We start from the raw sequence: 57,671 nt of genomic DNA, 5'->3' as shown, positions 1-57,671 counted from the left end.
AATTATCTTGCCAACTGTATCAGCGTAGTGCAGACATCTTTTTAGGTGTGCCATTCAACATAGCATCTTATGCCTTGTTTACGATGATGATGGCACAGGTTTGTGGTTACCAACCAGGTGAATTTATTCACACCTTTGGTGATGCACATATTTACAGCAACCATTTTGAGCAGCTGGAATTACAACTGTCGCGTGAAGCAAGACCTTTACCAACGATGAAATTGAATCCTGAAATCAAAGATATTTTCGATTTCAAATTTGAAGATTTCACTTTAGAAAATTACGATCCGCATCCACACATTAAAGGTGTCGTTGCTGTATAAAAACATAAAAGGCTTTCTAAATTGGAAAGCCTTTTTTTATGTATTTTTTTATCAATAAGCGTTTTGTTTTACACCGTTACAACACTATTATCTGCAGCAGCGTAATCGCTCCACACATATGAATCGGCAGCATCATCATTTATATATGTTCCGTCAACAACATATTTAAACTCGTAAGAATCATCTTTATCTAAATCAACAACACCTTTAAAGGTTCCGTTTTTTAATTTTTTCAAAGGCATTGCTTTAGTATTCCACTCATTAAAGCTTCCTACTAAGGATACTTTTTTAGCGTCTTCAGCAAGAATTGAAAACGTCACTTTGCATACTGGTTTACTCTTTAAGTACTGTTTTGAAATAGCCATAATATAAGTTTTAGTGATTGTTATGCTAACAAAAATAACAAAGAATTTAACATAGGTTACATTCTAACATGCTTTAAAGCAAAGAATTATCAATTTATTAATAATGACCTATTCTAAATTTAAACCTCCTATTTTTCCCCTAATGAATTTTATGTTTTTATCAGTTTAAAATGAATATTAATAACTGATTTTCAGCTTCATTTTATATATAGAATACAGAATTAATAATCACTTTCCCCTCAAAAAATAAAGAAAGGCAATTCAACAAAAAACTTTAACTTTACTCCTGTGTAAAACGAGTATTATGTTTGGAAAAAAGTCATCGGTACCTGAAATCGACAAAGAACAATTAGAGCTTATTGAAAACGCCCAAAGACGTATTAAAAAGAAAAAAAGGCTTTACAGGCACTTTGTTATTTTCTTAATTGCCTCGGTATTTTTTATAATTACCAATTTGGTTTTAGGCATTGGTAATGCCATCACGCCATTTGGTCAAGACTGGTTTGTAATAGCTATTCTTATCTGGCTTTTCTTTTTTACTTACCATGCCTTTTCGGTATTCGTTACTCACCGATTTATGGGTAAAGACTGGGAGAAAGCACAATTAAACAAACTTGTTGCAAAGCAACAGGAACGTATTGAAAAGCTTAAATCCAGCTTACCTTCAGACGAAAGTTTACTTAAAAAATTAAATCAAAAATTGACAAAAAACGACAACCTGACCATTATTGTGGCTGCAGCCGAAAACAATGCTATTGGAAAAGACAACAAACTTATCTGGCACATTAGTGACGATTTAAAACGATTTAAAAGTTTAACCAGCGGGCACCATGTTATTATGGGACGTAAAACTTTTGAAAGTTTCCCAAAACCTCTACCTAACCGTACGCATGTAGTTATAACAAGACAGAGTGATTACGAAGTTCCGGAAGGTGTTATTGTGGTGAATAATTTAGAAGATGCCATTGCAGTCGCTAAAAACGACGACCAACCTTTCATTATAGGTGGTGGCGAAATTTACAAACAAGCTATGGAAGTAGCCGATAAAATTGAAATTACTCGCGTTCATGCCAATTTTGAAGCAGACACCTTTTTCCCTGAAATCGATTCTGAAATCTGGCAAGAAACTTCACATGAGTTCCATCAAAAAGGCGAAAAAAACGAATACGATTTTACCTTTTTAACTTACCAAAGAAGATAATCCAGGAATAAACTCGAAATCTAAGAATGGCTTTAACAGATTACCTTAATTTTCGTAATTTGTTAAAGCCAATTTTTGTTTACCAATGCAACTAAAAGTTACTTTCCTTTATTTTCTTTTCATCGTTATGTCAGCCGAAGCTCAATCCGTTTCTGTAGAAATAAATAAAGATCAGGCTTACTTTACTGAAGACAATGATAGCATTCTTGTCTATCAAATTACTGAAAAATCACAAAACGGAAATTACAAAAGGGCGAATTATATTCATCCACTATATTCATTAGATGGCGAGATTTTAACTAAAGACTTTCCTGAAGATCATTTACATCATCGTGGCATTTTCTGGGCGTGGCATCAACTTTATATTGGAAACAAACGTATTGGTGATGGTTGGGAAATTGAAAATTTTAAATGGGATGTAACTTCAGTAAAAGAAATTGAAAACCATAATATTTCAAAAACCATTCAAGCCGAAGTCTATTGGAAATCCAATTTATGGTTAGATTCCACAGGTAACGAAAAACCCTTTGTAAAAGAAATTACAACCATCACCGTTTATCCTAAAACCGAAAATTATCGTGCAATAGATATTGAAATCCATTTACTAGCTTTAGAACCCGATATGCGTATTGGCGGATCGGAAGACGAAAAAGGTTACGGCGGATTTTCATCTAGAATAAAACTTCCTGAAGACATCAATTTTACTAGTTGTAAAGGAAAAGTAACTCCCGAAAACCTTCCTGTTAAAGCCGCTAACTGGATGGATATTACAGGTGCTTTGGGTAAAAACTCATCTCAAGCTGGCTTAACAATATTTTGCCATCCCTCAAATCCTGGAAAACAAAACCGATGGATTTTACGTCAAAAACGTAGTATGCAAAATGCAGTTTATCCTTTTTCTGGCGCCAAAACGGTTGCTTTATCAAACAATAAACCAACTATTTTGCGCTACCGTTTACTTATTCATAATGGAGACCCCAACACTTTAAATCTTCCGAAAATTTACAAGGGCTATAAAAAAGCATACTAAAAGGTTGTATAAATACCTTTCAGGAATACTTTTTAAAAAAATCATGGCTATTTTCACTAATTTCGCAGCATGGTTAAAGAATTGCAACTTCGTGTAACTCTTAAGGAAGAGGAACACCATGATATTTTGGTTATTAAATCGGCTCAAGCACTTGGTGTCGATAAGGAAGATATTACAGGAGTAAAGGTATTGCGTAAATCGATTGACGCGCGTAAAGCAAAAATTATCTTTAACTATAAAGTGGCTGTTTACATTCGTGAAGTGATGCCTAAAACATCGGAATATCAATTTGATTATAAAGATGTATCGAAAGCCAAACCTATTCATATTATTGGTTTTGGACCTGCCGGAATGTATGCCGCCTTGCGTTGTATTGAATTAGGTTTTAAACCCATTGTTTTAGAGCGCGGTAAAAACGTTCAGGATCGTCGTCGCGATTTACGCGCTATTAATCAGCAACATTTTGTTAATGAAGATTCAAACTATTGCTTTGGTGAAGGTGGTGCCGGAACCTATAGCGATGGCAAATTATACACCCGAAGTTTAAAACGTGGTGATGTGCGCCGTATTTTTGAAAACTTAGTATATCATGGGGCTACCGACCAAATTCTGGTTGATGCGCATCCGCATATCGGAACGAATAAACTGCCAAAAGTAGTTCAGAATATTCGTGAAACCATTTTAAAATATGGTGGTGAAGTACACTTTGAAACGCGCGTGACCGATTTCATTATTAAAAACAATAAAATACAAGCCATTCAATTAAATGGAAAAGATGAAATGCCTGCCGACCGTGTTATTCTGGCAACAGGACATTCGGCACGCGACATTTTCTATCTATTACACGAAAAAGAAATTGCTTTAGAAGCTAAGTCTTTCGCTATGGGCGTTCGTGTGGAACATCCGCAACATATTATAGACAGCATTCAATACCATTGTAGTGGTGAACGTCACGAATTATTACCAGCTGCTTCTTATAGTTTAGTACAACAGGTTAACGACCGTGGGGTATATTCTTTCTGCATGTGTCCTGGTGGATTTATTGTTCCCGCCGCAACAGCTAACGGCGAAGTTGTGGTTAACGGTATGTCGCCTTCAAAACGTAATAACTTATTTGCTAATTCAGGTATTGTTGTTGAGATTGATGTAAACCGCGATTTACCAAAATACGAACAGTTTGGTGCCTTAAAAGGGTTGGAATACCAAAAGAATTTAGAACGCATGGCATTTACGGCCGGTGGTCGTAGCCAGGTAGCGCCTGCACAACGTTTAACCGATTTTGTTGAGGGAAAACTATCAGCAGATTTAAATCCAACATCATACCAACCCGGATTAAATTCAGCTCCGCTACATTCATTAATGCCGAAATTAATTGGTAGTCGTTTACGAAAAGGCTTTGCAGCTTTCGGACAAAAAATGAAAGGTTATTATACTGCTGAAGCCAATATTGTTGGTGTTGAATCCAGAACCTCATCACCGGTTTGCATTCCCAGAAACGAACGTTTGGAACACCCACAAATTCAAGGCTTATTCCCTTGTGGTGAAGGTGGTGGTTATGCGGGCGGCATTGTATCAGCTGCCATGGATGGTGAGCGCTGTGCTGAAGCGGCAATTGTTGGCTTATAACTACAACTTATTGTTATTCAACAAGAAAACAAACAAAAGTATCTTAGAAAAAATATTCCTATTTTTGCACCACTAAAAAATCTAATAAAAATAAACAGATGAAAGCTTATATATTTCCTGGTCAGGGCGCACAATTTACAGGTATGGGGTTAGATCTTTACGAGAACTCTCCTTTAGCTCAAGAATTATTCGAAAAAGCCAACAGCATTCTTGGTTTCAATATTACAGATATTATGTTCGAAGGTTCGGCCGAAGACCTTAAAGAAACTAAAGTAACACAACCAGCTATCTTTTTACACTCTGTAATTTTGGCTAAAACTTTAGGTGATAGCTTTAAACCAGATATGGTTGCCGGACACTCCTTAGGTGAATTTTCTGCATTGGTTGCTAACGGTGCTTTAAATTTCGAAGACGGCTTAAAATTAGTTTCTCAACGCGCTTTAGCGATGCAAAAAGCCTGTGAATTACAACCAAGCACCATGGCTGCTGTTTTAGGATTAGAAGATGCAATCGTTGAAAACGTTTGTGCTTCTACCGAAGGTGTTGTCGTTGCTGCAAACTACAACTGCCCAGGTCAGTTAGTAATCTCCGGAGAAATTGAAGCGATTAACAAAGCTTGTAAAGCTTTAAAAGAAGCAGGTGCACGTCGTGCTTTAGTTTTACCTGTAGGTGGTGCATTTCACTCACCATTAATGGAGCCTGCTCGTGAAGAATTAGCGGCAGCTATCGAAAACACAACTTTTAGCAAACCAAACTGTCCGATTTATCAAAACGTAACAGCTAATGCCGTTATCGATGAGAATGCGATTAAAACCAATTTAATTTCTCAATTAACAGCTCCTGTACGTTGGACGCAATCTGTACAACAAATGATTACAGATGGTGCTACTTTATTTACTGAAGTTGGACCAGGTAACGTTTTACAAGGATTAGTTAAAAAAATTGACAGACAGGCTGAAACAGCTTCTGCAAACGTATAAGTCTTAAACAGACCTGTAGAAAATATTTAATAGATGAAGTTTACTAAGCGCACCTTATACATTATTTTAGTGATTGCAATTACCATTGCTGTCGATCAAATTTCTAAAGTGATTGTAAGAGGAAGTATTGAACCACGAACCAAAGTTAGTCCCGGCGAACGCATCAATGTTATTGGTGATATGTTTGTTATGATGAATGTTGAAAACACTGGTGCCTTTTTAGGAATGGGTAGCGATTTAAACCCGACGCTTAGACTTATTGTATTACTTATTTTACCTATTGTGGTTTTAGGTTTTGTTTTGCGTCATATTTTAAAAGATAAAACTATAGACCCTTGGTCTTTATTTGCATTTGCCAGCATTATTGGTGGTGGAATTGCCAATGTTTACGACCGTATTGTTTACGGTTCTGTAACCGATTTTTTCTTTATTGATTTAGGCGGCGTTTTTAAAACTGGTATTTTTAATATAGCCGATGTTTCGGTAACAGCTGGAATGTTTATCCTGTTGTTTGCCAGCTTTAAAAACAACAAAAAAAGTAACAATCACGGAATAAATTAGATTCTAAAACAGGTTCAGAATGACAATAAATAGAAAAGGCTGCAATTAAATTATTGCAGCCTTTTTATATCTAAACGATTAAGAATTATTTACCTCTAACCTTCTTTTCCCAATTCCATGCCGAACGCATTGCATCATCAAGAGTTAATTCAGTTTTCCAACCTAATTCGTTATTGGCTTTATTGGTATCTGCGTAAGCTGAAATAATATCACCTTCACGTCTACCTACAATTTTGTACTTTAATTTTTCACCTGAAACGCGCTCGAACGCCTGAACAACTTCTAAAACAGAACTTCCTTTTCCTGTACCTAAGTTAAACGTTTCATAGTTTTCTTTATTCTTTCCTTCTAATAAACGCTTTAAAGCCACAACGTGAGCTTTAGCTAAATCGACCACGTGAATATAATCGCGAATACAGGTCCCGTCAGGTGTTGGATAATCATCACCAAAAACAGATAATTCTTCACGAAGTCCTATAGCTGTTTGCGTAATAAAAGGCACCAAATTTTGTGGCACGCCGATTGGAAGTTCGCCTATTTCAACAGACTCGTGTGCTCCTACCGGATTAAAATAACGCAATGCAATCGCTTTTAACGATGGCGTTACCTTACAAGTATCTCTAATGATTTCTTCACCTATTTGCTTAGTGTTTCCGTAAGGCGACTCAGCTAATTTAACCGGAGCATTTTCAGTTATTGGTAATTCATCGGCCTGACCGTAAACAGTACAAGATGAACTAAAAATAAATGCTGCAGATGGTAGTTTCTTTAATTCTTTAAGAATATAAACCAGGGTACTAATATTGTTTTCGTAGTATAACAAAGGTTCTTTTACGCTTTCACCTACTGCTTTACTGGCCGCAAAATGAATCACGCCCTCAACATCGCTGTGTTTCTTGAAAAAAGCTTCTACTCCAGCTTTGTCTTTTAAATCTAATTTTTCAAAGATTGGCGTCTTTCCAGTGATAGCGGTAATGCCGTCTAAAACACTTTCAGATGAATTTGATAAATCGTCGATAATTACAACCTCGTAACCTTCGCTTTGTAATTCTACAACAGTATGGGACCCGATAAAACCTAATCCACCTGTAACTAAAATTTTACTCATTAATGTAGTTTATTATTGTTGATGTAATGTGTGCAATTTGCTCATCATCCAACTCGGTATGCATTGGTAAAGAAATCACTTCCTGCACCAATTGATTTGTTACTACAAAATCAGCTTCATTATATCTCTCATCGGCATAGGCTTTCTGCTTATGAAGCGGAATTGGATAATAGACACCGCAAGGTATAGAATTTTCATTTAAATGCTTTACCAAACCATCTCTTTTTGTGCTGCTTACACGTAAGGTATATTGATGAAATACGTGACAATCACAGGTATCGCAAATCTCCTCACAGCCGTTTGATAATTTTGGTGTAATTATATTATCAATACCCTCAAAAGCTGCTGTATACTTTTTTGCTGCGGCTTGACGTTTTTTATTATAGGTATCCAGGTTTGGTAACTTAGCATTTAACACAGCTGCCTGAATACTATCTAAACGTGAGTTGACCCCAACCACATCATGATGGTAACGCTCATACATACCGTGGTTAACAATACCTCTTAGAGTATGTGCTAAATCGTCATCATTTGTAAAAATGGCTCCTCCATCACCGTAACAACCTAAATTTTTTGAAGGGAAGAAAGATGTTGCTCCTACATTTCCAATAGTCCCTGCCTTAGCCTTAGTTCCGTTAGGGTATGTGTAACTCGCTCCAATAGCTTGTGCATTATCTTCTATAACATATAAATTATGTTCTTTAGCTATTTCCATGATTGCTTCCATGTTTGCGCATTGTCCAAACAAATGAACAGGAACAATAGCCTTAGTTTTTGGCGTAATGGCTTTTTTAACGGCTTCAATATTAATGTTGAAATCGTCTTCATTAACATCGACTAACACCGGCGTTAATTGTAATAAAGCAATCACCTCCACCGTTGCGGCAAACGTAAAATCGGCTGTGATTACCTCATCTCCTGGCTGTAATCCAAGTCCCATCATAGCTATTTGTAAGGCATCGGTACCATTGGCACATGGAATAACATGTTTAACGCCTAAATATTGCTCTAAGTTCTTCTGAAATTCGTGAACCTTCGGTCCGTTTACAAATGCAGTGGTTTCTAAAACTTCTTGTATTGAGGCATTCACCTCATCTTTAATCTCATTATATTGACCTTTAAGGTCAACCATTTGAATATTTTTCATCTAAAAAAATTGTAACTATTTACAAGGTTTAATAAAACTAGAAAGACACTTTTTTACTAACACTTGTATTTGGAGTTAATAGACTACGAAATTACGAAATTAGTATGCGGTAACCAATGAAATTGTATTAAAGAAATGTATTTTAGCACCAAACAAATAAAGCATTGAGTTTTACTTACAACATAGGCATTAAACTAGCTGGTTTCGGGCTGAAATGTATCGCTCCGTTTAACGAAAAAATAAAAAAAGGCGTTGAAGGTAGACGCGAAACTTTTTCTATTTTAGAAAAAAATATATCTAAAAAAGACAAAACGCTTTGGTTTCACTGTGCATCTTTGGGAGAATACGAACAGGGACTTCCGGTTTTTAAAGTACTTCGTGAGCACTATAAAAATCATAAAATTGTGCTGAGTTTCTTCTCTCCTTCAGGTTACGAGATTAGAAAAAATTCACCTATTGCCGATGTTGTTGTTTATCTTCCTCTGGATTCAAAACATAACGCTAAACACTTTATCAATCTTGTACATCCGGAACTTACCGTTTTTGTTAAATACGATATCTGGCCTAATCTTCTAAACGAACTCAGGAAAAAACAATTACGGGCCATTCTTATTTCTGCGGCGTTTAGACCTAATCAATCCTATTTTAAATTTTACGGCAAGCATTTGAGAAACGCCTTGTTTGCCTTTGAACATGTTTTTACACAAAATGAGGTATCAAAAGAATTATTAGAATCTATAAACTACAACAACGTAACGGTTTCTGGAGACACTCGTTTTGACCGTGTATCGAGTCAGTTAGAGATTAATAACACTTTAGATTTTATTGAAGATTTTAAGCGAGATAAACTTTGTGTTGTAGCGGGAAGCACCTGGCCTGAAGGTGAAACTTTACTGATTAACTACATTAATAATCACGCTTCAAAAGACATTAAATTTATCATCGCTCCACATAATATCAAACCGAACCAAATTAAAAACCTTCAAGACAAACTTGAAGTTGAAAGCGTTCTGTTTTCAGAAAAAGAGCAACACAATTTAAAAACGGCAAAGGTTTTTATTGTGAACACCATTGGTATTCTAACCAAAATTTACAGCTACGCAGACATTGCCTACGTTGGTGGAGGCTTGGGAACCACAGGCTTGCACAATACTTTAGAACCGGCGGTTTTTGGAGTACCAATTATTATTGGAAATATTTATGATAAATTCCCAGAGGCTCAAGCTTTAATTGATAATAACGGTATGTTTTCAATTTCTAATCAAACTGAATTCGACACCATTCTGACAGAACTTATTGAAGACGACACCAAACGTCAATTTACAGGAAACAATAATGCTTCTTTCATAAAAAAACATAAAGGTGCTGTAGACAAAATTGTCAAATATTTAGGATTTTAATTTTAGTTGTTTTTATAAAAGAGACTAGAGAATTCATCAAGCCCTAAACATTACTAAATACTTAATTTTCAGATTTCAACAAGACTTCTACAATTAAATTTAGTATATTTATGAGCAACACCTAAAATCAAAACTAATGAAAAAACTATTGTTAAACACAGCCCTGTTATTAGCCCTAAGTTTAAGTTTTACCTCTTGCAGAGATACAAAAAAAGCTGATTCGATTGAAGAAGCTATGGAAAACGTTAGTGACGCTGTAGAAGAAGCCGCAGATGACGTTAAAGAAGCTACCGATGATGCCATGGAAGCCACAAGCGAAACTATGGATGAAGCCGGAAGTACTCTTGAAAAAGCTGCTGACGACATAGATGAAATGGCTAATGATGCTGTCGATGCCACTAATGAAGCTCTTGATAAAGCTGAAAAAGCTGTAGATGACGCAGCCAAATCAACAGGAAAAGCATTACAAGATGCCAGTGATGCTGTTGAAAAAGAGGTTCAAAAAATTACGGACGAACACTACGAGAAAAAGAAAAACTAATTTGGTTATATAAAATAAAAAAAGACTGCTTTTCAGCAGTCTTTTTCTTTGTGTTAAGTTTGCAAACAGATTATTAAATATATTGGTTAAGTATATTCTCAAATAATTCCTGCTTACCACTTTGCAACTTCAATTCACCATTTTCCTGAGCAATTTGATATAAATCCTGAAGACTTAATTTACCTTCTTCAAATGCCTTTCCTTTACCAGAATCGAACGACGCATAACGGTCTTGTCTTAATTTTTCATATGGCGAAGAGGTAATAATTTTATCGGCTGTTAATAACGCTCTTGCAAAGGTATCTGCTCCACCAATATGTGCTAAAAACACATCCTCTAAATCGGTTGAATTCCTTCTGATTTTAGCATCGAAATTCACACCACCACCTTGTAAACCACCAGCTTTTAAGAACACCAACATGGCTTCGGTAGTTTCTAAAATATTATTCGGGAACTGGTCGGTATCCCATCCGTTTTGGTAATCTCCACGGTTTGCGTCTAAACTTCCTAACATTCCGGCTTTCGCTGCCACTTCAATTTCATGCTGAAACGTGTGCTGTGCTAATGTCGCATGGTTTACCTCAATATTTATTTTAAAATCTTTATCTAACCCGTATTCTTTTAAAAATCCTATAGCTGTAGCGGTATCAAAATCGTACTGATGTTTCATAGGCTCCATAGGTTTTGGCTCGATAAAGAAGTTTCCTTTAAAGCCTTGTGCTCTGGCATAATCTCTAGCCATGGTTAAGAACTGTCCCATATGATCTAACTCACGTCCCATATCGGTGTTTAATAAACTCATATAACCTTCACGACCACCCCAAAATACGTAGTTTTCACCGTTTAAAGCAATAGTCGCATCCAAAGCCAGTTTAATTTGTCCGCCGGCACGTGCAACCACATTAAAATCTGGATTAGTCGCAGCACCGTTCATGTAACGTGGATTAGAAAAGCAGTTTGCTGTTCCCCAAAGCAACTTTACTCCTGAAGCTGCTTGTTTTTCTTTTAAATAATCGGTGATTGTTGCTAATCGGCTTTCTAATTCTCCAAACGAATTTCCTTCTTTTACTAAATCCACATCATGGAAACAGTAATATCCGAAACCCATTTTTGTAATGAATTCGAAAGCTGCATCGGCTTTATCTTTTGCTGCCTGAATAGGATCTGAAGCCTTATCCCATTCAAAACTCATAGTATCTGTCCCAAACGGATCTCCTCCTTTTGCACAGAAGGTATGCCAATATGCTACTGAAAATTTAAACCATTCTTTCATGGTTTTTCCTGCTACAACCTGATCTGGATTATAATATTTAAAAGCTAAAGGATTGTCTGATTCTTTTCCTTCAAACTTAATTTCCGGGATACCTTTATAGTATTCTTTATTACCTATTAATGCCATTTTATTTAATGTTTATTTGTTCCTTAATATAATTTCTAATTCTCTTTTCCATTTGTTATACGCTTCCTGATATGAAGTTTTATCTTCCAATGGTTTGTAAGTCATCACATAATCGTTTTCCATAATGCGCTTGCCAAAACTCTCAAAATTACCTTTGTGTAAATCGGCTGCGCGGGCAGCTCCTATGGCTCCCGTGGTATTATAAATTTCGATATCCTGATTAATTAAAGTTGCTACCGTATTGGCGAAAATTTCTGAACGGTACAAATTATCATTTCCAGCACGAATAACGGTTGGCTTAATACCATCGGAGGTTAAAATTTCCATGCCGTAAACAAACGAAAAGGCAATACCTTCAAGCGCTGCGCGACATAAATGTCCTTTATGGTGATTGTTTAAATTTAAATTTGAAATACGCGTACCAATATCTTTATTATTCAACATACGTTCTGCACCATTTCCAAAGGGAATCAAACAAACACCATCTGATCCTACAGGAATTTTTGAAGCCAACGTGTTCATCTCTTCATAAGAGCTCACGGCTAAATTATTTAGCAACCAACGATACTGAATGCCTGCTCCGTTTATACAAAGTAGTTTTCCAATTCTTGCATCTGTGCCCTTCGCGTAATTAACATGAGCAAAATTATTTACTCGCGAACTTTCCTTAACCGAAAGGCTGTTGGTAATTGCATAAACCACTCCCGATGTACCTCCTGTTGAGGCCACCTCGCCAGGATTGAAAACGTTTAATGATAATGCGTTGTTAGGCTGATCTCCGGCACGATAATAAATTGGGGTTCCGGCTGAAATGCCACTCTCCTTTTCACCTTGTTTAGATACAATCGATTGTATTCCAAAGGTTGAAACAATATCTGGAATTAGGTTTTTATCTATACCGTAATGATCCAGAAGGAAATCGGCTAAATTATCGGTTTTAAAATCCCAAAATATGCCTTCAGACAATCCTGAAATGGTAGTATTTATGGTATTTGAAAACTTATAAGCAATATAATCGCCTGGCAGCATAAACTTGTAAATCTTATTAAAAACCTCATGTTCGTTCTCTTTTACCCATTTTAACTTCGATGCGGTAAAGTTCGCTGGCGAATTCAACAAACTAATATTACATTTTTCTTCTCCAATGGTTTCGAAGGCGTCATTTCCGATTTCTACGGCACGACTATCGCACCAAATGATGCTTTTTCGCAAAGGTTTTCCGTCTTTATCAACAACTACCAAACCATGCATTTGATATGAAATACCAATACCTTGAATTTGATTAGCTTCTATACTGTTTTCTGATTTTAAACGCGCAATCGCCTTGCATACATGCTGCCACCAATCGTCTGGATGCTGTTCTGCCCAGCCATTCCTTTCGGCATACATGCTCATTTCATCTTCGGGCTCCTGCACAACAGCAATACTTTTACCTGTATCGACCTCTACAAGTGCCGCTTTTATTGATGAACTTCCTATATCTAATCCTAAATAATACATGTTATAATGATTCTCTTAATATGAGTTTTGTTGGTATATATGTTTGAATGTTTTTATCTTCATTTACAAAAGCTGCTGCTGTGGCTCCCATAGCTTTAAAATCGGTTGACACGACCGAAATACCTTTATAAATAAAGGGTTTCATAGGGGTTTCGTTATAAGACAAAAAGCCAACATCGGTTCCTGGTTCTAAATCATTGGAACGACATTGTTCTAAAAAACTTCCTAAAATGCGATCGCTAACACTAATGTAAGCCTCTCCCTTTTTCACATCAAAGTCCTTAACATCGGTGATTACCTTATAGTTTAGTTTATTTGATTCGCAAAACGTTTTGAAAAACTTAACTGTTTCTGGCGGATGACTTGTAAAAGAAGGATAAACAAACACTAAACGTTTATACTTTTTAAATGCTAAAACCGCTGGTTCTAAAGCCTTCTGAAATGCCTCACCAAAATCCTGAAACACGTAATTATGAGTATCTTCAGCTTGAATATTCCAGTCGATTAGTAATAACTTATCTTTATCGAAATCTGATAATATGGAGGCAACCTCTTTATTGTTAAAATTCATTACCACATACTTATAATATTTCCCTTTACTATTCTGTAAAATGGTTTTAAAATTATTGATGTTGTAATGATGAAACTGCACATCTACAATCACATTTTTAGGCAAATTATTTACAAAAGCATGATACAACACTTCTTTATAGGCCTTAAATGTATCTAGTACCAAAAGCACTTTTCTGGTATCATTGGCTACAAAATATCCTTTATTAGGTACAGACTCTATAACGCCATTATCCTTTAAAATAGAATATGCCTTGAACACCGTATCTCTGGACAAACTATAGTCTTTGCACATAGTATTAACAGACGGCAAAGGATCTCCGCTTCCTAACGAATTATTTGCCAGCGCATCATTTATAACATTAACAAGTTGCTGGTATTTTGGAATATCGGTATTAAAATTTAAATCGAAATGCATCATCCGTTCTGTTCTGTTCTGGTTTGTAAAAATAATTATTTTTTTAATATGAAAACAAAAACGGGAATCATTTTTAATATGATTCCCGTTTTATAACTGTTTTAAGTTACTTGAATTAATGTCTTAGTCTGTAAAAGTCCACGAAAAACTGAATGGATTTTGCTGTTTTTCTTTATTAGACAAGTATATTTTAACCGGGTGCACACCTTTCTCTAAAACCATTGTTGTAGTTTTAACTGTTCCGGATGTATATCCGTAATCAGCATCAAACAATATAGCATCATGCAATCTTACAACACCTGTTTCCTGAGCGCTAAATTCAAAAGCATAAATCCCAGTTTCAGGAACGTTAATGTATCCATCTAATAGCCATAATCCACCTGAAATTTTTTCATACTTCACCTTATTTAATTTTGAAACACGACCTTCTTTTATTGGTTGCATTGTTGATAAATTAGGTAACCAAGGATAGTCTCCATCAAAAGATTTCCAATACCATTTCATTTTCACCCTTTTGCTTAAAGCTGGAACAGGAACATTATCGTAAGGACGTTTAGCTTGTTTATCTGCTCGACGAATACGAAGCACCTTATCTTTCATTTGTTGCTGAACCTCAACAAGCGAATCATTTCCTGCTAAATTACGCGATTGATGCGTATCATTAATCACATCATAAATTTCAAAATCATCATCAGCAGACTGAATATCGTAACGAATACCAACCAGGTCTCCTGATCGAATCATTTGCATTTGATTACGAACGCGCTGTCTGTTGTTTGGTGAAAAATCTTGGTAATTAGGCGTTTTCCCTGGAAAAACATACTCCGAATAAATTAGTGACTTTTCATTTGATTTTTTTCCTGTTAAAGCAGGTAAAATAGAAACACCATCGCTTATCGCCGGTGCTGAAAAACCAGCAACATCTGTAAATGTCGCCAACCAATCGTAAGAAATACTCGGCTCATCTATTTTTATATTTTCAGGAATATGTTCTGGCCATCTTGCTATTAACGGCATGCGTTCTCCACCTTCTAAAACATCACGTTTCATACCATCAAACGGACCAAAGCTATCAAAAAACTCAGGACTATTAGCTGCGTAACCTTTTGGTAAATACGATTCATTAGACGGCCCATTATCGGAAGTAAAGATTACCAAAGTATTCTCGTCTATATTCAAATCTTTAAGCAACTGCATCACATCTCCAACAGCATCATCAATACGCCTAACACTCGTTGCATAACGTTTATAGGTTTCAGGCCAGGCTATTTCAGGTGTATTTTCATTATCATCATCATCATAAGTGGCTTGGGCGTATTCCGGATGCATATACGAATCTGGAGTTCCTGATGCTGTATTTATCATTTGCCCGGAAGTCCCTGTCCATTGCAATCCGCCTTTCAAACCACCTCCACTAGGATATTTTTGCGTTGGTAATTCTAATACAGCATGTGGCGTATCGTAAGCTAAATACATTAAAAATGGTTTTTCGGTTTTAGCTTGTTCTACAATCCATTTTTTAGCGACAGCCGTCCATAAATCGGTAGTATAACATTTGTCCAGACCTTGAGACACTTCTTTATCATTTTCCCAAACTTCCTTTTTCCCACGGTAAATACCTTCAACCGGATAATGCTCGTGCCCGTCACTATGCCGCATATACCCATAAAAATAGTCGAATCCTCTTTTATTTGGTGTACTTGGCCAGCCTTCAGAATCAGCTCCCTGCAACCCCCATTTACCAATTGCGGCGGTAACATATCCCATTTTCTGGGCGACATTACCAATGGTATAGTTATCGGCTAAAGCTTTATCAAATTGGTTATCTCTTACGTTGGCATGTCCTTGTGACAATCCGGTTAACAGCGAACTTCTTGAAGGAGCACAAACCGGTGCTGCCGAATAATGCTGCGTAAGCATGGTGCCTTCATGAGCCATTGTATCGAGATTTGGAGTGCTTAACCACGGCTCTGAACGGTTTCCTTTAGTTTTACGTTGATTTTGATAAAACACACCAATATCGCCGTAACCTAAATCGTCTGTTAGAATAAAAATGATATTGGGTTTTGTCGGCTTTGTTTGCTGTGCCCCGACTGAAGCAGAAGCACAAAACCATAATAACACTCCAAATTTAAATACTCTTTTCATGAATAATGATTAAATCCAAACAGTAATAGCCCCTAAATTTTCATTTGAAGCTTCCGACTTTATTTCCTTTTTTAATTCATTATTTACCAAAAACTGAATCGTATAATTTCCCTTTTTATACACTTTAGGCAAAAATGTTTTTTCTGACAGCGGTAATGAATATACTAATTCGTCATGTTCATCAACAATTCTAACTACCGGTAAAACTTCTGATGCTATTGTAAGTTCAGGAAGTACATACTTTGCTTTTTTAAACAGCTGATCTTCCTGTGTCACCGTAATTGGCCATCCCGGATACTGCGCATCTTCCTTAGTAACATCTTTAAATCTTTCATAACACGAACTGGTAATAGTTCGTTTCTTTTTATTCACCGAAACCATACCAAATCCTGTGGATCTGTTATATAAAACAGCTGGTTCTTTATGATGATCAAAAGGATTGGTTACAGCGTGTACTGATATTTTATTCCCAAAGCCATCCTCGAAATCTCCTCTATATGCAGGGTTTTCAACAGAGTGGTTTGCTGAATTTACTGGTGGCCAAAAACGTCGTGGCCAGATATTATTAAGCGCTGGTCCAGTAAATGCGAATCCGCTATCACCATGCTCTTCAACCCCGTATTGCACAAAAGTTCCCAAATGTTGATCTCCGGCAATATGAAACGTAAAGCCTTTACGAATAATCTCTAAAGTTTCATCTCGCTTATTTTGAGGCCATCCGTTCGAATCCATATCTTTGGTAAAATCATCGCCTTCAACATATTCTCCTTTTTCTGGAACGCGTAAACCAGGTACCATATCATCACTCGTTGCACCTTTTGGTAATGTCGCAATAGTTGCAAAATTTGTTTGAGATAATAAGATTTTCATCTGCGTATCGTTAGACCAGTCATCTACCCAATTTTTTAAGAATGTTTCTTGTCTTTCTCCCAGCAATTCAGCATCAATATCTCTGTGCTTTTTAATATCGAATTCTGTATTTCTAATGAATCCATTAAACACATCGGCTTCTTCCGGAAGTACAGTTTTAGGTGCCGATTTAAACTTTCTATCTTCTAAAATAGCAAAACTCACGCCTGCGTAATCCCATTGCGTGTAATACACATTAATACCTTGTTGCACGGGCGTTGCATCGTACGGATCTGGTAAATGACCAGTTTGTGTAAATTGTGCCATATTTACCCAATCGGCATCCATTTTATAGCCTCCGGAATCTTGAGCTTTAGATCCATAACCTAAACTTGTATCGGCATGTGTTCCCCCACATCCCCATAGATTACCGTGAAATACATCATGATCATCTGTAATAATTCCACACGGGTGATGACGGAACACTTCGCGATACGACCATCCGAACATCATCCATTTTCTTAAGAAATCTAAACATCGTTTATCATACTCTCCTTCATACTGTACGCCATAACCACCAGTACCTTCGTAAAACTGATCACCTAAAAACACGCAAACATCATACGACAACTTCTTTAAATTATCCACGATGTCCTGATCTGGAAAACCATAGTGCATATTACAATTTAGCACCGCAATATTTAAATCTTCCTTATCTTTAGGTTCAGCTTTAATGGTTCCTTCATAATAATAACGTTTTACACCATTAGACTGAGGAATCTCTGCACAAATACGGTATGGAATATCACTTGATTCATTCCAGTTTTTTACTTCAAATAGTTTGTTTCTTCCATCGTTAACCAATTCGCCTTTAGAAATGGTTTTCCACTCGCCATCTTTGAAAACCTCAAATCCAACCGAATGTCCTGATAAACTTTCAAATGGCGAACACTGAGCCATTAACTTTAACTTCCCTTTATTCAAGGTATATTGGGCAAAACAAACAGGACCGAATAACTGCGTTTCATTTTCCTGAAGCGCATCACCTTCTATCTTCCAATCTCTAAAAGAACATGTTGATATATCTTCAACTTTCCACCCCAAATCGATATTAGAAAGCAAAGCAAATGTTCCTGCCAATTCTTCATTTTTAACCTTTAACTCGGGACTTTCAAATAATTCCTTGTTATTTTCCGGATTTAAAATACGAACAACTAATGCTTGCTCTTCATTTTTTGAAGGCTTTGTTTTTATATGTAATTTGAAACTTTCTGGAATTTGAGAAAATGGTGTTTTAATTTCCTGCTCACCAACCTGTAGTTTTCCTTTAGTGTTTAACCCTATTTCTAACCCTTTACCGAAAACAGCGGCCGAACGATAATCGTCAAATTTACCCTTCGCACCCAAAAGCATGCCTATGCAGCCTTTTTTATAATTTTGCAGTGCACCCTTGGTTTCAATGGTAACTTCTAAATCTAAAGCAGAATCGCCATGTTGATGCATGACTGTTAATAAATGCAGATTTCGTTCTTTACCTGCTACCACACATTCGACAGCTCCATTGCGTATCTCCCAATCTTGCAAACGGTTTCCCCAATACTCGGGCCCTGCCCATTTCATATCCTGAAATTTATCCCACTGGCTTTTAAATTTGACTTTCTTTTTAGAATCCCATAATTCTTCTATATGTGAAGACAAACCATAACTGGAAAATGCCATTGGCAAAACAGATCCCAAAACAATGGTTTTTAAATATTCTCTACGTTTCATTACTATATATTTCTTTTAAATCATTTTTTAACATTCGGCATATGCACCCCTAACAAATTTCTGTATTCTTTACTAAAAATTACACTAGTTTTTATGCGAATAACGGGGACATATTTATCAATTACAAACTACCAAAACTAACACCAAACTAAATATCAGCTCATTATATATATTTTACAATCTGTAATTATTATGCTGCCTTCGAATATAATAACGTATTAAAAATCAAAAACCCTTAAAAAACCAAAATGTTAAAATTATAAAAGCAGCCTTTAATTTACTGCCTCCTATTAGCTAACAAAGGCGGAGCATCACCATTAAAAGGATTCCATCGACTTATACTTTTAGCTCCCATACCGGAAGCTCTAATAACAGCTCTATCTCCATAACGTTCGCGCATATTATCGAGTGCCTGGTAGAGCCTGATGGTTTTATCGTCGTCTTCAAATAAGTCGATTTGATGTCCACCCTCAACCAAATGACTAAACTTAACACCTATTAATCTAACCAGTAAACGGCGTTGATATAACTTATTATAAAGCTCCATAACCACTGGAATAATATGATGATCGGCAGCACTGTAAGGAATACGTTTTTGCTGGGTATAGGTTTGAAAATCGGAGTATCGAATTTTAAAGGTTATACATGCCGTTAATTTATTTCCGCGACGCAATTGGTAGGCTAAATTTTCGGCCATGGCACTAATAATACTTTTAAGTTTATTAACATCGGTGGTGTCTTTATCGAAGGTACGTTCGGTTGAAATTGATTTTCTTTCGCGATACTGCACCACAGGACTATTATCTATTCCGTTAGCCTTTTTCCAAATAGCAATACCATTTTTTCCAAATACCTTAAACATCATTTCCATAGGCATTTTTTGAATGGTTTCAATCTGCTTAATTCCCAAATCGCACATGGCTTTGTAAGTTACATCTCCTACCATGGGAATTTTTTTTACCGATAACGGCGACAAAAACGTTTTTTCATGCCCCACAGGTATTTGAATTTGATTATTAGGCTTCGCTTCGCCTGTAGCAATTTTAGAAACGGTTTTATTAGCAGATAAACCAAAAGAAATAGGCAATCCGGTTTCTTTTATAATTCTTGACCGGATTTCGGAAGCCAACTGAAGGCATCCAAAAAACTTATCCATTCCGGTTAAATCGATATAAAATTCGTCAATAGACGATTTCTCATAAAGCGGCACACTTTCCTTAATAATTTCGGTAACCGCATTAGAAAACTTAGTATAAATTCCCGAATTCCCTCTTAAAACAATCGCTTCAGGACATAACTGCTTTGCCATGCGCATGGGCATGGCTGAATGTATTCCAAACTTGCGAGCCTCATAACTACAGGACGCCACTACACCACGATCTGACGTTCCCCCAATTAACACAGGTTTACCAACTAATCTGTTATCTAACAAACGTTCACAGGATACAAAAAACGTATCCAAATCCATATGTACTATCGCCCTGTCGTTTCTCATCACCCTAATGGTTTATTTGAATATCTCGGATCTTCAATAATAGGCAAGCGCTCCATTTTAGACACCTCAACAGTTATACAATCGAACTCTTCAATCACCTTACCGGTAATGTTATAAATACCTTTTCCTCGAAACGGGTATTTTAAGGCTACCGGCGGAAAATGAACCGTATCTAAAAAATCGCCTGCGACATCTAAAAACGTTCCGAAATACATCATCTTTCCGTTAGATGTTTTCGTGCGCTTTACAGTAACCAAATACCCTTGAATAGTTATAACACGACCAATATTATTAATCAAATCGAATGCGCACATCGGGTCTGTTAAAGGTTCACGCAACAAATGAAACGGACTACATAATGAAAACCCCAACAATTCAATTTCATCGAAAGCGTCTTCTAAAGGAGTCTGTGGCAATTCAGGAATAACAAAGGCTTTTCTATTGGGTTTAAACAAGGTTATTTCATGGTCGTTCACAACTGTTTTACTCACTTTCATATGCGCTTCCCACAGTAATTCTCTTTTATTTTTTCCCGTAAAACGGAAGGCATTAATCTTAATTAAAATAATAAGCTGCTCTATACCGATGTTCACCCGATCTATAAAATCGTCTAAATCGAAAAAAGCCCCGTATGCCTGGCGTTCTTTGAGTATTTTTATTCCTATTTTATCTTCAAAAGCATGTAAAAATTTAAACCCAATGTATATCGATTTTCCTTTAATAACCGTATCAATACCACTATTGTTAACACAAGGTGCTTCAATAATACCGCCATGCATTCGCGCTTCGTGCACATAATATTCGGTTTGATAAAATCCGCCATAATTATTGATGGTTGCCACCATATATTCCAACGGATAATACGCCTTTAAAAATAAACTCTGATAACTTTCTACGGCGTAAGATGCCGAGTGCCCCTTGGCAAAAGCATAGCCCGCAAAACTTTCAATCTGCCGCCAGATTTCCTTGGTTAGGTCTAATGCTTTATTCGACTTTTTACAGTTTTCAAAAAATGCATCCTTCACTTTTAAAAATTCCTCTCTCGATCTGAATTTCCCAGACATACCCCGACGCAACATATCGGCTTCCCCTAAATTTAAACCCGCAAAAAAATGCGCCACTTTAATCACATCTTCCTGATACACCATAACACCATAGGTTTCGGGCATAATATCGCGTAATACCGGATGTGCATCGCGTCGGCGTTCAGGATACCGATACCGTAAAATATATTCGCGCATCATCCCCGACTTTGCAACTCCCGGCCGGATTACCGAACTCGCAGCTACCAGCCCCAGATAATTATCAACCTGAAGCTTTTTTAACAGCATACGCATGGCCGGCGATTCGACATAAAAACAACCAATGGCCTTGGCATTCTTCAACAGAAATTTAATGTTATCGTCTTCTTTAAACCGTTTAATATCATGAATATCGATAGGCACATCATCCGGATTATTATACTTTACGATTTCGACAGCATCTTTAATTTTTCCTAATCCACGCTGACTTAAAATATCAAATTTATACAGACCAATATCTTCGGCAACAACCATATCAAACTGCGTTGTTACATAGCCTTTAGGCGGCATAAATGTAGCTGTATAATAATGTATTGGCTTTTCAGAAATAAGAATACCTCCCGCATGAATCCCCAGATAATTAGGAAATCCTTGTATGTGCTTACTATAAGTAATAACTAGTCTTGAAAGATCATCTAAAGCATCATAATTGAAACTTCCTAAGGTCAACACATCTATTTCATGTTTTGGCAAACCAAAAACCTTACCCAATTCGCGAATAGACGCCTTGTATTTAAAGGTATTGTAAACCGTAATTAAAGCGGTGTGCTCAAACCGTTCGAAAATGAATCTGGTTATATCGTCTCTATCTTTCCAGGAAAAATCAATATCAAAATCTGGCGGATTGGTTCTGTACAGGTTAATAAAACGCTCGAAGTACAAATCTAATTCTATCGGGTCGACATCGGTAATACGCAATAAATACGCGATAACACTATTGGCACCACTACCACGACCTACATAGAAGTAACCTTTACTACGTGCGTATTTCAAAATCTTCCAGTTGATTAAAAAATAAGAAACAAATCCTTTTTCTTTTATAATCTTAAGCTCTTTTGCAATACGATCTAACAAGACATCATTAACCTCGGCATATCTATACGTCATGCCTTTATAAGCTAGTTTTTTAAGTAATTTGAAATCTAAATCGACGTTTCCTGTATACGCTTTTTTATTATTTGGTTTGCGTTGCGAAAAATCGAAATCTATATTACAGGCATCTAGTAAGCGTTGGGTATTCGTAATTATTTCAGGAAAATCTTGAAATGCTTTTATAATATCGTCTGCAGATTTTACAATGTCGTGTATTGTACCTTGTTGTTCTGCCGGAAGTTTACTTAACAGCGTGTTATTATCTATAGCGCGTAATAATCGATGCGTATTGAAATCCTTTTTATTTGTAAACGATACAGTTTGCAGAATTACAACCTTATCTAATTGATTTATGTATTTCGAAAACCGAAACCGATTAAGATCCTTTATAGACACTCCAATAAATTCATTCTCTCGCAAGGCTTCAATTTCTATTTCATTTTGAAACGGATAAATAACAAAGGTATCGAGCATTGTTTTAGCCCGCTTCGGAAAAGGCAAATCACGATGCAAATGATAAGACAAATAATCGTTTATATTTTCAAACTCATTATTATTCCTCGCCAACACAACAAACTGCTGCTGCGCTTTGTTTCTAAAATCGACACCAATAACTGGTTTTATATTATAATTAGCAGATAGTCGTATAAAATCCAGACAAGCCGATGTGTTATTAATATCGGTTAACGCCATAGTTTTAACCCCGTAATACTGCCCAATTTTTAACAGGTTTTCAGGAGTAATGGTACCATACCGTAAACTGTAATATGAATGACAATTTAAATACAACGTTTTCTGCTTTAACAATTATTTTACAAAATTAACTACAATATGTAGTAAGTATTGCTTAATTTTGTAGCATATGAGTTATTTCGCAGTCAACTTTAAGTACCTAAGAACCTTGAAAGGATTTTCTCAAGAGCAAATGGCAGACGAGCTGAACATTACACGTTCCCGAGTGGGATCGTATGAAGAAGCACGGTCTGAACCACCTTTAGACTTATTGGTTAAAATTTCAGATTACTACAAGCTGCCTATTGATGCTTTAGTAAAAAACAACCTGACGAAAGTTTCAGACACGTCGTTTATAAACATTGGTAATCATCGTATTTTATTTCCAATAACAGTAAGCGAAGACAACGAAGATCTTATTGAAATCGTCCCCAATAAAGCCACCGCAGGTTACCTAAATGGCTATGACGACCCGGAATATATCGAGCAGCTCGAAAAAATTAAACTACCATTTCTTCCATCAGGAAAACACCGCACCTTTCCAATAAAAGGAGATTCGATGCTTCCAGTAAGAGATGGGTCGTATGTTGTAGCGCGTTACGTTGAAAATATTCAGGATATAAAATACGGAAGAACTTATATTATTTTAACCCTGAATGAAGGTATTGTTTACAAACGCATTAAAGCCGCCGAACAAGATGAAATGTTAACACTACATTCAGACAACAGAAACTATCAACCATACGAAATACACAAGAAAGACATTTTAGAATTATGGGAATTTACCTGTTGTATAAACACTCAGGAATACGATGAGAGTGAGCTAAAAATAAGCAGCATTATACAAATGTTTCAGGAGTTGGGCGTGGAACTGGAACAACTAAAAAAGACCAACATAATCTCCTAAATTTTAAACATAAAAAAAGCCTTTACGAAAATCGCAAAGGCTTTAGTACTGAAGGCGGGACTTGAACCCGCACGAACTAATGTTCATTGGATTTTAAGTCCAACGTGTCTACCAATTCCACCACTTCAGCATGGTATATTTTTTTGAAAGTATCAGAGCGAAAGACGGGATTTGAACCCGCGACCCTCACCTTGGCAAGGTGATGCTCTACCCCTGAGCTACTTTCGCAGTCATTTATTATGAACGTACAATATTGCTATTGCGGGTGCAAATTTACTATAATTATTAAAACTACAAAGCTTTTTATTTCTTTTTAAAATAAAAATTTCAAAAAACGAACACAAAACCAAATAAAATATTGAAAATCAACAAAATATACATGGATAACAATTTAACTTTCAAGCACAAAAAAAGCCTTCACGAAAATCGTAAAGGCTTTAGTACTGAAGGCGGGACTTGAACCCGCACGAACTAATGTTCATTGGATTTTAAGTCCAACGTGTCTACCAATTCCACCACTTCAGCATGGTATATTTTTTTGAAAGTATCAGAGCGAAAGACGGGATTTGAACCCGCGACCCTCACCTTGGCAAGGTGATGCTCTACCCCTGAGCTACTTTCGCAGTCATTTTTATGATCATCACTTGTTTTTAACAAGCGTGCAATTCTTGATTGCGGTTGCAAATTTAGTACATTTATTAGAAGTACAAAGCTTTTTTGTCAAAAAAATTAAAAAAGTTTTAAGCCTGCTTCTTTTTTACCAACATACGCTTAATTTCATTTAACTTCATCAAGGCTTCAACTGGCGTAAGTGTATCAATATCAGTTTCTAATATTTCTTCTTTTATATTTTCAAGTAACGGATCGTCTAAATTAAAAAAGCTTAATTGCATCTCATTTTCCATCGATTTCACCTTTTCGGTAAGCTCTTCACTAGAGTGTGACTTCTCTAATTTCTTTAAAACCTGATTCGCGCGACGTAAAACCTGCTGCGGCATACCGGCCATTTTTGCTACATGAATACCAAAACTATGTTCACTTCCGCCTTCAACAAGTTTTCTTAAGAATAGTACATTATCCTTTAATTCCTTAACCGACACATTAAAGTTTTTAATACGCTTAAACGTTTCGGTCATTTCATTTAGCTCATGATAATGCGTCGCAAACAAGGTTTTTGGCTTTGCAGGATGTTCGTGTAAATATTCACTAATGGCCCAGGCAATAGAAATACCATCGTAAGTACTGGTACCACGCCCGATTTCATCTAACAAGACTAAGCTTCGCTCTGAAATATTATTCAAAATAGAAGCCGTTTCATTCATCTCTACCATAAACGTCGATTCTCCCATCGAGATATTATCGCTCGCTCCTACCCTGGTAAAAATCTTATCAACCAAACCAATTCTTGCTGATTGTGCCGGAACAAAACTTCCCATTTGCGCCAACAACACAATAAGTGCAGTTTGACGCAAAATAGCAGACTTACCAGACATGTTCGGTCCGGTAATCATAATTATTTGCTGACCTGTACGATCTAAAAACACATCGTTAGCAATGTACGCTTCACCAATAGGTAATTGTTTTTCAATAACCGGATGGCGTCCGTCTTTAATTTCTAAATCGAAAGATTCTTCAATGGTTGGATACACATAATGGTTATCTTTCGCAAGTTGAGCAAAACCACATAAACAATCTAACTGACCAATTAAAAAGGCATTCTGTTGAACTGGTTTTATATACTGATTCATCCACCCCACCAATTCGGCAAACAACTGCTGTTCGATAGCCAGAATACGGTCTTCAGCACCTAAAATTTTCGCTTCGTATTCCTTTAATTCTTCGGTAATATAACGCTCGGCACTAACTAAAGTTTGCTTTCTAATCCAATCTTCAGGCACCTTATCTTTATGTGTATTGCGAACTTCAATATAATACCCAAATACGTTATTTGATGCAATTTTTAATGAGGTAATTCCCGTGCGTTCGCTTTCACGCTCGAGCATATCATCTAAATAATCTTTTCCAGATTTAGACAAGTTTCGCAACTCGTCTAATTCGGCAGAAAAACCAGCAGCAATAGTGCTTCCTTTTAAAATATTTACCGGCGCATCTTCATTAAGCATTTCCTTAACTTTTTCACGAAGCACATCGCAACTTTGCAAATTATCACCAATAATTTTTAACGATTCATTCGAACTGTTAGTCGCAATAGATTTTATAGGAACAATAGCTTCCAGTGAATTTTTAAGCTGAATAACCTCACGGGGACTTACCTTCGCCGTGGCTATTTTAGAAATTAAACGTTCTAAATCGCCGATATGCTTAATTTGATTTTGTATTTTTTGGTGTACCGAAGTTTCCTTGGTTAAATAATCGACCACCTCATGACGCTGTTTAATTTTACCTGCGCTTTTTAAAGGCAATGCCAACCAACGCTTTAGCATACGCCCACCCATTGGCGAAATGGTTTTATCGATAATATTTAAAAGCGTTACCGCATTATTATTGGTAGAATTATAAAGCTCTAAATTTCGGATGGTGAATTTATCCATCCACACATAATCGTCTTCGGCAATTCTTGAAATAGAGGTAATATGCTGTAATTTATTATGCTGTGTTTCGGCCAGATAATGCAAAATGGAGCCTGACGCAATAATACCTTCATACAATTCTTCAACCCCAAAACCTTTTAGTGTTTTTGTATCGAAATGCTTGGTTAAAGTTTCGTAAGCATAATCGGTTTGGTATACCCAGTCTTCTAAATAAAACGTATGAAAATCGTTTCCGAAGGTCTCGTTAAACAACATGCGCTTTTGCTTCGACACCAATACTTCACTCGGACTAAAATTTTGAAGCAACTTATCAACATACTCAGCATTCCCTTGAGAAGTTAAAAACTCCCCTGTAGAAATATCTAAAAATGAAACACCAATGTGTTTTTTATCGAAATACACCGAACACAAAAAGTTATTCGATTTTGATACCAAAACCTCATCATTTAAAGCCACACCCGGCGTTACCAATTCGGTTACCCCTCGCTTTACAATGGTTTTGGTTTGCTTCGGATCTTCTAACTGATCGCAAATGGCTACCCGTTGCCCGGCTTTTACCAGCTTTGGTAAATAGGTATTTAACGAATGGTGCGGAAACCCTGCCAAAGCCGTTTCAGTCTCACTTCCTGCACCTCGTTTTGTTAATATAATCCCTAAAATTCCGGCTGCTTTTACGGCATCATCTCCAAAGGTTTCATAAAAATCCCCCACACGAAATAACAATAAAGCATCAGGATATTTTGCTTTAATGCTATTGTACTGTTTCATTAACGGAGTTTCTTTTTTTGCGTTCTTAGCCAAGGGTAAGTAGTTTTTTAATGTTATTTTTGCATCAATTGTAGGAGTGCTAAAGTAGCATAATTTTAGTGGTTTTTGAAATGGAAACGCTATAAGTTATCTACAGAATATTGACATTAAAACCACCATGCGTAAATTAAAAAATAGCGAGTTAGACCGATTAAGCGTTGAAGATTTTAAACAGGTGAAAAAAACACCCATTATTATTGTTTTAGACAACATTAGAAGTTTAAATAATATTGGTTCAGTTTTTAGAACCAGTGATGCCTTTTTAATTGAAAAGATTTATTTATGCGGTATCACGGCAACCCCGCCACATAAAGACATTCATAAAACCGCATTGGGAAGCACCGATACCGTAGATTGGGAATACGTTGAAAACACCATGGATTTAGTGGAACGCTTAAAAGCTGAAAACGTTAAAATCTGTTCCATCGAGCAGGCCGAAAACGCCACCATGCTTGACAACTTTACCCCTGAAGCCAACACCAAATACGCTTTAGTTTTTGGTAATGAAGTAAAAGGGGTCGCTCAAAAAGTAGTTTCGGCAAGCGATACAGTGATTGAAATCCCGCAGTACGGCACAAAACACTCTTTAAATATTTCAGTAAGTTGTGGTGTAGTGGTTTGGGATATATTCAGCAAACTAAAAACAATTACAGAATAAACCACTGAACAAAACCAACAGCAATGTAGGTTTTAAATCTATAGTTTTACGTTAATTATCACCAATAAAAACTAAAATGAAAGCTTTTATCACCATACTATCTTTAGCTTTATTTGTCAGTTGTAAAACTGAAATCAAGGTCGGACCAGATTACAGCAAACTGGAAAGTATCCCAACCAAAGAACAGGTAGGCCGTACCGTATTACCAGACACCATTGCTCCGGTAACCGCACCGTTTGCTATGCCCGAATTTGTAAAGCCAAGTTTCCCGGATAGAAGTATCAACATTAAAGATAAAATTGAAGTCACTGCTAGTTTAATAACAAATATTATTCAACAAGCTATCGACACCATAAGTACACAAGGAGGAGGAACAGTTATCATTCCTGAAGGAGAATGGCTTACTGGACGTATTGCTTTAAAAAGCAATGTGAATCTTCATTTTGAAGACGGCGCCGTACTTCGTTTTAGCACTGAGGTTAAAGATTATCAGCCAGCCGTATTTACAAGAGTAGAAAGCTTAGAAGTGATGTCGCTTGCTGCTTGTATTTACGCAAATAACCAAGAAAACATTGCTATTACCGGAAACGGAAAGCTTATCGGGCCATTTGACGGAGAAATCAAAGCGCGCTCTTACATGAAGCCTATTGAAACTTTAGTAGATTTAAATAAACCAGCTGAAGAACGTATTCATGATGGCTCTAAAGAAGACTGGATTTTCCCTCCCAAATTCATTTCACCAATCAACTGTAAAAAAGTATATATTGAAGGCGTTTCATTAGAAAATACGGCCTTCTGGAATATCGTACCAACTTATTGCGATAATGTGATTATTCGAGGTGTTTATGTGAATTCTTATGGCATTCCGCGTGGTGATGGTATCGATATCGAATCGTCTAAAAATGTACTTATCGAATACTCGACATTAAATACCGGAGACGATTGTTTTACCATGAAATCCGGCCGTGGTGAAGACGGCATGAAAGTTAATAAACCAACCGAAAACGTAGTGGTACGTTACTGCCTGGCACAAAAAGGACACGGTGGTATTACTTGCGGAAGCGAGACTGCCGGCGTGATAAGAAATTTATATGTTCACGATTGTGTTTTTGAAGGCACCGTAGTTGGTATTCGCTTTAAAACGCGCAGACCAAGAGGCGGTGGTGGCGAGCACCTGTATTACGACCGCATTCGTATGAATTTAGAAGCTACAGCCATAAAATGGGATATGCTAGGAACACCTGCTTATGTTGGAGAATTGGCTGAGCGTTTACCTGCCAGACCTGTAAATAAACTAACACCGTTTTACAAAGACGTTTCTATGACCAACCTGATTATAGAAAACAGCACGCATTTTTTAAAAGTTTATGGTATTCCTGAATCACCATTGACCAATTTAACTATTGATAATGTTGACGCCAACAGTTACGGACTTATCATCATTAACGACGGAAAAAATGTAAATATTTCCAATGCCAAAATTGAAACTCCAGATCATGTAATTGATATTCTTGGCGGTGAAAATATTTCGTTAGAAAACGTTGAAATTAAAACTGAAACCTCGGCTTTAGAGTTTCCAAATGAAAAAGCGACTTTAAATAACGTGAAGTTTTTAAAATAATAATTTTCTTACTTATAAGTTTTGATTTTTCTCAATGAAATGGTATGTTTGATTTTCAATCAAAAAATCATCATCAATCATGAAACTATTAAAATCAATCGTACTTATTTTAGTTCTCGTTCTATTTTCAAATTGTGAAACTGAAAAGAAACTCAAAGAAACCACGATAACCACATCGGAATTAACTGGTATCTGGACATTATCAAACGACTCAGAAACAGATTATAACATTCAAAACGTAAAATTTAATGATGATTTTACTGCTGAAATAACATTTAACGAAGACTCTAAATCTAAAAAGATTTTAGGAAATTGGAATTGGACGTTACCTGACAAAATAGGTGGGGATGTATCGAAATCTACTTTATTTATCCTTTTTAGAAAAAATAAAAATGAATTTCAAAGTTTATTATTACGTGTAATGACATCAGAAAACAATAAAGTTCTAACCTCGCCCAAAATGACGCTTTCAAAAAGTTAATTAGAAAAAATCTCCTGTAATACCCACAAATAATCTTCGCGATTATTCACAAAATATTTATTGGAAACATCAATAATTTTTACGTTAAAATCGGTTTGAGTTTTTAAAAATTCCAGATAACCCGCGTTTATTTTTTCAAGATACTCATCAGCAATATTCTGTTCGTAATCACGGCCACGCTTTTTAATGTTTTGCTGTAAGCGTTCGGTATTTTGATAGAGATATACATACAAATCTGGCTTACGCAATTCTTTATACATCAAGTAAAATAGTTTGCGATACAGGTTAAATTCATCTTCCTGCAACGTAACTTTTGAGAAAATAAGCGACTTAAACACATCGTAATCGCTAACAATAAAGTCTTTGAACAACTCGAGTTGCGATAAATCATCACTAATTTGTTGGTAGCGGTCGGCTAAAAACGACATCTCTAACGGAAACGCATAGCGGCTAGCATCCTTATAAAACTGTGGTAAAAACGGATTATCAGCGAAGCGTTCTAAAATGAGCTTAGCATTAAAATCATTCGAAATTTTAGTGGCTAAACTCGTTTTTCCGGCGCCAATGTTTCCTTCAATAGCAATATAATTAAAGGTTGAAAAATCGAAATCCGCGCTCGGGTTATGCAACACCTCAGCAATAGGCTCTAAAACCGAAGTATCGTCACATTCATCCAACAAAGCTCCAATGCTCTTTTTTAAAACCGGATGTTCAACCTTTGCTGCAATATCGTTCAACGGCAACAACACAAATTTTCGCTTTTGCATTTCAGGATGCGGCACAATCAACGTTTCGGTAGAAATAATTTCATCTTCAGCCAGAATAATATCTAAATCTATAGTCCGCGCTTCATAAGCATTTGGATTGGTTCTTACACGCCCCAATTCAATTTCAATAGCCAATAAAACATCTAAAACTTGTTGCGGTTCTAAATCGCTTTGCAACGCTAAACAACAATTATAAAAATCGTCACTTTCAAAACCAAAAGCCGGTGACTCATACACTTTAGAAATCTGAGTAATCACACCAATACGCTGATAAATTAAATTTACCGCCTGCTGTAAGTTTTTAAGTTTATCGCCTTTATTACTTCCTAAAGCGATATGAAATGTTGTGGGTTGCATCATAAGTAACGGCAAAATAACTAAAACAAATTTTATTACTTTATATTTACTAATCGTATTTATTCACAAATTGCATGACTTTAAAAGATAAACTAGCTGCCCAACGTATTTATATGCTTTTAGGGGCTCTATTTATTACCTCGCTGGTGGTTTCGAACTTAATATTTCAGAAGTTTTTTTACTGGTATCCGTTTGATATTGAAATTTTCGGATCGAAACTATTTGAAATTTCGGTGGGTATCCTCCCCTACCCAATTACCTTTTTAATCACCGATTTAATCAGTGAAATTTATGGTAAAAAACGAGCCAATCAAGTGGTTGTTGCCGGTATATTTGCTTCGGCATTCTCACTACTTATTGTTTACGTCTCGAGCATTGTACCTGCTACAAGCTGGTCTCCTGTAGACGACACCATGTTTAAAACGGTTTTTGGAAATACCGTACTCGCCGTTTTTGCCAGTATGATGGCTTACCTTTTTGCCCAGTTTATTGATATTCAAATTTATCATTACTGGAAAAGTTTAACTAAAGGCAAACATTTATGGTTACGCAACAACTTTTCAACGTTTATTTCTCAATTTGTAGATACCTTTACCGTTGTCGGTTTGCTTTGCATTTTTCATATTATTCCATGGGAAAATTTTCTCGGACTTATCCTGTCCGGATTCTTTTTTAAAATATTAGTTGCACTTTGTGATACGCCGTTTATGTATTTAGGCGTTTACCTGTTTAGAAAGCGCTTTAATTTAAAGATGAATGAAGAAATTCTTTTGCTTTAATTTTTATAAAAAACTTAACGAAGAAAATTCTTAGTTTCAAACTTTTCTGGTGACATTTGCGTATATAAAGTAACTCATTATTAAACCTATAACCTACTCATAAAACATAATACCCCATATTTATGAAGAAAGCTTTAAAAATTTTAGGTCTGTCTGTACTAATTATTTTAGTGATTTTAATAGCGTTACCATTTGCTTTTAAAGGTCAGATAAAAGACATGGTTAAAACCTTTATTAACCAAAATGTCAATGCCCATGTCGAATTTAGTGATGTGAGTTTGAGTTTACTTAAAAGTTTTCCGCAGGCCCATGTTGAAGTGAACGATTTAGTGATTACCAATTTCGAACCGTTTAAAGGCGACACCTTGGTGAGCACCAAGAATATTTCCTTTACCATGTCGGTTAAAGAATTATTTAAAAATACTGAAGATGGTCCGTTAACTATAAATTCAATATCAATTGATGATGCTTTGATTAACCTTAAAACAAACACTGAAGGGAAAAGCAATTACTATATTACAAAAGACAACGGCTCAACAACAGAAACAGAAACAACCAGTGATAGTGGTTTTGCTTTCGATATTGAAAACTACAGCATTAATAACGGTTCGTTTAACTATTTCGATGAAGGTTCTAAAATACAATTCAGCATTACAGAATTAAACCATACTGGAAAAGGAACATTTTCAGGAACTATTTCAGAGCTGGACACCAATACTGAGGCCTTAGTAAGTTTTAGCATGGATAGCACCGCGTACTTAAGCAACAATCACATTAAACTAGATGCTTTAATCGATTTAGATTTAGAAAACAGCAAATACACATTTAAAGACAATAAGGCGTTTATTAATCAACTGCCTTTAGTATTTCATGGTTTTGTTCAGCTTATCGAAGAAGGTCAGGATATCGACATTACTTTTGAAAATCCAGGTTCTACATTTAAAGATTTCCTGGCAGTTATTCCGGCAAACTATTCTAAAAGCATAGAAGACGTGCAAACTACAGGCGATTTTAAAGTAAAAGGGATAATGAAAGGAAAGGTTACCGAAGAAACCATCCCGACTTTAGACATCAGCATTACTTCTAACAATGCGTCCTTTAAATATCCAGATTTACCTAAGTCGGTTGAAAATATCATTATCAATACAGAAATTAAAAATGAAACCGGTAACGTTGATGACACCTATGTAAATATCAACACCCTGAACTTTAGAATAGATAAAGATGTTTTCAAATCGTCGGCAACCATTAAAAATTTAACCAAAAATATGCTGGTTAATGCTAATGTTGATGGCACGTTAAACTTAGGGAATTTAACCAAAGCCTATCCGTTACAATTAGATCAGGAATTAAGTGGTATTTTAAAAGCTAATATCCACACCGCGTTCGACGTGAATGCCATTGAAACCAATGCTTACGAGCGCATAAAAAGCTCAGGAACCATGAGTGTTTCCGACTTTAAATTCGCTTCCGAAGACATGGCCAACCCCGTGAGCATTTCAAAAGCCGATATGACATTTAATCCTTCAACGGTTACACTTAATAACTTTAATGCAACCACAGGAAGTAGTGATATTAGCGCCAATGGATCAATTAACAATTTACTCGGATTTTTACTAAGCGACAGCACCTTAAAAGGAAACTTTAATGTAAACTCCAATAATTTTGTACTGAGCGATTTTATGACTTCCGATGAAGAAACAACAACTTCAGAAGAACAAAAAACCTCAACAACCACAAGTAATACGGAGAGTTTAAAAATTCCAGCATTTTTAGATTGTACTATAAACGCCAATGCAGCGAATGTAACTTACGACAATTTAAAACTGAAAGATGTCAAAGGCTCACTGGTGATTAAAGACCAACAGGCTACATTAAACAACCTAACATCAAAACTGTTTAATGGTAATTTAGCGGTTTCAGGTAATGTTTCTACAAAAAACGAAACACCAACATTTAATTTAGATTTAGGTGCCGAAAATTTCGATATCGCCGAATCTTTTGCTGGTTTAGATATGTTTCAAAGCATCGCTCCTATTGCTAAAGCTTTACAAGGAAAATTAAACACGAAACTAAATTTAAAAGGCGATTTAACTCAGGATTTTACTCCAAATTTAAATACCCTTTTTGGTGACGCTGCCGCGGAATTATTAACTACAAAAGTAGACCCACAAAATGCACAGGTTTTAAACAAACTGGAAAGCTCCTTAAGTTTTGTTGATTTTGATAAATTTAGCTTTAACGACTTAAAAGCTTATTTAGAATTTGCTAACGGAAAAGTTACCGTTAAACCATTCTCCTTTAAATATCAGGATATTGCCATTGAAGTTTCTGGATCGCACGGCTTCGACAAAACCATGGCTTATAGCGCGGTATTTGATGTCCCTGCAAAATATTTAGGAAACGATATTAACAAACTTATCAGCAGTATAAACGACAGTAAAGTTAACGATATTAAGGTACCTATTACTGCAAATATTTCCGGGAGTTATGCAGACCCGAAGGTGTCAACCGACTTAACAAGTGGCGTTAAAAATTTAACGAGTCAGTTAACAGAAATTCAAAAACAAAAATTAATTGGTCAAGGTAAAAATGAACTCAATAATTTATTAGGCGGATTAACCGGGAGCACTTCATCTTCTAAAACCACAACCAGTACAGATTCAACTTTAACTCAGGAGGCAGAAACCAAAGCCACTTCACAGGAACAGATTAAAGAAAATGTTAAGAATGTTTTAGGCGGTCTTTTAGGAGGCAAAAAGAAAAAAACAGATACCGTGAATTAAAAATATCGATAAAATAAAATTTCAAAAAAGGCAGGTTGTGTAAACCTGCCTTTTTTATTGAATTTCTAAAAAACACCTGAAAACAGACTTAATTTTCATCAAATTTGAAGTATTTAGCTCAAAATGAAGGGTTTTATGTTAAAGAAATGTGAGTTTCCTTGCTTTTTTCAATTAAAATATTATAATGTGGGTTAGATATATTTTAAAACAGAAAAAAGTATAAATGAGGCAACTTAAAATCACAAAACAAGTAACTAATAGAGAGTCTAAATCCCTTGACAAATACTTGCAGGATATTAGCAAAATTCCACTGATTACAGCAGATGAAGAAGTGGAATTGGCGCAACGCATCAGACAAGGTGATCAGGTGGCTTTAGACAGGTTAACAACAGCCAACTTACGTTTTGTTGTTTCGGTAGCTAAACAATACCAGAATCAGGGGCTTACCCTACCCGATTTAATTAATGAAGGGAATGCAGGATTGGTAAAAGCAGCCAAGCGTTTTGACGAAACCCGTGGTTTTAAGTTCATTTCGTATGCTGTTTGGTGGATTCGACAAGCAATTCTTCAAGCTTTAGCCGAACAATCTCGAATAGTTAGATTACCTTTGAACAAAATTGGCTCGATTAACAAAATTAATAAGGCCTATTCGTTTTTAGAACAGACACACGAGCGTGCTCCCAGCGCCGAAGAAATTGCTCAGGAACTAGATTTAACCGTTAGCGATGTTAAACAATCCATGAAGAATTCCGGACGCCACCTATCCATGGATGCACCATTAAAAGAAGGCGAAACCTCAAATTTATATGATGTGGTTTCGGCAGGCGATTCGCCAAACCCGGATAGATACTTAATGAATGAATCGTTAAGTACAGAAATAAACAGAGCCTTAGATACTTTATCGCAAAAAGAAAGCGACATTATTCGTTTAAATTTTGGATTGAGCAATCAACCGCCAATGAGTTTAGACGAAATAGGAAAAACGTTCGATTTAACACGCGAACGCGTTCGCCAGATAAGAGAAAAAGGCATCAGAAGATTAAAGCATACATCGAAAAGTAAAATTTTAAAAACGTATTTGGGATAGTCCTGAATACACTCACTCTATAAATAAACTATATGTTAAGAATTGAAATTAAAGAAGGGGAAAACATTGAACGCGCACTGAAACGCTATAAACGTAAACACAGAAACGTTAAGGTGATGCAAAACTTGAGAGATAATCAATTTTTCACAAAACCATCGGTTAAAAGAAGACGTCAAATTCAAAAGGCGGAATATATCCAAAACTTAAGAGATCAGGAAGATATATAAATCGTTCCTTTTAGGATATTAAAAAAATCACGCCAAAAGCGTGATTTTTTTATTTCATTATTTAATTACTGAATAGTAATATTCACTACCAAACCTTCATTACTGCGCACATTAAAGACAGTTTGATCTTCAAAAATTAAATATTGTCCTTTTATTCCTTTTAACACTCCTTGATAACTTGGTGTTTTTCCTAAATTTAAACTTTTAGGTTTTAATGGATATTGATGTACCGGATACTCCAGATTGGTTTCCGAATTGCTCTCAATAAAATACTCTTTAGCTTCATCTGGGATATATTGTTTTAAACGCTCTCGCCATTCCACCAAATTTTCATCTTCTATATCATTTTTTAACATGGTACGCCAATTGGTTTTATCAGATACGTATTCTTTTAAAGCCACCTCGGTAATTCCAGCCAGATAACGGTTAGGCACCTCAACAATTTCAATGGCTTCATGTGCTCCTTGATCTATCCAACGTGTAGGCACCTGAGATTTTCTGGTCACCCCTACTTTTACACTGCTGGAATTCGCCAGATACACAATATGCGGCTGTAACTGCATTTTCTTTTCGTACTCCAAATCCCGATCTTCCTTTCCTAAATGTGCAGTACTCAATTCCGGACGCATAATCCAGTCGGCAGCCTGAGGCACATCAAAAAAACAACTTTTACAAAAGCCCTGACGATAAATAGGCTTATCTAATCCGCAGTTTAAACACTGGTATCTAACAAACTCGATGGAAATATGTTTATCCAACAACTGATTCATGTTTATAAAGTCGTTATCAAACACTAAATAATATTGAATAGGCGATGCGTATTCTGTTTCCATTTTCGTTAAAACCCCTTGGTAAGTCATCTGCTTTCTTTTTATTGTTTTTTGTAATTCCCTTCAAAATTACGAACATTTAAAGAATAAATCTAAATGTGAATTTTGCTTTTACTTTTCAACAAAAAAAATGTTATTTTAGGCATTCAAAGATAGTAGCTCAAAAATATGCCAATTACGATAGTTAATTCCATTGCTTCCTGGTTTTTAAAAAAACGATTCCAACAAATTGATTTGTTTTTAAAACATCCCAACGAGGTACAGAATGAATTATTGCTTAGTCTTTTAGATTTTGCTAAAGACACCCAAATAGGCAAACAATACGATTTTGCTTCAATAAAAAACTATCAAACCTTTACCGAGCGCGTTCCTATTAAAAACTACGACGGCTGGCAGGATATTATTCAGCGTTCCATGAAAGGCGAGTCGAATCTGTTCTGGCCAACACCAATAAAATGGTATGCCAAATCGAGCGGAACAACCCGAGCAAAAAGCAAATTCATTCCGGTTAGCGAAGAATCTTTAGAAGACTGCCACTACGCAGCCAGTAAAGATTTACTTTGCATGTACCTGAATAACAACGAAGAGTCACAATTATTCACAGGTAAAAGTTTACGCTTGGGCGGAAGCAAACAGTTATACAAAGAAAATGGCACCGCATTTGGCGACTTATCTGCCATCTTAATTGACAATATGCCCTTTTGGGCAGAGTTTAGTAGTACGCCTTGCAATAAAGTTTCTTTAATGAGTGATTGGGAATACAAAATGCAAGCCATTGTTGATGAAACCCGCTTTGAAAATGTAACGAGTCTTGCTGGTGTCCCTTCATGGATGTTAGTACTTTTAAACAATGTTTTAGAAACTACAGGAAAAGGTAATTTACACGAAGTCTGGCCCAATCTGGAAGTTTATTTTCATGGTGGTGTGAGCTTTACGCCTTATGTAGACCAATACCAAAGTATACTTCCAAAAAGTGGATTTAAATACTACGAAATTTACAATGCTTCGGAAGGCTTTTTTGCCATTCAGGATAAAAACGATTCTAACGAATTGTTACTCATGTTAGATTATGGTATTTTTTACGAGTTTATCCCAATGGATGTTTACGCAACTACGGAAGAAAAAGCCATTCCTTTAAGTGAAGTAGAACTCGGCAAAAACTACGCGATTATCATTACCACCAATGCTGGATTATGGCGCTATAAAGTTGGAGACACGGTTCGTTTCACCTCTTTAAGTCCTTATCGCATAAAAATCTCCGGAAGAACCAAACATCACATAAATGTTTTTGGTGAAGAGTTGATTATTGAAAATGCTGAAAATGCCTTGAAACAAGTGTGTAAAGATACCGAAGCCGAAATTGTAGACTTTACAGCTGCGCCTGTTTTTATGGAAGGCAAAGAAAAAGGTGCTCACGAATGGTTAATTGAATTTAAAAGACTTCCCAGAAATATCGAGCAGTTTAACGAACTGTTCGACGATGCTTTAAAAGCATTAAATTCTGATTATGAAGCCAAGCGTTTTAACAACATTACCCTTAACAAGCCAAAGATTAATGTGGCTCGTGAAAACCTATTTTACGACTGGCTAAAACAAAACAATAAATTAGGAGGTCAACATAAAGTGCCACGACTATCTAACACTCGAGATTATCTTGAAGAGTTACTAAAATTAAATGCCAGTTAGATTATACCAAAATTACCGACGAAAGGTTTTACACAAAGTCTTTAGTCGAGTATTTCATCTTATAATCTAAAAGAGGAAAAAGGGTTTTGCATAGATTGTTAATAAGTCTATATTTATTTAAAATTTGAAAACAAAACGTTACCAAAATATACCCTTATATTAATTAATATCCATAAAAAATAAAAAACCACGCTAATAGCGTGGTTTTTTTATGTGTAAAATTATGGAAGTCTTAAGAAACTGCTTTTAGTTTTTTTAAGGCTGTTTTTGATAATTTTTCTTCAGCGTACGCTTTAGTTACATTCAAGTTTTTTTCGTCGCTACTTGGCAATTCAAACATCGCATCTGTTAAAATCTCCTCGCATAACGAACGAAGTCCTCTGGCTCCTAACTTATACTCAATAGCTTTATCAACAATATACCCTAAAGCACCATCGGTAATCGTAAAATCAATATCATCCATCGAAAATAACTTCTGGTATTGTTTTATAATAGCATTTTTTGGCTCGGTTAAAATGGCTCTTAAGGTTTCAGCATCTAACGGATCCATATAAGTCAACACTGGTAAACGACCAATAATTTCGGGAATTAATCCAAAATCTTTTAAGTCTTTCGGAATAATGTACTGTAATAAATTATTTTGATCAATTACCTCATCAGACATAGATGCGCTATATCCAACCGCCTGCATATTTAAACGTTTAGAAATCACACGCTCAATACCATCGAATGCTCCACCGGCAATAAATAAGATATTTTCGGTATTTACTTCAATGAATTTTTGATCCGGGTGTTTACGTCCGCCTTTTGGTGGTACGTTAACCACGGTTCCTTCCAACAGTTTTAATAAAGCCTGTTGAACACCTTCACCAGATACATCACGTGTAATAGATGGGTTATCACTTTTACGAGCAATCTTATCGATTTCATCAATAAAAACAATACCTTTTTCAGCGCGCTCTAAATTATAATCGGCTGCCTGTAATAAACGTGTTAAGATACTTTCAACATCTTCACCAACATAACCAGCTTCAGTTAAAACAGTCGCATCAACAATAGCTAAAGGCACATTTAACATTCTGGCAATGGTTTTAGCCATTAAAGTTTTACCTGTACCTGTTTGCCCAACCATAACAATATTACTTTTTTGAATATCGATATCGTCATTTGTTGTTGGCTGTAATAAACGCTTGTAGTGGTTATATACCGCTACAGACATTACCTTTTTAGTTGTATTCTGACCAATAATATATTCGTCTAAAAACGCTTTAATTTGCTGCGGCTTACGTAATTTCAGCTCCGCAGATAAATCACTAGTATCACTCTGTTTAGATTCTTCTAAAACAATACCATGCGCTTGCTCGATGCATCTGTCACAGATGTGAGCATCTAACCCAGCAATTAATAAATTGGTTTCTGGCTTTTTTCTACCACAAAACGAACATTCTAATTCTTCTTTTGCCATTAATCTTACAATTTTCGGGAGAAAAACATTTTATAAATCCCTCTATAACAATTCTTTAAAATTACAATTTTTATTTTAGTTACGAACCAAAATCTCGTCAATCATACCGTATTCCTTAGCTTTATCAGCTTTCATCCAGTAATCACGATCACTATCAGCATACACTTTGTCGTAATCCTGACCTGAGTGCTTACTAATAATCTTGTAAAGTTCTTCTTTTAAAATCAAGATCTCACGAGCTGTAATTTCGATATCACTTGCCTGACCTTGAGCTCCTCCTAACGGTTGGTGAATCATAACGCGAGAGTGTGTTAATCCGCTACGTTTCCCTTTCGCTCCGGCACATAATAAAACCGCACCCATAGATGCTGCCATACCTGTACAAATAGTCGCTACATCTGGCTTGATAAACTGCATGGTATCATAAATACCTAAACCAGCGTAAACACTACCACCTGGAGAGTTGATGTATATTTGAATGTCTTTATTAGCATCGGTGCTTTCTAAAAACAATAATTGTGCTTGAATAATATTAGCTACCTGATCGTTAATTCCTGTTCCTAAGAAAATGATACGATCCATCATTAAACGTGAGAACACGTCGAAAATAGCGATGTTCATTTGGCGCTCTTCAATAATGTTTGGCGTTAAATTGGTTGGATACATACTGCTAATAATTTTATTGTAGTATGTACTGCTAATTCCTTGATCTTTTATCGCGAATTTTTCAAATTCTTTTGCGTAATCCATAGTGTACTTTGTTATTGAGGTTAAATCCTTAAGTTTTAAAATAATGATTAATTTACGACTTCAGAAAAGCCATATTTAATCAACAAATTAGGCTCTAGAATTAGTAAATTCTAGAGCCTAAATATACGCATTTATTCTTTATAAGATAAATGATTATTTATCTCCGTAAACTTCTTTAATGAAGTCTTCGTAACTTAATTCTTTAACTTCGATATTAGCTTTTTCTTTGTAAAGTGCTAATAATTTTTGAGAGATTAATTGCTCTGAAATACGACGCGCTTCATCTTGACTTCCTAATACACGAGCAGCAATATCATCTAACTCTTTATCTGAAGGATTCATTTGACCAAACTGAGCCATTTGAGCTTTAATCATATCTTTCGCATGATTTCTGATATCGTCCATAGTTACTTTGATATCGTTATCTACGATTAATTTGCTCTCGATTAACTGGTAACGGATTCCTTTTTCTGACTTCTCGTATTCTTCTTTAGCTTGATCGCTATCGATTGCTTGCTCTTCGTTAGAGGTTTGTTGAATCCATTTTTGTAAGAACTCAGCTGGTAAATCAAACTGTGTGTTTGCAACTAAATACTCTGTTACATCATTTAAAAGTTTTTGATCTGCTTGTTGAGCGAATTGCTTTTCAGCATCTTCTTTAATCTTTTCTTTTAATTCAGTTACAGATTTTACAACGTCTTTACCAAAAAGTTTATCAAATAATTCCTGATCTAACTCTGCTAACTCACGTGTGTTGATTTCTTCGATAGTAAATGTTACTTCGATATCTAAACCGTGAACCTCATCGTGACCTAATTTTAAAGCGTGCATTAATTCGTGCTCATCATCAAAAAGACCTTTAGTTTGTAACGTTACAACATCACCAACTTTAGCTCCAATGAATAATTTTTCAGTAGCATCTCCCGCAAATCTATCTAAAGTAAGGTTTACTTTATTTTCGATTTCACGCTCTTCGTTTCTGTAAACACCAGTAATTTCGCTATCTGCAGCAACCTCGTTTTGAGATACCAATTTACCGTATTGCTTTTGAATGTTAGCCACTTGCTCGTCTAACATCTTGTCGTCAGCGATAATGTTATATTGAACGATAGGTTCGTTGCTTGCTACGTTTACTTCAAATTCAGGAGCTAATCCTAATTCGAATTCAAAAGAAAATGTATCTGCATCCCAATCGATATTATCCTGAGTTTTTGGTAGTGGTTGTCCTAAAACATCTAACTTCTCTTCAGTTAAATATTTGTTTAAAGCGTCTTGTAATAATTTGTTTACTTCGTCAACTAATACAGCTTTACCATATTGCTTTTTAACCATTCCCATTGGCACGTGTCCTTTTCTAAATCCTGGAATGTTAGCTGTTTTACGGTAATCTGATAATATTTTCTCTACTTTATCGCTATAATCTTCTTTCGCGATATCTACTTTTACTACAGCATTTAATGCATCAACGTTTTCTCTTGTAATATTCATTTTTAAATGATATAAAGCCTTATCAGGCATTTAACAAAACAGGTTTTTGGTAAAACCTGAAATAATGTAACTAAAATCGGGTGGCAAAAATACAATATTTTTACCACCCGACAAAGTTTTTAATTGCTTGATTTTATGCGATTTCCTTTATTATTTTTATAAAGTGTCAAGTTATTCGTTTTTAACACATTTACTCTTATAAAATACAGAAATAGAAGACTATTTCTATTAAGATTTAATCTTCTTTTAAAACAGACTGAAGTATAGACTGTAAAATTGAAAGTAGTAAACTAAACAAGACAGCCCACCAAAAGCCATCTAAACTAAATCCAGAAACAAATTTTCCTGCCAGATAAATGATTAATCCATTAATAATTAGCAAGAATAACCCTAAGGTTAAAATGGTTGCCGGCAATGTAAATAATACCAAAAGCGGTTTCACAAATAAATTTAGCACCGCTAAAACAATAGCTACAATAATAGCCGTAACATAACTATCGATATGTACTCCTGATAAAATTTGCGATATGACCAATACCGCGATTGCATTAATTAAAAGTCTGATTATTGTTTTCATAATTAAAGAGTTAGTTATGAAATATACGAATTATATGAGAACTAAAAACTATCTAATTACCTCTAATCGCTAAACCAATTGGTAATGAATAAGGGACTGTAACTGGTTTACCTCTTACCATTCCAGGTTTCATTCTTGGTAAAAGAGAAACAACTCTTATCGCCTCAGCTTCTAGCCCCCTATGTTTTGCTTTGGCTCGTATATTAATAACGTTACCGGTTTTGTCTATTTTAAACATGACGTATATTTTTTGTACCCCATTCAAGCCAATATCCTTTATAAAAGAAGTATTGTATTTTTGAGAAACAAAGGCAGTTACATTTTCAGACATACATCTTTTCTTCCCATTATTTGCAAGTGAATTTTCACATCCGGGATAAACAGGAACTCTTTGAAAAACTCCATCAGGCACTTCAACTTCCTCAAGATTACCAGCCCCTGATGCTTTCTTATATACTCCTTTTTTATATTTTAACACCCCAAAAAGATGTCCATTAGAATCAAAATGTTTTTCCTCTCCTTCCTTTTTGTCTAGCTCAAAATTACCTGAAATTTTAACGCTTCCAATTTTATCATACTGCCTATATTCTCCCTGCTTATATCCGTTAACATAACCAACTTCCTATTCTAACTCTCCTGTTTCATAAAACTGTTTCCAAAGTCCATTAAGTTCGTAATTATCATAATGACTTTCAACTTTTAAAATTCCGTTTTTATAATATTCTTTATAATCTCCAGACCAAACAAATCTTCCCTTATTATTTGTCTCCTTAATTTCTACGGAATAAAACAAGATCCCATTTTCATCATATTCATAAGTTATTAATCTGCCTTCTACGTCATTTTTTGTTTCTTTTAGAATAACACCTTCTTTAGAATATTCTCGTTTCATGCCCGTAAACTTTCCGTTATTATCATTCACGTAAACTTCTAAAAGTTGCCCATTGTCGTAATAGGTTTTCCAGACTTTAATTTTTTTATCATTCTTATAAAAGCCTTCTTGTTTTAATTGACCATTCTCATAATATTCTTTATATGGGCCATCTGGATGATTTGTTTGTGCCTTTGCTAATAATGTTAAGCAAGCAAAAGTCAACATGAGTAAGTATTTCATTGTAAATTTTTAATTTATCAACAAATAAATATAAGATTTTTCTTCAATCGTAAACTTGAAATAACAAAAAAGGCTTCCAAACACTTTACAAGCATTAAGAAGCCTTGAATATGTTGATTTAGAAATTACCTTAATTCACAAAAGTCATAACGGCATCGAAAAAATCAGTAGGGTTTTCGGCATGCAACCAGTGACCAGCATTGGCAATGGTTACAATATCGGCTTTTGGAAAATGACGCTTGATAATTGGTTCATCATCGACACCTATATATTCAGAGCGATCGCCACGTAAAAACAAGGTATCACCATCAAAGGTTGCATAACTTGGTAAGGGCTCGCCAACTTCGGCCACTTCTTCTTTAAGAACGTCAATATTCATACGAAGCGCCAATAGGCCTTTTTCTTTCCAATATAAGTTTTTTAATAAAAACTGACGTGTTCCCATATCGGAAACATATTCGGCTAAAACCTTATCAGCCTGACCGCGACTTTTTACCTCATCAAAATTTAAAGCACTTAATCCGTTTAAAATAGCATCGTGATGTACTGGATAAAAACGAGGCGAAATATCGGCAACAATTAATTTAGAAACCATCTCCGGATATTTGGTTGCAAACAACATCGCAGTTTTTCCACCCATGGAATGCCCTAATAAAACGATTTGCTCTAAACCATGAATTTCACAATACTGCTTTAAATCTTCGACCAAAACTTCATAGCTAAAATCTTCATGATGAAAACTATGTCCGTGATTACGCTGGTCGACCATATGCACCTGAAACCCTTGATCAGCAAACTGCATACCCAATGTTTTCCAGTTATCGCCCATACCTAAAAACCCGTGAAGAATAACAAATGGCCTCCCTTCACCCACTATATTTGAATGTAATACCATGCTTGTTTATTTTTTCAGCTTTCGTAAATACATTTGAATCACGTTTTCCACTCCTAAATATAAACTCTCAGCAACTAAAGCATGCCCGATAGACACCTCTAAAAGGCCAGGAATGTTATCACTAAAAAATTTAATATTATCTAAAGACAAATCGTGTCCTGCATTAACGCCTAGACCTAGCTTATTTGCCAATATGGCACAGTCTGCATAAGGTTTAATGGCACTCTCATTCCCTAAACCATATTGGTGAGCAAATGCTTCAGTATACAACTCAATGCGATCGGTCCCGGTTTCTTTTGCACCTTCAATTTGTTCTAAAACCGGATCAACAAAAATAGAAGTACGAATACCATTCTGTTGAAATTCCTTAATCACATCAATTAAAAAACCTTTATGTTTAATAGTATCCCAACCTGCATTACTGGTAATGGCATCTTCGGCATCTGGCACTAAAGTCACCTGAGTTGGCTTCACTTCCAACACCAAATCAATAAACGATTGTATCGGGTTTCCTTCAATATTATATTCAGTATAAACTACAGGTTTTAAATCGCGCGCATCCTGGTAACGAATATGGCGTTCGTCTGGTCTTGGATGTATGGTAACACCTTCGGCTCCAAACTCCTGAACATCTTTTGCAAATTGCACCACATTAGGCAAATCGCCACCTCTGGAGTTTCTTAACGTTGCGATCTTATTTATATTTACACTAAGCTTTGTCATGTATTGCTGTTTTAAAAGACAAAAATACAAAGTAGAACAGGCTTATGTACTTTTTTTTTGATTAATTTGCATAGGATAAACGTAAGATAATGAAATACCCATGATGAAACTTAAGTCGCATTACGGCGAGTTAATTCGGGTATTCCATGTGTCCATAAAAAACAACAAAGTATAACACATGAAATTATCACAATACATAATTAACGATGTAAAACCACTAAATTACAATAGTAAAATTAGTGAGTTACAGAAAGTGTTTAACCAATTAACATGGTCTCACCTTCCTATTCAAGATGATAACAATACGTATTTAGGCTGTTTTTCTGAAACCGATGCGCATTGTGTTGAAAGCGATAAATCCGTTAACGATTATCGATACACTCTAGAAGATTTCTATGTTCGCGACACTACACTTTGGTTAGATGTTTTAGAAGCCTTTGCAGTGAATTCTACCAATATTATGCCTGTTTTAGGTGCCGATAACAGATATTTAGGTTATTATGAATTAAATGATGTTATTAGTTTATTTAATGAATCGCCTTTTTTCTCTGAAGCCGGTGGCGTTGTCGTGGTTGAAAAAGGCATTAACGATTATTCATTTAGTGAAATCAGCCAGATTGTTGAATCGAATAACGGCCGACTTTTAGGTGCTTTTGTTTCTAAAATGAATTCCGATTTAATTCAAATCACCCTAAAAATAAGTACCGGAGGAATCAGTGATATTATACAAACCTTTAGAAGATACAGCTACAATGTCATTTCTGGCCATGATGAAGACCGTTATTTAGAAAGCCTGAAAGAACGATCAGATTACCTGAATAAATACCTTAATATTTAACTTTTAAATATTAGCCGCTTTTTAAACGCTGCTTCTATTTAATTCAATTAAAAAAGACACCTATGAAAGTTGCTGTTTTTGGACGCTTTTACAACGAAACGACAACAACTTCGGTTGAACGCTTATTTGCCTATTTACTAGAAAAAGATGCCGATGCTTACATCGAAACCGAATTTTTCAACCTTATAAAAGAAAATTCTCCTCATATAGACGAGTACCGATCGTTTAAAACTTTCGACAAACTAGATAAGTCTTTCGACTTTCTGGTAAGTATTGGTGGTGATGGTACCATTTTACGGGCCATCATTTTTGTTAAGGATATGGATATTCCAATTATCGGCATCAATACCGGGCGTTTAGGATTTTTAGCAACCATACAGGTCGATCAGATCGAAAGCGCTATTCAAAATATTATTGACGGTAAATACAAAATATCGGAACGCAGTTTATTATCGGTAGAAACCTCTCCAGAAAACAAAGAAATAAGTGCGCTTAATTTCGCATTAAACGAGGTTGCTATAAGCCGAAAAAACACCACCTCCATGATTACCGTTGAAACCCATTTAGATGGTGAATACCTAACGTCATACTGGAGTGACGGATTAATTATCTCTACACCAACGGGGTCTACCGGTTATTCTCTTAGTTGTGGTGGTCCGGTAATCACGCCAAGCAACAACAGCTTTGTGTTGGCACCAATTGCTCCGCACAACCTAAGTGCACGCCCTTTAATTATTCCTGACTCTACCGAAATTCAGTTAAAAGTGGCCGGTCGCGAAGACAGCCATTTAATATCATTAGATTCCAGAATTGCCACTTTAGAGAACGGAACTATGATAACCATTAAAAAAGCCGACTTCACCATTAAAATGATTGATCTTTTAAATGAAAGCTTTTTAACTACACTGCGAAAAAAATTACTTTGGGGCGAAGACAAGCGCAATTAGACAATATTTTTACAGAAATGTTGTTTTAGACTAATACAATTTATAGCAAATTGTTATTGGCTAATCATATTTATTATATTTGCAATCTTTCGAACATTTATGAGGTATTTAACCGTATTGATAATAAGCATTTTAAGCATTCAAGTTAGTTATGCTCAAATTCACGAAATAGGAGTTTATTTAGGAGGCAGTAATTTTATTGGCGATGTCGGAGCGACCAATTACATCTCTCCTAATCAATTGGCAATAGGTGGAATTTATAAATGGAACCGCAGTAAACGCCACTCTTATCGTGCTTCTGTTATCTTTAGTGATTTAGAAGGCTTAGACTCAAAATCTGATGACCCGAGGCGTCAGCAACGTGGTTACGAATTCTCTAACGGCATCCTAGAAATTGCTGCCGGAATGGAATTTACCTTCATGGATTTCGATTTACACACAGGACGTAAACTAACCACACCGTATTTATTTACCGGGTTAAGTTTAACAAACTATGATGATACTTACTTTGTTAACGGTGAACAAACCGACGAAGGCAGTTCGAGTTGGACCGTCGGAATACCGATGGCACTGGGTGTAAAAACAACGTTTATTAACGGATTAATATTAGCTGTAGAAGTTGGAGCGCGCTACACCTTTACAGATGGTCTTGATGGCAGTACACCTGCCGATAGCAATCTGCAACCCTACAGATTTGGAAATATAAATAACAATGACTGGTATGTATTCTCTGGTGTGACACTAACCTATACCTTTGGAGAAAAGCCTTGTTATTGTACAAATTAAAATGAATTTAAGAGAAAGCATACAACCTAACAAACTACCCAAACACATTGCTATTATTATGGATGGCAATGGTCGTTGGGCTAAACAAAAAGGCATGATACGTGCCTTTGGTCATGAAAATGGAACAAAAGCTGTAAAAGAAGCCGTTGAATGCTGTGCAGAACTGGGTGTTGAAAACCTAACCCTTTACGCCTTTTCTACAGAAAACTGGAATCGCCCTAAATTAGAAGTCGATACTTTAATGAAATTACTTGTTAATTCATTAAAAAAAGAAATAAAAACACTTCAGGAAAATAACATAAAACTCTCAGCTATTGGCTGCTTAAACAACTTACCCAAAAAAGTGTATGCCGAGCTTCAGGAGGTCATAGAACAGACAAAAAGTAACAGCAGAATGACTTTAACGCTGGCTTTAAGCTATGGTTCGCGCGAAGAATTACTAAATACTGTTAAAGAGATTAGTATTAAAGTTAAAAATAACATAATTTCGCCGGAAAAGATTGATGAATCAATTATAAATGAGCATCTTTACACGCATGGTTTACCAGATGTAGACTTGCTTATTAGAACCAGTGGAGAGCAACGCATAAGCAACTTTTTACTTTGGCAAATCGCATATGCCGAATTGTATTTTACTAGCGTTTTATGGCCGGATTTTACAAAGGAGCATTTGTATGAAGCTATTATAGAATATCAAAAAAGAGAACGACGATTTGGGAAAACAAGTGAACAACTTAGCTAATAAACTACCTTTGACAAATTATATTAAACACTGCTTCGCAATATTACTTTTTGCATGTAGCCTTACCATTCAAGCACAAGAAATACCTTATAATCAAGGTCGAGAATATACACTGGGAGATATAACCGTACTGGGAAACACCGCGTTTGAAGAACAAACCATAATTACCTATTCCGGATTAAGAAAAGGACAGGAAATTACCATTCCTGGTGAAGATATTAGTGCTGCCATTAAAAAACTTTGGAACTCAAAACTATTCAGCGATATTGAAATTTACATCACCAAAGTTGAAGGTGATACAGCGTTCCTTGAAATCAGATTATCTGACCTTCCACAACTTAACGAATTAAAAGTTAACGGCGTTAAAAAAGGTAAGGTTGAAGGTATTATAAAAGACAATAAACTTAATAAAGGGGTTAAGGTTACAGAAAACTTAATAACAACAACTAAAAACTACTTAACCAGCAAGTATAAAAAAGAAGGGTTTTTAAACACTAAAGTTTATATAGATACCAAAGAAGTAAAAGACTCTTTACCTACGGCCAGAGTTAATATGCTTGTTAACATTGATAAAGGTGAAAAAGTAAAAATCGATCATATCGTGTTTAACGGAAATGAAGTTTTAACCGACAAAACACTTCGTAAAAGCATGAAAAACACGAAACAAAAAAACCCGATTCGTGTTCTAAAACGTTCAAAGTATATTGAGGCCGATTATAAAGAAGATCTTGTAAGCCTTGTTGACAAATACAAAGAAAATGGTTATCGTGATGCCCGCGTACTTTCAGACAGTATTTCTATTAACAGCGATAAAACCATTTCATTAAACATTAATGTTGAAGAAGGCGAAAAATATACGTTTGGAGACATCACTTTTATTGGTAATACCGTATACTCTAACGACCTATTAAATCGCGTTTTACGTATTAGAAAAGGAGACACCTATAATGGGGTATTACTTCAAAAGCGCATTGCTGATGATTCTAAACCAGATGGTGACGACATCACCAACTTATACCAAAACAACGGTTATTTATTCTCACAAATCAACCCGGTTGAAGTAAGTGCCGATAACAATGTAATCGATATGGAAGTAAGAATTACCGAAGGTAAACCAGCTTACTTTAACAGTGTATCGGTTGTTGGAAACGACAAAACAAACGACCACGTTATCTATCGTGAAATTCGTACCCGTCCGGGACAATTATACAGTAAAGCGAATGTGGTTCGTACCGTTCGTGAGCTTGGTCAGTTAGGATTCTTTGATGCTCAGGAAATCTCTCCTGACTTTAAAAATGCTAATCCTAATGAAGGAACCATCGATATGGAATACTCTGTAAAAGAAACCGGATCGAGCCAGATTGAGCTTCAAGGTGGTTACGGTGGTGGAGGTTTCATCGGAACCTTAGGATTATCGTTTAACAACTTTGCAATTAAAGATATCTTCAAGAAAGATGCTTATAAGCCAATCCCAATGGGAGATGGTCAAAAATTAGCATTACGTTTACAAGCCAGTCGTTTTTATCAAACCTATAGTTTTTCGTTCTCTGAACCTTGGATGGGAGGAAAACGTCCGGTACAGTTTTCATCATCGTTATCACATACAAAACAGTTCTTATACGACTATCAAACAGGTAATGCCGATAAATCTAGAAGTTTCAATATTACAGGTATTACTTTTGGTTTAGCAAAACGTTTACAGGTTCCTGATGATTACTTTACATTGTCTCAGGCTATCAGTTACCAACGTTACGACTTAAACAACTATAACACCGGATTATTTACATTCGGTGATGGTTTCTCAAACAACTTATCATATACTGTTGGTTTAAGCAGAAACAACACAAGTGTAGACCCTATTTATCCAACAGGAGGTTCTAACTTTGCAGTTACCGCAAAATTATCATTCCCATACTCTTTAGTAAATGGTGTAGACTATTCGGCACTTAAAGCGGAAAGAGATGATAATGTAGCTGTCTTAACAGACTCTAACTCTACTGAAACTGAATTATCTGATGCTAACACTAGAATTTCTGAAATCGACCAAGAACGTTACAACTGGTTAGAATTTTATAAAGTAAAATTCAAGGCAGACTGGTACACACAAATCTTTAAAGATTTAGTATTAAAGCCTAGTGTAGAATTTGGTTTCTTAGGTGCTTATAACCAAGACCGTGGGGTAATTCCTTTTGAAAGATTCTTCCTTGGAGGTGACGGTTTAGGAAGTTACAGTTTAGATGGTAGAGAAGCTATCGCATTACGTGGTTACCCTAACCAATCGTTATCTACAAACGATGGTGGTACCATTTACAATAAATTCTCTTTAGAGTTACGTTATCCAATTACATTAAAAGCTTCGGCTAAAATTTACGGATTAACATTCCTTGAAGCAGGTGCTTCATATAACGAATTTAAAGATTATAATCCTTTCGACCTACAACGTTCTGCAGGTCTTGGACTTAGAATCTTTATGCCTGCTTTCGGATTATTAGGTATCGATTTCGGTCACGGATTCGACCCAATTCCAGGAGAAGCGACTAAGAGTGGATGGCAAACGCACTTTATCATTGGACAACAATTTTAATTTTGGCACGATATTTTCTAATAACATTATAAGTATTTGCAGAAGAATTGAAATTTTTGAAATTAAATTTCGTTTATTTTAAAATGAGCATTCTAAAATTTTTCATACCGAGGAAAATGTTTATTTTGCGTCAACCATTTGATCACTTGAATAACGAACTTTAACCAATAAAAAAATCAGTTCTAATCGTGGCAGAAACAAAAATATCATCTGTCTTTTTAGAATTTATAACCAATAAATTAAAAAACTTAACAGATGAAAAATAACGTTCTTTTTTTACTGATACTAGTTTTTACATTAAGCTTTGCTTCTCATGCACAACGCGGGGTTAGAATAGCATATATAGACACAGAGTACATATTAGAAAACGTTCCGGAATACCAAGAGGCTACATCTCAACTTAACGATAAAGCCAACAAATGGAAATCTGAAATCGACACTAAACTAAGTGCTGTCGAACAAAAACGAAAAGACCTGAGTAACGAAAAAGCTCTTTTAACCAAAGAGCTTATCGAAGAACGTGAAGAAGATATTGCTTTTGAAGAGCAGGAAATACTAGATTATCAACAAAAGCGTTTTGGCCCTAACGGCGATTTGTTCATTCAAAAACGTCAATTGATGCAACCTATTCAAGACCAAATTTTCGCAGCTGTTCAGGATATTGCAACAAGCAGAAAATACGATTTCATCTTTGATAAATCCTCTGAAGCTACTATGTTATATTCTGCGAAACAATTCGATTTAAGCGAACAGATTATAAGAAGTATTAGTAGAACAGCAAAACGTACACAGGCCCAGTCTAAAGCTGAAAAACGTGCTGCCGAAGATGAAGAATTAGTTCCTGAAATTAATGAAGAATTAGAAGCTCGAGAAAAAGCATTACAGGAAAAACAAGCCGCAAGAGAAAGTGCTGTTGAATTGCGCAGACAAGAAATTTTAGCGGAGCGTGAGGCCAAACAAAAAGAAGCCGAAGAACGTCGCCAGCAAATACTTGCAGAACGCGAAGCTGCAAAACAAGCCAAATTAGATGCCAGAAAACAAAGCACTGAAAAAACCGAAGATGCAGCTTCTGATGCCAAAACAAGCACAGATGCCAAAGCTGCGGAAAGCACAGGTGAAGTAAAAACTCAGGCTCAGCTTATAGAAGAGAACAGACAGAAAAAATTAGCCGAACGCGAGGCCAGAAAAAAAGAATTAGAAGAAAAAAGACAAAAAATATTAGAAGAAAGACAACGCGAGAGAGATAGTATCAACAACAATAATTAATTAAACAATTTAAAACACACACTTAATACTTTTTTAAAAATGAAACAATTAAAGAACCTTTTATTAGCAACTGTACTATGTGTTGCATCTGTAACTTTATCAAATGCACAAAGTAAAGTAGCTCATATTAACACTCAGGAGTTAATTCAGGCAATGCCGGAGATGAAAGCTGCACAAACTCAACTTGAGACTTTAAGCAAAACATATCAAACCGATATGCAAGCTTCAATTACAGAATACCAAAATACAGCAAAACAATACGACGCAGAAGCTGCAACTAAAACAGAAGAAGAAAACGCAAAGAGAATGCAGGAATTACAAGAAAAGCAAATGCGTATTCAACAATTCCAGTCTGATGCTCAAAAAGATTTACAAAAGAAAGAAATGGACTTATTAAAACCTATTACTGAAAAAGCTAGAACTGCGATCTTAAAAGTAGCAAGAGCTCAAGGTTTTGATTACGTTTTAGATTCTGCTCAAGGTGTAACAATCTTAGCTGATGGTAAAGACTTATTAAACGATGTAAAGAAAGAATTAGGTATCTAATCATCTTTATTTAGAAATTTAATTAAAAGCTGCTTTTCACAAAGCAGCTTTTTTTATTTTTGTTACTATGAGCAAACAACCTATTGGCATTTTCGATTCTGGTGTTGGAGGCACCTCAATCTGGAAAGAAATACACGCCCTTTTACCTTACGAAAACACCATCTACCTTGCCGATAGTGCCAATGCCCCTTATGGCTTAAAGGGCAAAGACAAAATTATTGAATTAAGTATCAAAAACACCGAATATTTAATTAGCCAGGGGTGTAAACTTATTGTTGTGGCATGCAATACAGCAACCACGAATGCCATAAGTATTTTAAGAGCTAACTATGATATTCCATTTATTGGTATTGAACCGGCCATTAAACCAGCTGCTTTGCAAACCAAAACAAACAGTGTAGGGATTTTAGCAACTAAAGGTACTTTAAGTAGCGAACTCTTCTCTAAAACGTCTGGCCTTTTTGCCAGTAATATTAAAGTTATCGAACAGGTTGGTGAAGGTATTGTTGAACTAATTGAAGCTGGACAAGTGTATTCTGAAGACATGCGCCAATTGTTAACAAAGCATCTACAACCTATGATTGATGCCAACATTGATTATCTGGTTTTAGGTTGTACGCATTACCCCTATTTAATGTCTTTACTTTTAGAATTACTTCCAAAGCAAGTGAAAATTATAGATTCTGGTGCTGCTGTAGCGAAACAAACCAAAGCCGTTTTAGAAAATCATGGCCTTCTAAACATGCAAACCGACAAACCAGAAAACACCTTTTTCACCAATGGAAATCCTGATGTTATGGCAAGCTTATTAGATGATAAATTTGAAGTGAGTTATCTAAACTTTTAACTTTTGCATTAGCGATTGAAGCATTTATTGGAGCTCTGCCAATTTTATATTGATAAGCGACAGCTGAAATATTTATATTCATGAGCTCATTAATTTAAAATAGAGTCTCACGAATAAAACGCGACCCGAAGGGTAATGCCCTAATCTTCTTTAAACCAACTGGAATACTTTACGTAGTTATTAGCAATACGATCGATTTGTCCCGAAATGAGCTCCTGACTGATATCCTTGATTTTCTTTGCTGGAACACCGGCATAAATACTTCCGGATTCTACATGTGTATTTTGAGTTAACACCGCACCTGCTGCTATAATACTATTACTTTCAATCACACAATCGTCCATTACAATGCTCCCCATACCTATTAACACATTATCGTGAATGGTACAACCATGAACCAAGGCATTATGTCCGATAGAAACATTATTTCCAATGTTTGTTGGTGCGGTTTGATACGTGGCATGAATAACAGCACCATCCTGCACATTCACCTTATTCCCCATTTTTATATAATGCACATCCCCACGAATTACAGCATTAAACCATACGCTACATTCCTCACCCATCGTTACATCTCCAACTATAGTCGCATTTTCAGCTATATAACAATCCTCGGGAATTTGAGGCGATTTTCCATTTACAGGTTTTATTAAAGGCATATTGAATTTTGAAAAATTTAATTTACGGCAGGACAATTACAATCATAACGCTGACGACGACACCCAAAGTTATATCCTAAAGTAAATTGATGAAACCCACCGTTGGTATATACGACAGAATTACTTTGATACGTATACGTATAAGCAAACATAAACTTATTGTAATTGATTCCTAAAATAGGCGTGAATTGATTTAAACGTTGACTCTTAACATCAGTTCCCGAGTTGGTATACTCGGCACCATCGAAACTGTTTCTATACGACAAACCTCCCCAAATGGTTCCGAAATCCATCGATTTATAAGCTTTAGCATTAATATCTATTGCTGCCTCCTTAGTCGCCTCACGATACTGAAACATTACAGAAGGTTCAAAACTCCATTCGCTACCGTATTTACTATATACATATCCTGTAGTTAGTAAATAACGTCTTAAATTACTTGTAATATTGATATCTCGGTTTATTCCTGAATTATTTAAAACATTCTTTACCGTTCCATGTAAATAAAAATCTAAAAACTGATACGAAAATCCGAAGTCCATATTAAAATTGGTTTCGTTTTGTACCGTTCCATCAATGATAGGATCTGGACCATCAAATAAAAATGAGGTTTCGTCTAAGCGATACTGAATAACCCCAGCACTTAAACCAAACGATAACATATTTAAATCGACTTCACTTCTAGAAAACATTAAATGATGCGCATAGGTTGCGTAAGCACCGTTCTGCGAATGATACCCGTTCTTATCTTTAAATAGAATTCCACCTATTGCTGAAGACGATTCTCCAATTCTACTATTAACACTTAAAGTCATTAATCGTGGTGCGTCTTCATGTCCAAACCACTGTTGACGTCCTGTTAACCTAACCTTGGCACAATTAGCAGCCCCAGCCATCGACGGGTGAATTAAATAATAATTGTCGGTAAGATAATCGGTATATATAGGTAAACCTTCTTGAGAAAATGCGACTTGAACAAACAACACACTAATGGTTGCGATTAAAAAGCTTTTTAATTTCATATTAAGTTTACACTATAAATTGAATTGTTTTGAGGTTACCTTTATGTCACAAAACTCGTCTTTTAACCGGTTCAATAAGAGGCAACAAAACTCAAATATATGGATAACTAAAGTTTTCTTTTAGTATTTTTGTAAAAAATTAGCTAAAATGAAAACATACAAAGTTTCGGTAAGAGAAACAACCAATAATACGATAGTAAAATTCGAACTAAACGAATTTATTACACAACATCAAAGTTTTGAATTTAACAATATTGATGAGGCTAAATCTTCTCCGTTAGCACAACAATTATTCTATTTACCATTTGTGAAAAAAGTATACATCTCAGGAAACTTTATTGCTGTAGAGCGGTACAGTATTGTAGAGTGGAGTGATGTCCAGGATGAAATGGCAGAACAAATTGAATCATATTTAAATGATGGCGGAATTGTAATTGAAACAACAGCAGAATCTAAAAAAGTTCCTGTTACCGTTTATGCTGAAAGCACACCAAACCCATCGGTTATGAAATTTGTCGCTAACAAGAAAATCGTAACAGCTTTATTTGAATTCACGTCTATCGACGAGGCCAAACTATCACCTCTTGCAACCGAGTTATTCCATTTCCCTTTTGTTAAAAGTGTATTTATTGAAGAAAACTACGTATCTATTACAAAATACGACGTTGCCGAATGGCAAGACATCACTATAGAATTACGTGAGTTTATTAAGAACTATATTGAAAATGGAAAAGAAGTTGTAGTTGCCGGTGCTGCAGAACAGTTACAGAAATCTACAGAACAATTAGACTCTAATTTTGATGCTTTAGATGACACTTCGAAACAAATTATAAACATTCTGGAGGAATACGTTAAACCAGCTGTAGCTAGTGATGGAGGAAACATTCAATTCATCTCTTACGATGAAAACACTAAAAATGTTAGCGTTCTTTTACAAGGCGCTTGTAGCGGATGTCCATCGTCTACATTCACTCTTAAAAGTGGTATTGAAAATATGCTGAAAGAAATGCTACAAGGAAAAGTTAACACAGTTGAAGCTATCAACGGTTAATACAATTTCCACACAAAATACCCTCAAGCGCTCATAATTAAATGAGCGCTTTTTTTATGACTTAAACCGTCTGCTATTGCATTTGATATAATTAGTATCCAAAAGCAATAAAAGCGTCGTGTAAAGCCTTTAAAATAACTCTCCGGTAAAATGTATACTAAACAAAAAAGCCTTTATCGATAATGATAAAGGCTTTTGATATTTGAAATTTTGTGACCAGGCTGGGGTTCGAACCCAGGACCCTAACATTAAAAGTGTTATGCTCTACCAGCTGAGCTACCTAGTCTTTCATGGCTCATGTCTCTGTCATTACACAAGGCATATAATAAAAAATCCTCAGTCTATTCTATAAGACTGAGGATCAAAAAAGGCAACGACCTACTCTCCCACAAATGGCAGTACCATCGGCGCTAACGGGCTTAACTTCTCTGTTCGGAATGGTAAGAGGTGAGCCCCGTCGCTATAATCACCTTAAATTTTAGGTTGTTG

Annotated in this window: 49 protein-coding genes, 5 tRNA genes and 1 rRNA gene (1 of these 55 running past the window's edge); 26 read left to right on the top strand and 29 right to left on the bottom strand. The window is 35.7% G+C overall.

All coding sequences use genetic code 11. The annotated features are described in order from the left end of the window. A protein-coding gene (locus tag NO995_RS14015) for a thymidylate synthase (protein WP_240573694.1) crosses the window boundary here: on the top strand, positions 1 to 323 show its final stretch. It extends 502 nt beyond the left edge of the window; only the last 323 of its 825 coding nucleotides appear in the window; its start codon lies beyond the left edge, outside the window; it ends in the stop codon at positions 321 to 323. A 68-nt stretch (positions 324 to 391) separates the two neighbouring features. On the opposite strand, the gene NO995_RS14010 is transcribed toward NO995_RS14015, so the two are convergent. Next, on the bottom strand, positions 392 to 688 hold the full coding sequence (locus tag NO995_RS14010) for an isoamylase early set domain-containing protein (protein ID WP_240573695.1): 297 nt from the start codon (positions 686 to 688) through the stop codon (positions 392 to 394). A 304-nt stretch (positions 689 to 992) separates the two neighbouring features. Here NO995_RS14010 and NO995_RS14005 point away from each other — a divergent pair, with 304 nt between their 5' ends. From NO995_RS14005 to lspA, 5 genes are all read left to right on the top strand, one after another. Beyond that, on the top strand, positions 993 to 1,889 hold the full coding sequence (locus NO995_RS14005) for a dihydrofolate reductase (protein ID WP_258228049.1): 897 nt from the start codon (positions 993 to 995) through the stop codon (positions 1,887 to 1,889). Between the two features lie 127 nt (positions 1,890 to 2,016). Beyond that, positions 2,017 to 2,919: a PmoA family protein gene (locus NO995_RS14000; protein ID WP_258228048.1), complete on the top strand. Its 903-nt coding sequence runs from the start codon at positions 2,017 to 2,019 to the stop codon at positions 2,917 to 2,919. A 69-nt stretch (positions 2,920 to 2,988) separates the two neighbouring features. Further along, a complete protein-coding gene (locus tag NO995_RS13995; RefSeq protein ID WP_258228047.1) occupies positions 2,989 to 4,545 on the top strand; it encodes an NAD(P)/FAD-dependent oxidoreductase in 1,557 nt (518 codons plus the stop codon). Positions 4,546 to 4,643: 98 nt separating this feature from the next. After that, positions 4,644 to 5,525 carry an ACP S-malonyltransferase gene (gene fabD / locus NO995_RS13990; protein ID WP_258228046.1) on the top strand — a complete coding sequence of 294 codons (882 nt, stop codon included), beginning with the start codon at positions 4,644 to 4,646 and terminating at the stop codon, positions 5,523 to 5,525. 33 nt (positions 5,526 to 5,558) lie between these two features. Then, positions 5,559 to 6,086 carry a signal peptidase II gene (gene lspA, locus NO995_RS13985; protein ID WP_258228045.1) on the top strand — a complete coding sequence of 176 codons (528 nt, stop codon included), beginning with the start codon at positions 5,559 to 5,561 and terminating at the stop codon, positions 6,084 to 6,086. A gap of 85 nt (positions 6,087 to 6,171) precedes the next feature. Here the strand turns inward: lspA and galE are convergent, their stop codons facing one another. After that, complete coding sequence (gene galE / locus NO995_RS13980; protein ID WP_258228044.1) at positions 6,172 to 7,194, bottom strand: UDP-glucose 4-epimerase GalE; 1,023 nt, start codon at positions 7,192 to 7,194, stop codon at positions 6,172 to 6,174. Next, the gene (locus tag NO995_RS13975) at positions 7,187 to 8,341 is read right to left on the bottom strand and encodes a DegT/DnrJ/EryC1/StrS aminotransferase family protein (protein WP_258228043.1); all 1,155 of its coding nucleotides are present in this window, start codon (positions 8,339 to 8,341) and stop codon (positions 7,187 to 7,189) included. Before NO995_RS13975 ends, galE begins: the two co-directional genes overlap by 8 nt. A gap of 164 nt (positions 8,342 to 8,505) precedes the next feature. On the opposite strand from NO995_RS13975, the gene NO995_RS13970 reads away from it, so the two are divergent. Together NO995_RS13970 and NO995_RS13965 are read left to right on the top strand one after the other, a co-directional pair. After that, entirely contained in the window at positions 8,506 to 9,741 is a 1,236-nt protein-coding gene (locus NO995_RS13970) for a 3-deoxy-D-manno-octulosonic acid transferase (protein ID WP_258228042.1), read from the top strand. Between the two features lie 136 nt (positions 9,742 to 9,877). Continuing rightward, the gene (locus tag NO995_RS13965) at positions 9,878 to 10,282 is read left to right on the top strand and encodes a hypothetical protein (RefSeq protein ID WP_240573710.1); all 405 of its coding nucleotides are present in this window, start codon (positions 9,878 to 9,880) and stop codon (positions 10,280 to 10,282) included. Positions 10,283 to 10,355: 73 nt separating this feature from the next. On the opposite strand, the gene xylA is transcribed toward NO995_RS13965, so the two are convergent. The 7 genes from xylA to NO995_RS13930 all read right to left on the bottom strand — a co-directional run bounded on the left by xylA (position 10,356) and on the right by NO995_RS13930 (position 23,412). Beyond that, positions 10,356 to 11,681: a xylose isomerase gene (xylA, locus tag NO995_RS13960; RefSeq protein ID WP_258228041.1), complete on the bottom strand. Its 1,326-nt coding sequence runs from the start codon at positions 11,679 to 11,681 to the stop codon at positions 10,356 to 10,358. Between the two features lie 12 nt (positions 11,682 to 11,693). Beyond that, a complete protein-coding gene (locus NO995_RS13955; RefSeq protein WP_258228040.1) occupies positions 11,694 to 13,181 on the bottom strand; it encodes a xylulokinase in 1,488 nt (495 codons plus the stop codon). A 1-nt stretch (position 13,182) separates the two neighbouring features. Next, complete coding sequence (locus tag NO995_RS13950; RefSeq protein WP_308813199.1) at positions 13,183 to 14,172, bottom strand: GntR family transcriptional regulator; 990 nt, start codon at positions 14,170 to 14,172, stop codon at positions 13,183 to 13,185. Between the two features lie 120 nt (positions 14,173 to 14,292). Next, positions 14,293 to 16,317, bottom strand: a complete 2,025-nt coding sequence (locus NO995_RS13945) for a sulfatase-like hydrolase/transferase (RefSeq protein ID WP_258228039.1) — start codon at positions 16,315 to 16,317, stop codon at positions 14,293 to 14,295. A 9-nt stretch (positions 16,318 to 16,326) separates the two neighbouring features. After that, positions 16,327 to 18,936, bottom strand: coding sequence for an alkaline phosphatase D family protein (locus NO995_RS13940; protein ID WP_258228038.1), 2,610 nt, complete (start codon positions 18,934 to 18,936; stop codon positions 16,327 to 16,329). A gap of 277 nt (positions 18,937 to 19,213) precedes the next feature. Continuing rightward, positions 19,214 to 20,431, bottom strand: coding sequence for a DNA polymerase IV (gene dinB, locus NO995_RS13935; RefSeq protein WP_258228037.1), 1,218 nt, complete (start codon positions 20,429 to 20,431; stop codon positions 19,214 to 19,216). Next, on the bottom strand, positions 20,431 to 23,412 hold the full coding sequence (locus NO995_RS13930) for a DNA polymerase III subunit alpha (protein WP_258228036.1): 2,982 nt from the start codon (positions 23,410 to 23,412) through the stop codon (positions 20,431 to 20,433). Before NO995_RS13930 ends, dinB begins: the two co-directional genes overlap by 1 nt. A gap of 55 nt (positions 23,413 to 23,467) precedes the next feature. Here NO995_RS13930 and NO995_RS13925 point away from each other — a divergent pair, with 55 nt between their 5' ends. After that, positions 23,468 to 24,244: a LexA family transcriptional regulator gene (locus NO995_RS13925; RefSeq protein WP_240573748.1), complete on the top strand. Its 777-nt coding sequence runs from the start codon at positions 23,468 to 23,470 to the stop codon at positions 24,242 to 24,244. 46 nt (positions 24,245 to 24,290) lie between these two features. Here the strand turns inward: NO995_RS13925 and NO995_RS13920 are convergent. From NO995_RS13920 to mutS, 5 genes are all read right to left on the bottom strand, one after another. After that, a tRNA-Leu gene (locus tag NO995_RS13920) sits at positions 24,291 to 24,374 on the bottom strand. Between the two features lie 26 nt (positions 24,375 to 24,400). Beyond that, positions 24,401 to 24,472: transfer RNA gene (locus NO995_RS13915), tRNA-Gly, on the bottom strand. Positions 24,473 to 24,685: 213 nt separating this feature from the next. After that, positions 24,686 to 24,769, bottom strand: a tRNA-Leu gene (locus NO995_RS13910). Between the two features lie 26 nt (positions 24,770 to 24,795). Beyond that, positions 24,796 to 24,867 (bottom strand) — tRNA-Gly (locus NO995_RS13905). Positions 24,868 to 24,984: 117 nt separating this feature from the next. Continuing rightward, entirely contained in the window at positions 24,985 to 27,597 is a 2,613-nt protein-coding gene (mutS, locus tag NO995_RS13900; RefSeq protein WP_258228035.1) for a DNA mismatch repair protein MutS, read from the bottom strand. Between the two features lie 124 nt (positions 27,598 to 27,721). Here mutS and NO995_RS13895 point away from each other — a divergent pair, with 124 nt between their 5' ends. The 3 genes from NO995_RS13895 to NO995_RS13885 all read left to right on the top strand — a co-directional run bounded on the left by NO995_RS13895 (position 27,722) and on the right by NO995_RS13885 (position 30,363). Further along, the gene (locus NO995_RS13895) at positions 27,722 to 28,261 is read left to right on the top strand and encodes an RNA methyltransferase (RefSeq protein WP_258228034.1); all 540 of its coding nucleotides are present in this window, start codon (positions 27,722 to 27,724) and stop codon (positions 28,259 to 28,261) included. Between the two features lie 76 nt (positions 28,262 to 28,337). After that, the gene (locus NO995_RS13890; protein ID WP_258228033.1) at positions 28,338 to 29,882 is read left to right on the top strand and encodes a glycoside hydrolase family 28 protein; all 1,545 of its coding nucleotides are present in this window, start codon (positions 28,338 to 28,340) and stop codon (positions 29,880 to 29,882) included. Between the two features lie 79 nt (positions 29,883 to 29,961). After that, positions 29,962 to 30,363, top strand: coding sequence for a hypothetical protein (locus tag NO995_RS13885; RefSeq protein WP_258228032.1), 402 nt, complete (start codon positions 29,962 to 29,964; stop codon positions 30,361 to 30,363). Here the strand turns inward: NO995_RS13885 and folK are convergent. Continuing rightward, entirely contained in the window at positions 30,360 to 31,490 is a 1,131-nt protein-coding gene (folK, locus tag NO995_RS13880; protein ID WP_258228031.1) for a 2-amino-4-hydroxy-6-hydroxymethyldihydropteridine diphosphokinase, read from the bottom strand. The two genes, NO995_RS13885 and folK, sit on opposite strands and share 4 nt — an antisense overlap. Positions 31,491 to 31,561: 71 nt before the next feature. Between folK and NO995_RS13875 the strand changes: the two genes are divergently transcribed. From NO995_RS13875 to rpsU, 4 genes are all read left to right on the top strand, one after another. Then, positions 31,562 to 32,266 (top strand): queuosine precursor transporter, encoded by a 705-nt coding sequence (locus tag NO995_RS13875; RefSeq protein ID WP_240573777.1) that lies wholly within the window; start codon positions 31,562 to 31,564, stop codon positions 32,264 to 32,266. A gap of 122 nt (positions 32,267 to 32,388) precedes the next feature. Further along, positions 32,389 to 35,052 carry an AsmA family protein gene (locus NO995_RS13870; protein WP_258228030.1) on the top strand — a complete coding sequence of 888 codons (2,664 nt, stop codon included), beginning with the start codon at positions 32,389 to 32,391 and terminating at the stop codon, positions 35,050 to 35,052. Positions 35,053 to 35,275: 223 nt separating this feature from the next. Beyond that, positions 35,276 to 36,139, top strand: a complete 864-nt coding sequence (locus tag NO995_RS13865) for an RNA polymerase sigma factor RpoD/SigA (protein ID WP_240573781.1) — start codon at positions 35,276 to 35,278, stop codon at positions 36,137 to 36,139. 32 nt (positions 36,140 to 36,171) lie between these two features. Beyond that, positions 36,172 to 36,366 (top strand): 30S ribosomal protein S21, encoded by a 195-nt coding sequence (gene rpsU / locus NO995_RS13860; RefSeq protein ID WP_188216744.1) that lies wholly within the window; start codon positions 36,172 to 36,174, stop codon positions 36,364 to 36,366. A 65-nt stretch (positions 36,367 to 36,431) separates the two neighbouring features. On the opposite strand, the gene NO995_RS13855 is transcribed toward rpsU, so the two are convergent. Continuing rightward, positions 36,432 to 37,226 carry a DUF2797 domain-containing protein gene (locus NO995_RS13855; protein ID WP_240573784.1) on the bottom strand — a complete coding sequence of 265 codons (795 nt, stop codon included), beginning with the start codon at positions 37,224 to 37,226 and terminating at the stop codon, positions 36,432 to 36,434. A 138-nt stretch (positions 37,227 to 37,364) separates the two neighbouring features. On the opposite strand from NO995_RS13855, the gene NO995_RS13850 reads away from it, so the two are divergent. Continuing rightward, complete coding sequence (locus NO995_RS13850; RefSeq protein WP_258228029.1) at positions 37,365 to 38,882, top strand: GH3 auxin-responsive promoter family protein; 1,518 nt, start codon at positions 37,365 to 37,367, stop codon at positions 38,880 to 38,882. A 232-nt stretch (positions 38,883 to 39,114) separates the two neighbouring features. On the opposite strand, the gene clpX is transcribed toward NO995_RS13850, so the two are convergent. The 8 genes from clpX to NO995_RS13810 form a co-directional block, all read right to left on the bottom strand. Then, positions 39,115 to 40,347, bottom strand: a complete 1,233-nt coding sequence (gene clpX, locus NO995_RS13845) for an ATP-dependent Clp protease ATP-binding subunit ClpX (RefSeq protein ID WP_240573787.1) — start codon at positions 40,345 to 40,347, stop codon at positions 39,115 to 39,117. A gap of 75 nt (positions 40,348 to 40,422) precedes the next feature. Continuing rightward, the gene (clpP, locus tag NO995_RS13840) at positions 40,423 to 41,097 is read right to left on the bottom strand and encodes an ATP-dependent Clp endopeptidase proteolytic subunit ClpP (RefSeq protein WP_240573789.1); all 675 of its coding nucleotides are present in this window, start codon (positions 41,095 to 41,097) and stop codon (positions 40,423 to 40,425) included. A gap of 153 nt (positions 41,098 to 41,250) precedes the next feature. Beyond that, positions 41,251 to 42,585, bottom strand: coding sequence for a trigger factor (tig, locus tag NO995_RS13835; RefSeq protein ID WP_258228270.1), 1,335 nt, complete (start codon positions 42,583 to 42,585; stop codon positions 41,251 to 41,253). A gap of 235 nt (positions 42,586 to 42,820) precedes the next feature. Then, positions 42,821 to 43,162, bottom strand: coding sequence for a phage holin family protein (locus tag NO995_RS13830; RefSeq protein WP_240573793.1), 342 nt, complete (start codon positions 43,160 to 43,162; stop codon positions 42,821 to 42,823). A 52-nt stretch (positions 43,163 to 43,214) separates the two neighbouring features. Continuing rightward, positions 43,215 to 43,640 carry an energy transducer TonB gene (locus NO995_RS13825; protein WP_258228028.1) on the bottom strand — a complete coding sequence of 142 codons (426 nt, stop codon included), beginning with the start codon at positions 43,638 to 43,640 and terminating at the stop codon, positions 43,215 to 43,217. 144 nt (positions 43,641 to 43,784) lie between these two features. Continuing rightward, complete coding sequence (locus tag NO995_RS13820; RefSeq protein ID WP_258228027.1) at positions 43,785 to 44,276, bottom strand: toxin-antitoxin system YwqK family antitoxin; 492 nt, start codon at positions 44,274 to 44,276, stop codon at positions 43,785 to 43,787. A gap of 130 nt (positions 44,277 to 44,406) precedes the next feature. Then, entirely contained in the window at positions 44,407 to 45,171 is a 765-nt protein-coding gene (locus NO995_RS13815) for an alpha/beta fold hydrolase (RefSeq protein ID WP_258228026.1), read from the bottom strand. Positions 45,172 to 45,177: 6 nt separating this feature from the next. Next, positions 45,178 to 45,894 carry a pyridoxine 5'-phosphate synthase gene (locus NO995_RS13810; RefSeq protein WP_258228025.1) on the bottom strand — a complete coding sequence of 239 codons (717 nt, stop codon included), beginning with the start codon at positions 45,892 to 45,894 and terminating at the stop codon, positions 45,178 to 45,180. Between the two features lie 178 nt (positions 45,895 to 46,072). On the opposite strand from NO995_RS13810, the gene NO995_RS13805 reads away from it, so the two are divergent. The 8 genes from NO995_RS13805 (at position 46,073) to murI (ending at position 54,450) form a co-directional block, all read left to right on the top strand. Continuing rightward, positions 46,073 to 46,732 (top strand): acetoin utilization protein acuB, encoded by a 660-nt coding sequence (locus NO995_RS13805; RefSeq protein ID WP_258228024.1) that lies wholly within the window; start codon positions 46,073 to 46,075, stop codon positions 46,730 to 46,732. A 62-nt stretch (positions 46,733 to 46,794) separates the two neighbouring features. Then, positions 46,795 to 47,679 carry an NAD kinase gene (locus NO995_RS13800; RefSeq protein WP_240573813.1) on the top strand — a complete coding sequence of 295 codons (885 nt, stop codon included), beginning with the start codon at positions 46,795 to 46,797 and terminating at the stop codon, positions 47,677 to 47,679. A 99-nt stretch (positions 47,680 to 47,778) separates the two neighbouring features. Next, complete coding sequence (locus NO995_RS13795) at positions 47,779 to 48,465, top strand: DUF6089 family protein (protein WP_258228023.1); 687 nt, start codon at positions 47,779 to 47,781, stop codon at positions 48,463 to 48,465. Position 48,466: 1 nt separating this feature from the next. Further along, positions 48,467 to 49,207, top strand: coding sequence for an isoprenyl transferase (locus NO995_RS13790; protein ID WP_258228269.1), 741 nt, complete (start codon positions 48,467 to 48,469; stop codon positions 49,205 to 49,207). Further along, a complete protein-coding gene (gene bamA / locus NO995_RS13785) occupies positions 49,179 to 51,791 on the top strand; it encodes an outer membrane protein assembly factor BamA (RefSeq protein ID WP_375141559.1) in 2,613 nt (870 codons plus the stop codon). Before NO995_RS13790 ends, bamA begins: the two co-directional genes overlap by 29 nt. 255 nt (positions 51,792 to 52,046) lie before the next feature. Beyond that, entirely contained in the window at positions 52,047 to 53,057 is a 1,011-nt protein-coding gene (locus NO995_RS13780; RefSeq protein WP_258228022.1) for an OmpH family outer membrane protein, read from the top strand. Between the two features lie 39 nt (positions 53,058 to 53,096). Then, positions 53,097 to 53,603 (top strand): OmpH family outer membrane protein, encoded by a 507-nt coding sequence (locus tag NO995_RS13775; protein WP_188216760.1) that lies wholly within the window; start codon positions 53,097 to 53,099, stop codon positions 53,601 to 53,603. Between the two features lie 67 nt (positions 53,604 to 53,670). Next, positions 53,671 to 54,450, top strand: coding sequence for a glutamate racemase (gene murI / locus NO995_RS13770; RefSeq protein ID WP_258228021.1), 780 nt, complete (start codon positions 53,671 to 53,673; stop codon positions 54,448 to 54,450). A 140-nt stretch (positions 54,451 to 54,590) separates the two neighbouring features. Here murI and NO995_RS13765 read toward each other — a convergent pair whose 3' ends face one another. Both NO995_RS13765 and NO995_RS13760 read right to left on the bottom strand, forming a co-directional pair. Next, entirely contained in the window at positions 54,591 to 55,109 is a 519-nt protein-coding gene (locus NO995_RS13765) for a gamma carbonic anhydrase family protein (protein WP_188216762.1), read from the bottom strand. A 17-nt stretch (positions 55,110 to 55,126) separates the two neighbouring features. Then, positions 55,127 to 56,131 (bottom strand): type IX secretion system membrane protein PorP/SprF, encoded by a 1,005-nt coding sequence (locus NO995_RS13760; RefSeq protein ID WP_258228020.1) that lies wholly within the window; start codon positions 56,129 to 56,131, stop codon positions 55,127 to 55,129. 148 nt (positions 56,132 to 56,279) lie between these two features. Between NO995_RS13760 and NO995_RS13755 the strand changes: the two genes are divergently transcribed. After that, on the top strand, positions 56,280 to 57,182 hold the full coding sequence (locus tag NO995_RS13755; RefSeq protein ID WP_258228019.1) for a NifU family protein: 903 nt from the start codon (positions 56,280 to 56,282) through the stop codon (positions 57,180 to 57,182). Between the two features lie 213 nt (positions 57,183 to 57,395). Here the strand turns inward: NO995_RS13755 and NO995_RS13750 are convergent. Both NO995_RS13750 and rrf read right to left on the bottom strand, forming a co-directional pair. Further along, positions 57,396 to 57,468: transfer RNA gene (locus NO995_RS13750), tRNA-Lys, on the bottom strand. Between the two features lie 79 nt (positions 57,469 to 57,547). Next, a 5S ribosomal RNA gene (gene rrf, locus NO995_RS13745) occupies positions 57,548 to 57,656 on the bottom strand. Positions 57,657 to 57,671: the final 15 nt, after the last annotated feature.

The sequence above is a fragment of the Aestuariibaculum sp. M13 genome, from assembly GCF_024723255.1.
Classification (GTDB): Bacteria; Bacteroidota; Bacteroidia; order Flavobacteriales; family Flavobacteriaceae; genus Aestuariibaculum; species Aestuariibaculum lutulentum.
This window is presented reverse-complemented; position numbering and strand designations above follow the sequence as displayed.

Bases quoted from the DNA above. Each gene is read 5' to 3' on its own strand.
- murI (WP_258228021.1), top strand. From the start codon at position 53,671: ATGAGCAAACAACCTATTGGCATTTTCGATTCTGGTGTTGGAGGCACC.
- NO995_RS13780 (WP_258228022.1), top strand. From the start codon at position 52,047: ATGAAAAATAACGTTCTTTTTTTACTGATACTAGTTTTTACATTAAGC.
- NO995_RS13955 (WP_258228040.1), bottom strand. From the start codon at position 13,181: ATGTATTATTTAGGATTAGATATAGGAAGTTCATCAATAAAAGCGGCA.
- NO995_RS13975 (WP_258228043.1), bottom strand. From the start codon at position 8,341: ATGAAAAATATTCAAATGGTTGACCTTAAAGGTCAATATAATGAGATT.
- galE (WP_258228044.1), bottom strand. From the start codon at position 7,194: ATGAGTAAAATTTTAGTTACAGGTGGATTAGGTTTTATCGGGTCCCAT.
- NO995_RS13865 (WP_240573781.1), top strand. From the start codon at position 35,276: ATGAGGCAACTTAAAATCACAAAACAAGTAACTAATAGAGAGTCTAAA.
- NO995_RS13965 (WP_240573710.1), top strand. From the start codon at position 9,878: ATGAAAAAACTATTGTTAAACACAGCCCTGTTATTAGCCCTAAGTTTA.
- NO995_RS13945 (WP_258228039.1), bottom strand. From the start codon at position 16,317: ATGAAAAGAGTATTTAAATTTGGAGTGTTATTATGGTTTTGTGCTTCT.
- NO995_RS13995 (WP_258228047.1), top strand. From the start codon at position 2,989: ATGGTTAAAGAATTGCAACTTCGTGTAACTCTTAAGGAAGAGGAACAC.
- NO995_RS13800 (WP_240573813.1), top strand. From the start codon at position 46,795: ATGAAAGTTGCTGTTTTTGGACGCTTTTACAACGAAACGACAACAACT.
- NO995_RS13755 (WP_258228019.1), top strand. From the start codon at position 56,280: ATGAAAACATACAAAGTTTCGGTAAGAGAAACAACCAATAATACGATA.
- lspA (WP_258228045.1), top strand. From the start codon at position 5,559: ATGAAGTTTACTAAGCGCACCTTATACATTATTTTAGTGATTGCAATT.
- NO995_RS13895 (WP_258228034.1), top strand. From the start codon at position 27,722: ATGCGTAAATTAAAAAATAGCGAGTTAGACCGATTAAGCGTTGAAGAT.
- NO995_RS13790 (WP_258228269.1), top strand. From the start codon at position 48,467: ATGAATTTAAGAGAAAGCATACAACCTAACAAACTACCCAAACACATT.
- NO995_RS13875 (WP_240573777.1), top strand. From the start codon at position 31,562: ATGACTTTAAAAGATAAACTAGCTGCCCAACGTATTTATATGCTTTTA.
- clpX (WP_240573787.1), bottom strand. From the start codon at position 40,347: ATGGCAAAAGAAGAATTAGAATGTTCGTTTTGTGGTAGAAAAAAGCCA.
- rpsU (WP_188216744.1), top strand. From the start codon at position 36,172: ATGTTAAGAATTGAAATTAAAGAAGGGGAAAACATTGAACGCGCACTG.
- NO995_RS13890 (WP_258228033.1), top strand. From the start codon at position 28,338: ATGAAAGCTTTTATCACCATACTATCTTTAGCTTTATTTGTCAGTTGT.
- NO995_RS13810 (WP_258228025.1), bottom strand. From the start codon at position 45,894: ATGACAAAGCTTAGTGTAAATATAAATAAGATCGCAACGTTAAGAAAC.
- NO995_RS13815 (WP_258228026.1), bottom strand. From the start codon at position 45,171: ATGGTATTACATTCAAATATAGTGGGTGAAGGGAGGCCATTTGTTATT.
- NO995_RS13795 (WP_258228023.1), top strand. From the start codon at position 47,779: ATGAGGTATTTAACCGTATTGATAATAAGCATTTTAAGCATTCAAGTT.
- clpP (WP_240573789.1), bottom strand. From the start codon at position 41,097: ATGGATTACGCAAAAGAATTTGAAAAATTCGCGATAAAAGATCAAGGA.
- NO995_RS14010 (WP_240573695.1), bottom strand. From the start codon at position 688: ATGGCTATTTCAAAACAGTACTTAAAGAGTAAACCAGTATGCAAAGTG.
- NO995_RS13850 (WP_258228029.1), top strand. From the start codon at position 37,365: ATGCCAATTACGATAGTTAATTCCATTGCTTCCTGGTTTTTAAAAAAA.
- tig (WP_258228270.1), bottom strand. From the start codon at position 42,585: ATGAATATTACAAGAGAAAACGTTGATGCATTAAATGCTGTAGTAAAA.
- NO995_RS13855 (WP_240573784.1), bottom strand. From the start codon at position 37,226: ATGACTTACCAAGGGGTTTTAACGAAAATGGAAACAGAATACGCATCG.
- NO995_RS13830 (WP_240573793.1), bottom strand. From the start codon at position 43,162: ATGAAAACAATAATCAGACTTTTAATTAATGCAATCGCGGTATTGGTC.
- NO995_RS13940 (WP_258228038.1), bottom strand. From the start codon at position 18,936: ATGAAACGTAGAGAATATTTAAAAACCATTGTTTTGGGATCTGTTTTG.
- NO995_RS13925 (WP_240573748.1), top strand. From the start codon at position 23,468: ATGAGTTATTTCGCAGTCAACTTTAAGTACCTAAGAACCTTGAAAGGA.
- NO995_RS13950 (WP_308813199.1), bottom strand. From the start codon at position 14,172: ATGATGCATTTCGATTTAAATTTTAATACCGATATTCCAAAATACCAG.
- NO995_RS13765 (WP_188216762.1), bottom strand. From the start codon at position 55,109: ATGCCTTTAATAAAACCTGTAAATGGAAAATCGCCTCAAATTCCCGAG.
- folK (WP_258228031.1), bottom strand. From the start codon at position 31,490: ATGATGCAACCCACAACATTTCATATCGCTTTAGGAAGTAATAAAGGC.
- NO995_RS14005 (WP_258228049.1), top strand. From the start codon at position 993: ATGTTTGGAAAAAAGTCATCGGTACCTGAAATCGACAAAGAACAATTA.
- NO995_RS13760 (WP_258228020.1), bottom strand. From the start codon at position 56,131: ATGAAATTAAAAAGCTTTTTAATCGCAACCATTAGTGTGTTGTTTGTT.
- xylA (WP_258228041.1), bottom strand. From the start codon at position 11,681: ATGGCATTAATAGGTAATAAAGAATACTATAAAGGTATCCCGGAAATT.
- dinB (WP_258228037.1), bottom strand. From the start codon at position 20,431: ATGAGAAACGACAGGGCGATAGTACATATGGATTTGGATACGTTTTTT.
- fabD (WP_258228046.1), top strand. From the start codon at position 4,644: ATGAAAGCTTATATATTTCCTGGTCAGGGCGCACAATTTACAGGTATG.
- NO995_RS13805 (WP_258228024.1), top strand. From the start codon at position 46,073: ATGAAATTATCACAATACATAATTAACGATGTAAAACCACTAAATTAC.
- NO995_RS13820 (WP_258228027.1), bottom strand. From the start codon at position 44,276: ATGAAATACTTACTCATGTTGACTTTTGCTTGCTTAACATTATTAGCA.
- NO995_RS13775 (WP_188216760.1), top strand. From the start codon at position 53,097: ATGAAACAATTAAAGAACCTTTTATTAGCAACTGTACTATGTGTTGCA.
- NO995_RS13870 (WP_258228030.1), top strand. From the start codon at position 32,389: ATGAAGAAAGCTTTAAAAATTTTAGGTCTGTCTGTACTAATTATTTTA.
- NO995_RS14000 (WP_258228048.1), top strand. From the start codon at position 2,017: ATGTCAGCCGAAGCTCAATCCGTTTCTGTAGAAATAAATAAAGATCAG.
- NO995_RS13885 (WP_258228032.1), top strand. From the start codon at position 29,962: ATGAAACTATTAAAATCAATCGTACTTATTTTAGTTCTCGTTCTATTT.